The organism is Streptomyces sp. NPDC048337 (assembly GCF_043201175.1).
Classification (GTDB): Bacteria; Actinomycetota; Actinomycetes; order Streptomycetales; family Streptomycetaceae; genus Streptomyces.
The window spans coordinates 1-50912 of the sequence record NZ_JBICYR010000039.1; the positions used below are offsets into that span (position 1 = coordinate 1).

46 protein-coding genes and 4 tRNA genes are annotated in these 50912 nt (G+C 69.9%); 10 read left to right on the forward strand and 40 right to left on the reverse strand.

All coding sequences use genetic code 11. The features are described from left to right. Positions 1 to 245 precede the first annotated feature (245 nt). The 4 genes from tuf to rpsL form a co-directional block, all read right to left on the reverse strand. On the reverse strand, positions 246 to 1439 hold the full coding sequence (tuf, locus tag ACGFYU_RS35920; RefSeq protein ID WP_362301459.1) for an elongation factor Tu: 1194 nt from the start codon (positions 1437 to 1439) through the stop codon (positions 246 to 248). A 150-nt stretch (positions 1440 to 1589) separates the two neighbouring features. Next, on the reverse strand, positions 1590 to 3722 hold the full coding sequence (gene fusA, locus ACGFYU_RS35925; RefSeq protein ID WP_393831509.1) for an elongation factor G: 2133 nt from the start codon (positions 3720 to 3722) through the stop codon (positions 1590 to 1592). Positions 3723 to 3761: 39 nt separating this feature from the next. Then, the gene (gene rpsG / locus ACGFYU_RS35930) at positions 3762 to 4232 is read right to left on the reverse strand and encodes a 30S ribosomal protein S7 (protein ID WP_007265894.1); all 471 of its coding nucleotides are present in this window, start codon (positions 4230 to 4232) and stop codon (positions 3762 to 3764) included. A gap of 2 nt (positions 4233 to 4234) precedes the next feature. Next, positions 4235 to 4606 carry a 30S ribosomal protein S12 gene (gene rpsL, locus ACGFYU_RS35935; protein ID WP_007265893.1) on the reverse strand — a complete coding sequence of 124 codons (372 nt, stop codon included), beginning with the start codon at positions 4604 to 4606 and terminating at the stop codon, positions 4235 to 4237. A gap of 427 nt (positions 4607 to 5033) precedes the next feature. Between rpsL and ACGFYU_RS35940 the strand changes: the two genes are divergently transcribed. Further along, positions 5034 to 7511: a YfhO family protein gene (locus tag ACGFYU_RS35940; protein ID WP_393831510.1), complete on the forward strand. Its 2478-nt coding sequence runs from the start codon at positions 5034 to 5036 to the stop codon at positions 7509 to 7511. A 76-nt stretch (positions 7512 to 7587) separates the two neighbouring features. On the opposite strand, the gene ACGFYU_RS35945 is transcribed toward ACGFYU_RS35940, so the two are convergent. From ACGFYU_RS35945 to ACGFYU_RS35995, 11 genes are all read right to left on the reverse strand, one after another. Then, positions 7588 to 11487 carry a DNA-directed RNA polymerase subunit beta' gene (locus tag ACGFYU_RS35945; RefSeq protein WP_393831511.1) on the reverse strand — a complete coding sequence of 1300 codons (3900 nt, stop codon included), beginning with the start codon at positions 11485 to 11487 and terminating at the stop codon, positions 7588 to 7590. A 97-nt stretch (positions 11488 to 11584) separates the two neighbouring features. Further along, positions 11585 to 15067 (reverse strand): DNA-directed RNA polymerase subunit beta, encoded by a 3483-nt coding sequence (rpoB, locus tag ACGFYU_RS35950; RefSeq protein WP_393831512.1) that lies wholly within the window; start codon positions 15065 to 15067, stop codon positions 11585 to 11587. A gap of 542 nt (positions 15068 to 15609) precedes the next feature. Beyond that, entirely contained in the window at positions 15610 to 15993 is a 384-nt protein-coding gene (gene rplL / locus ACGFYU_RS35955) for a 50S ribosomal protein L7/L12 (protein WP_393831513.1), read from the reverse strand. Positions 15994 to 16103: 110 nt separating this feature from the next. After that, positions 16104 to 16634, reverse strand: a complete 531-nt coding sequence (rplJ, locus tag ACGFYU_RS35960; RefSeq protein ID WP_030026650.1) for a 50S ribosomal protein L10 — start codon at positions 16632 to 16634, stop codon at positions 16104 to 16106. Between the two features lie 264 nt (positions 16635 to 16898). Beyond that, positions 16899 to 17795 (reverse strand): hypothetical protein, encoded by an 897-nt coding sequence (locus ACGFYU_RS35965; RefSeq protein WP_393831514.1) that lies wholly within the window; start codon positions 17793 to 17795, stop codon positions 16899 to 16901. A gap of 48 nt (positions 17796 to 17843) precedes the next feature. Continuing rightward, entirely contained in the window at positions 17844 to 18716 is an 873-nt protein-coding gene (locus ACGFYU_RS35970) for an LppX_LprAFG lipoprotein (protein ID WP_393831515.1), read from the reverse strand. Positions 18717 to 18927: 211 nt separating this feature from the next. Beyond that, complete coding sequence (gene rplA / locus ACGFYU_RS35975; protein WP_030388881.1) at positions 18928 to 19656, reverse strand: 50S ribosomal protein L1; 729 nt, start codon at positions 19654 to 19656, stop codon at positions 18928 to 18930. 87 nt (positions 19657 to 19743) lie between these two features. Beyond that, positions 19744 to 20178 carry a 50S ribosomal protein L11 gene (gene rplK, locus ACGFYU_RS35980; RefSeq protein WP_266785572.1) on the reverse strand — a complete coding sequence of 145 codons (435 nt, stop codon included), beginning with the start codon at positions 20176 to 20178 and terminating at the stop codon, positions 19744 to 19746. Positions 20179 to 20348: 170 nt separating this feature from the next. Beyond that, the gene (gene nusG, locus ACGFYU_RS35985; RefSeq protein WP_393831516.1) at positions 20349 to 21272 is read right to left on the reverse strand and encodes a transcription termination/antitermination protein NusG; all 924 of its coding nucleotides are present in this window, start codon (positions 21270 to 21272) and stop codon (positions 20349 to 20351) included. An 84-nt stretch (positions 21273 to 21356) separates the two neighbouring features. Then, a complete protein-coding gene (gene secE, locus ACGFYU_RS35990; RefSeq protein ID WP_030825982.1) occupies positions 21357 to 21638 on the reverse strand; it encodes a preprotein translocase subunit SecE in 282 nt (93 codons plus the stop codon). A gap of 106 nt (positions 21639 to 21744) precedes the next feature. Continuing rightward, a tRNA-Trp gene (locus tag ACGFYU_RS35995) sits at positions 21745 to 21817 on the reverse strand. 204 nt (positions 21818 to 22021) lie between these two features. On the opposite strand from ACGFYU_RS35995, the gene ACGFYU_RS36000 reads away from it, so the two are divergent. Beyond that, the gene (locus ACGFYU_RS36000; protein WP_393831517.1) at positions 22022 to 23248 is read left to right on the forward strand and encodes a pyridoxal phosphate-dependent aminotransferase; all 1227 of its coding nucleotides are present in this window, start codon (positions 22022 to 22024) and stop codon (positions 23246 to 23248) included. A 301-nt stretch (positions 23249 to 23549) separates the two neighbouring features. Next, a complete protein-coding gene (locus ACGFYU_RS36005; protein ID WP_393831518.1) occupies positions 23550 to 24569 on the forward strand; it encodes an adenosine deaminase in 1020 nt (339 codons plus the stop codon). Here the strand turns inward: ACGFYU_RS36005 and ACGFYU_RS36010 are convergent. The 10 genes from ACGFYU_RS36010 to ACGFYU_RS36055 all read right to left on the reverse strand — a co-directional run bounded on the left by ACGFYU_RS36010 (position 24559) and on the right by ACGFYU_RS36055 (position 30319). Further along, positions 24559 to 24975 (reverse strand): hypothetical protein, encoded by a 417-nt coding sequence (locus ACGFYU_RS36010; protein ID WP_393831519.1) that lies wholly within the window; start codon positions 24973 to 24975, stop codon positions 24559 to 24561. The two genes, ACGFYU_RS36005 and ACGFYU_RS36010, sit on opposite strands and share 11 nt — an antisense overlap. Positions 24976 to 24991: 16 nt before the next feature. Beyond that, positions 24992 to 26047, reverse strand: a complete 1056-nt coding sequence (locus ACGFYU_RS36015; RefSeq protein WP_393831520.1) for a UDP-N-acetylmuramate dehydrogenase — start codon at positions 26045 to 26047, stop codon at positions 24992 to 24994. Positions 26048 to 26115: 68 nt separating this feature from the next. Next, positions 26116 to 26514: a DUF3291 domain-containing protein gene (locus ACGFYU_RS36020; protein WP_393831521.1), complete on the reverse strand. Its 399-nt coding sequence runs from the start codon at positions 26512 to 26514 to the stop codon at positions 26116 to 26118. A gap of 75 nt (positions 26515 to 26589) precedes the next feature. Then, entirely contained in the window at positions 26590 to 28068 is a 1479-nt protein-coding gene (locus ACGFYU_RS36025) for a DHA2 family efflux MFS transporter permease subunit (RefSeq protein ID WP_393831522.1), read from the reverse strand. A gap of 78 nt (positions 28069 to 28146) precedes the next feature. Next, positions 28147 to 28716, reverse strand: a complete 570-nt coding sequence (locus ACGFYU_RS36030; RefSeq protein ID WP_393831523.1) for a TetR/AcrR family transcriptional regulator — start codon at positions 28714 to 28716, stop codon at positions 28147 to 28149. 122 nt (positions 28717 to 28838) lie between these two features. Then, positions 28839 to 29267 carry a MaoC family dehydratase gene (locus tag ACGFYU_RS36035; protein WP_393831524.1) on the reverse strand — a complete coding sequence of 143 codons (429 nt, stop codon included), beginning with the start codon at positions 29265 to 29267 and terminating at the stop codon, positions 28839 to 28841. A gap of 1 nt (position 29268) precedes the next feature. Continuing rightward, on the reverse strand, positions 29269 to 29721 hold the full coding sequence (locus ACGFYU_RS36040) for a MaoC family dehydratase N-terminal domain-containing protein (protein ID WP_393831525.1): 453 nt from the start codon (positions 29719 to 29721) through the stop codon (positions 29269 to 29271). 151 nt (positions 29722 to 29872) lie between these two features. After that, a complete protein-coding gene (rpmG, locus tag ACGFYU_RS36045; protein ID WP_003956487.1) occupies positions 29873 to 30037 on the reverse strand; it encodes a 50S ribosomal protein L33 in 165 nt (54 codons plus the stop codon). Between the two features lie 88 nt (positions 30038 to 30125). Next, a tRNA-Met gene (locus ACGFYU_RS36050) sits at positions 30126 to 30198 on the reverse strand. Positions 30199 to 30246: 48 nt separating this feature from the next. Further along, positions 30247 to 30319 (reverse strand) — tRNA-Thr (locus ACGFYU_RS36055). A gap of 343 nt (positions 30320 to 30662) precedes the next feature. Here ACGFYU_RS36055 and ACGFYU_RS36060 point away from each other — a divergent pair. Together ACGFYU_RS36060 and ACGFYU_RS36065 are read left to right on the forward strand one after the other, a co-directional pair. Next, positions 30663 to 32021: an amidohydrolase family protein gene (locus tag ACGFYU_RS36060; protein WP_393831526.1), complete on the forward strand. Its 1359-nt coding sequence runs from the start codon at positions 30663 to 30665 to the stop codon at positions 32019 to 32021. Positions 32022 to 32074: 53 nt separating this feature from the next. Beyond that, on the forward strand, positions 32075 to 32731 hold the full coding sequence (locus tag ACGFYU_RS36065) for an SDR family oxidoreductase (RefSeq protein WP_393831527.1): 657 nt from the start codon (positions 32075 to 32077) through the stop codon (positions 32729 to 32731). A 28-nt stretch (positions 32732 to 32759) separates the two neighbouring features. Here the strand turns inward: ACGFYU_RS36065 and ACGFYU_RS36070 are convergent, their stop codons facing one another. Next, the gene (locus ACGFYU_RS36070; RefSeq protein WP_393831528.1) at positions 32760 to 33152 is read right to left on the reverse strand and encodes a DUF3574 domain-containing protein; all 393 of its coding nucleotides are present in this window, start codon (positions 33150 to 33152) and stop codon (positions 32760 to 32762) included. Positions 33153 to 33187: 35 nt separating this feature from the next. On the opposite strand from ACGFYU_RS36070, the gene ACGFYU_RS36075 reads away from it, so the two are divergent. Then, entirely contained in the window at positions 33188 to 33892 is a 705-nt protein-coding gene (locus ACGFYU_RS36075; RefSeq protein ID WP_393831529.1) for a maleylpyruvate isomerase N-terminal domain-containing protein, read from the forward strand. On the opposite strand, the gene ACGFYU_RS36080 is transcribed toward ACGFYU_RS36075, so the two are convergent. Beyond that, positions 33859 to 33940, reverse strand: a tRNA-Tyr gene (locus tag ACGFYU_RS36080). The two genes, ACGFYU_RS36075 and ACGFYU_RS36080, sit on opposite strands and share 34 nt — an antisense overlap. 200 nt (positions 33941 to 34140) lie before the next feature. Here ACGFYU_RS36080 and ACGFYU_RS36085 point away from each other — a divergent pair. The 3 genes from ACGFYU_RS36085 to ACGFYU_RS36095 all read left to right on the forward strand — a co-directional run bounded on the left by ACGFYU_RS36085 (position 34141) and on the right by ACGFYU_RS36095 (position 37517). Continuing rightward, complete coding sequence (locus ACGFYU_RS36085) at positions 34141 to 34629, forward strand: YajQ family cyclic di-GMP-binding protein (protein ID WP_030030284.1); 489 nt, start codon at positions 34141 to 34143, stop codon at positions 34627 to 34629. Positions 34630 to 34826: 197 nt separating this feature from the next. After that, positions 34827 to 36263, forward strand: a complete 1437-nt coding sequence (locus tag ACGFYU_RS36090) for a SulP family inorganic anion transporter (protein WP_393831530.1) — start codon at positions 34827 to 34829, stop codon at positions 36261 to 36263. Between the two features lie 18 nt (positions 36264 to 36281). After that, positions 36282 to 37517, forward strand: a complete 1236-nt coding sequence (locus ACGFYU_RS36095; RefSeq protein ID WP_393831531.1) for an APC family permease — start codon at positions 36282 to 36284, stop codon at positions 37515 to 37517. Here the strand turns inward: ACGFYU_RS36095 and ACGFYU_RS36100 are convergent. The 13 genes from ACGFYU_RS36100 to ACGFYU_RS36160 all read right to left on the reverse strand — a co-directional run bounded on the left by ACGFYU_RS36100 (position 37501) and on the right by ACGFYU_RS36160 (position 49618). Next, the gene (locus tag ACGFYU_RS36100) at positions 37501 to 38025 is read right to left on the reverse strand and encodes an SMI1/KNR4 family protein (protein WP_393831532.1); all 525 of its coding nucleotides are present in this window, start codon (positions 38023 to 38025) and stop codon (positions 37501 to 37503) included. The two genes, ACGFYU_RS36095 and ACGFYU_RS36100, sit on opposite strands and share 17 nt — an antisense overlap. A gap of 121 nt (positions 38026 to 38146) precedes the next feature. Next, a complete protein-coding gene (locus ACGFYU_RS36105) occupies positions 38147 to 38539 on the reverse strand; it encodes a YccF domain-containing protein (protein WP_393831533.1) in 393 nt (130 codons plus the stop codon). Next, positions 38536 to 39399 (reverse strand): zinc metalloprotease HtpX, encoded by an 864-nt coding sequence (gene htpX, locus ACGFYU_RS36110; protein ID WP_393831544.1) that lies wholly within the window; start codon positions 39397 to 39399, stop codon positions 38536 to 38538. Before htpX ends, ACGFYU_RS36105 begins: the two co-directional genes overlap by 4 nt. A 196-nt stretch (positions 39400 to 39595) precedes the next feature. Next, entirely contained in the window at positions 39596 to 41146 is a 1551-nt protein-coding gene (locus ACGFYU_RS36115) for an NADH-quinone oxidoreductase subunit N (protein ID WP_393831534.1), read from the reverse strand. Further along, the gene (locus ACGFYU_RS36120) at positions 41143 to 42696 is read right to left on the reverse strand and encodes a NuoM family protein (protein WP_393831545.1); all 1554 of its coding nucleotides are present in this window, start codon (positions 42694 to 42696) and stop codon (positions 41143 to 41145) included. Before ACGFYU_RS36120 ends, ACGFYU_RS36115 begins: the two co-directional genes overlap by 4 nt. A 38-nt stretch (positions 42697 to 42734) precedes the next feature. After that, positions 42735 to 44759 carry an NADH-quinone oxidoreductase subunit L gene (locus tag ACGFYU_RS36125; RefSeq protein ID WP_393831535.1) on the reverse strand — a complete coding sequence of 675 codons (2025 nt, stop codon included), beginning with the start codon at positions 44757 to 44759 and terminating at the stop codon, positions 42735 to 42737. Beyond that, on the reverse strand, positions 44756 to 45124 hold the full coding sequence (gene nuoK, locus ACGFYU_RS36130; protein WP_393831536.1) for an NADH-quinone oxidoreductase subunit NuoK: 369 nt from the start codon (positions 45122 to 45124) through the stop codon (positions 44756 to 44758). Before nuoK ends, ACGFYU_RS36125 begins: the two co-directional genes overlap by 4 nt. Next, positions 45124 to 45726 (reverse strand): NADH-quinone oxidoreductase subunit J, encoded by a 603-nt coding sequence (locus ACGFYU_RS36135; RefSeq protein ID WP_393831537.1) that lies wholly within the window; start codon positions 45724 to 45726, stop codon positions 45124 to 45126. Before ACGFYU_RS36135 ends, nuoK begins: the two co-directional genes overlap by 1 nt. Further along, a complete protein-coding gene (locus tag ACGFYU_RS36140) occupies positions 45723 to 46475 on the reverse strand; it encodes a NuoI/complex I 23 kDa subunit family protein (RefSeq protein ID WP_393831538.1) in 753 nt (250 codons plus the stop codon). Before ACGFYU_RS36140 ends, ACGFYU_RS36135 begins: the two co-directional genes overlap by 4 nt. Continuing rightward, complete coding sequence (locus ACGFYU_RS36145) at positions 46475 to 47443, reverse strand: NADH-quinone oxidoreductase subunit H (protein ID WP_393831539.1); 969 nt, start codon at positions 47441 to 47443, stop codon at positions 46475 to 46477. The genes ACGFYU_RS36140 and ACGFYU_RS36145 overlap by 1 nt, the downstream gene beginning before the upstream one ends. Beyond that, positions 47440 to 48645, reverse strand: coding sequence for an NADH-quinone oxidoreductase subunit C (locus ACGFYU_RS36150; protein WP_393831540.1), 1206 nt, complete (start codon positions 48643 to 48645; stop codon positions 47440 to 47442). The genes ACGFYU_RS36145 and ACGFYU_RS36150 overlap by 4 nt, the downstream gene beginning before the upstream one ends. Continuing rightward, positions 48642 to 49220, reverse strand: coding sequence for an NADH-quinone oxidoreductase subunit B (locus ACGFYU_RS36155; protein ID WP_393831541.1), 579 nt, complete (start codon positions 49218 to 49220; stop codon positions 48642 to 48644). Before ACGFYU_RS36155 ends, ACGFYU_RS36150 begins: the two co-directional genes overlap by 4 nt. Further along, positions 49211 to 49618 carry an NADH-quinone oxidoreductase subunit A gene (locus ACGFYU_RS36160; protein ID WP_393831542.1) on the reverse strand — a complete coding sequence of 136 codons (408 nt, stop codon included), beginning with the start codon at positions 49616 to 49618 and terminating at the stop codon, positions 49211 to 49213. The genes ACGFYU_RS36155 and ACGFYU_RS36160 overlap by 10 nt, the downstream gene beginning before the upstream one ends. A 146-nt stretch (positions 49619 to 49764) precedes the next feature. On the opposite strand from ACGFYU_RS36160, the gene ACGFYU_RS36165 reads away from it, so the two are divergent. After that, positions 49765 to 50912: sensor histidine kinase (locus tag ACGFYU_RS36165; RefSeq protein WP_393831543.1), on the forward strand; the 1148-nt coding region annotated here is incomplete at its 3' end.

Genomic DNA, 50912 nt, shown 5'->3' on the forward strand with positions numbered 1-50912 from the left:
GGGCCCGGCGCCCCCGCGGCCTCCATTTCTCCCCCCGCGCCCGCGCGGGGGCCCCGCCCGCCCCCCCCCCCCCCCCCGCCGCCCCCCCCCCCCCGGGGGGGCCCCCCCCCTCTCTCGTACCCGCGTCCGTACGACCGGACCGGGAACGCCGAAGGGCCCCGCCCCTCCGCCGGAGCGGGGGGACGGGGCCCTTCAGTACAACTTGGTGCTCGCTTCAGCGAGCTACCAGGTCAGAGCACGAATACTTACTTCGTGATCTTGGTGACCTGGCCGGCGCCCACGGTACGACCACCCTCACGGATGGCGAACTTCAGGCCCTCCTCCATGGCGACCGGCTGGATCAGCGCGACCGTCATCTCGGTGTTGTCGCCCGGCATGACCATCTCCGTGCCGGCCGGCAGGGTGACGACACCCGTGACGTCCGTGGTACGGAAGTAGAACTGCGGACGGTAGTTGTTGAAGAAGGGGGTGTGACGGCCACCCTCGTCCTTCGACAGGATGTAGGCCTGGGCCTCGAACTCGGTGTGCGGGGTGACCGAACCGGGCTTGATGATGACCTGGCCGCGCTCGACGTCCTCGCGCTTGATGCCACGGAGGAGCAGACCGACGTTCTCGCCCGCCTGGCCCTCGTCGAGCAGCTTGCGGAACATCTCGATACCGGTGACCGTGGTGGTGGTCTTCTCTTCCTTGATACCGATGATGTCGACGGTCTCGTTGACCTTCAGGACACCACGCTCGATACGGCCGGTGACGACCGTACCGCGACCGGTGATCGTGAAGACGTCCTCGACGGGCATGAGGAACGGCATCTCGGTGTCACGCGGCGGGGTCGGGATGGCCTCGTCGACGGCGTCCATGAGGCCGATGAGCTTGTCGCCCCACTCCTTGTCGCCCTCGAGCGCCTTCAGCGCGGAGACGCGGACGACCGGCAGGTCGTCGCCCGGGAAGTCGTACTCGGAGAGGAGCTCACGGACCTCGAGCTCGACGAGCTCCAGGATCTCCTCGTCGTCCACCATGTCGGCCTTGTTCAGGGCGACGACGATGTACGGAACGCCGACCTGGCGGGCCAGGAGCACGTGCTCCTTGGTCTGCGGCATCGGGCCGTCGGTGGCGGCGACCACGAGGATCGCGCCGTCCATCTGCGCGGCACCGGTGATCATGTTCTTGATGTAGTCCGCGTGACCCGGGCAGTCGACGTGGGCGTAGTGACGCGCCTCGGTCTGGTACTCGACGTGCGCGATGGAGATGGTGATACCGCGCTGGCGCTCCTCAGGAGCCTTGTCGATCTGATCGAAGGCCGAAGCCGCGTTCAGGTCCGGGTACTTGTCGTGCAGCACCTTGGTAATGGCGGCCGTGAGGGTCGTCTTACCGTGGTCAATGTGACCGATGGTGCCGATGTTGACGTGCGGCTTAGTCCGCTCGAACTTCGCCTTCGCCACGGGGTTCCTCCTGAGAGTGGTTCTGTACGCCTTACAGATCGGCGCCAGGTGATCTTTGCTGGAAAGCCGGCCGGTCCCCGGGGCAACGGGAGTGGCTCCTGTTGCCCCAGAGGCTGCCGGTGACAAGCCTAAAGCGTGTACTCGGAAGAGTTACTCGCCCTTGGCCTTCGCGATGATCTCCTCAGCGACGTTCCGGGGAACCTCGGCGTAGGAGTCGAACTGCATCGAGTAGCTGGCGCGACCCGAGGTCTTGCTGCGGAGGTCTCCGACGTAGCCGAACATCTCCGAAAGAGGCACGAGGCCCTTCACGACGCGAGCGCCGTGACGCTCCTCCATGGCCTGGATCTGGCCACGGCGGGAGTTGATGTCGCCGATGACGTCACCCATGTAGTCCTCGGGCGTGGTGACCTCGACGGCCATCATCGGCTCAAGGAGCACGGGAGAAGCCTTGCGCGCGGCCTCCTTGAAGGCCTGCGAACCGGCGATCTTGAACGCGAGCTCGGAGGAGTCGACCTCGTGGTAGCCACCGTCGAGAAGCGTGACGCGGACGCCCGTCATCTCGTAGCCGGCCAGGATGCCGAACTGCATGGCCTCCTGCGCACCGGCGTCCACCGAAGGGATGTACTCCTTCGGCACGCGGCCACCGGTGACCTTGTTCACGAACTCGTACGCCGGACCGTCGGTCTCGGTGATGGGCTCGATCGCGATCTGCACCTTGGCGAACTGACCGGTACCACCGGTCTGCTTCTTGTGGGTGTAGTCGTGACGCTCGACGGCCTTGCGGATCGTCTCGCGGTAGGCCACCTGCGGCTTGCCGACGTTGGCCTCGACCTTGAACTCGCGCTTCATACGGTCGACCAGCACCTCGAGGTGCAGCTCGCCCATACCGCCGAGGATGGTCTGGCCGGTCTCCTCGTCCGAGTGAACGTGGAAGGAGGGGTCCTCCTCCGCGAGACGCTGGATGGCGACACCCAGCTTCTCCTGGTCACCCTTGGACTTGGGCTCGATGGCGACCTGGATGACCGGAGCCGGGAAGTCCATGGACTCCAGGATCACGGGCTGCTTGTCGTCGCACAGCGTCTCACCGGTGGTGGTCTGCTTCAGGCCCATCACGGCGACGATGTCGCCGGCGCCCACCGAGTCGATCTCCTCACGCTTGTTCGCGTGCATGCGGTAGATCTTGCCGATGCGCTCCTTCTTGCCCTTGACGGAGTTCAGCACCGCAGTGCCGGCCTCCAGGCGGCCCGAGTAAACCCGGACGAAGGTGAGCTTGCCCAGGTGCGGGTCGCTCATGATCTTGAACGCGAGCGCGGCGAGGGGCTCCTCGTCCGACGGCTTGCGCTTCACGACCGTCTCGGCGTCGCGGACGTCGTGGCCCTCGATGGCCTCGATGTCCAGCGGCGACGGGAGGTAGCGGACGACGGCGTCGAGCAGGGGCTGAACACCCTTGTTCTTGAACGCCGTGCCACAGAACACCGCGGTGATCGTGGGCTCGCCCTTGCCCTTGCCGGAGCCGAGGATGATGCGACGGACGGCGGCGTGCAGCTGCTCGACGGAGGGCTCGTTGCCCTCCAGGAACAGCTCCATGATCTCGTCGTCGTTCTCGGCGACGGTCTCGACCAGCTTGCCGCGCCACTCTTCAGCGGCCTCGGCGTGCGTGGCCGGGATGTCGACGATGTCGTACATCTCGCCCTTGGTCGCCTCGGCGGACCAGACGAACGCCTTCATCGTGACGAGGTCGACGACACCCTGGAAGTCGGCCTCGGCACCGATGGGGAGCTGCATGACGATCGGAACCGCACCGAGGCGGTCCTTGATCATGTCGACGCAGCGGTGGAACTCGGCGCCGGTGCGGTCGAGCTTGTTGACGAAGCAGATGCGCGGCACGCCGTAGCGGTCCGCCTGACGCCAAACGGTCTCGGACTGCGGCTCAACGCCGGCCACACCGTCGAAGACGGTGACGGCGCCGTCGAGGACGCGGAGCGAACGCTCCACCTCGACGGTGAAGTCGACGTGACCCGGGGTGTCGATGATGTTGATGGTGTGGTCAACATCCTCGAGCGGCCAGTGGCAGGTCGTCGCGGCAGACGTGATGGTGATACCACGCTCCTGCTCCTGCTCCATCCAGTCCATCGTGGCGGCGCCGTCGTGGACCTCACCGATCTTGTACGACACACCGGTGTAGAACAGGATGCGCTCGGTGGTGGTCGTCTTGCCCGCGTCGATGTGGGCCATGATGCCGATGTTGCGCACCTTGGCCAGGTCAAGCGAAGTGGTAGCCATAAGGCTTCGGTCTTCTCTCGGTCTCGATGTGGGGTGGGACTACCAGCGGTAGTGCGCGAAGGCCTTGTTGGACTCGGCCATCTTGTGCGTGTCCTCGCGCTTCTTGACGGCAGCGCCAAGACCGTTGGAGGCGTCGAGCAGCTCGTTCATGAGGCGCTCGGTCATGGTCTTCTCACGGCGGGCGCGGGAGTAACCCACGAGCCAGCGGAGGGCCAGGGTCGACTGGCGACCCGGCTTGACCTCGACGGGGACCTGGTAGGTCGCGCCACCGACACGGCGGGACTTGACCTCGAGGGACGGCTTGACGTTCTCGAGCGCGCGCTTCAGCGTGATGACCGGGTCGTTGCCGGTCTTCTCGCGGAGGCCTTCCATGGCGCCGTAAACGATGCGCTCGGCAGTGGAGCGCTTGCCGTTCAGGAGGATCTTGTTGATGAGCGAGGTCACCAGAGGAGATGCGTAGACCGGGTCGATGATGACCGGGCGCTTCGGGGCGGGGCCCTTACGAGGCATTCTTACTTCTCCTTCTTGGCGCCGTAGCGGCTGCGGGCCTGCTTGCGGTTCTTGACAGCCTGGGTGTCAAGCGCACCGCGGATGATCTTGTAGCGAACACCCGGCAGGTCCTTCACACGGCCACCACGCACGAGCACGATCGAGTGCTCCTGCAGGTTGTGTCCCTCACCCGGAATGTAAGCGGTGACCTCGATGCCAGAGGTCAGACGCACACGCGCGACCTTACGCAGCGCCGAGTTCGGCTTCTTCGGGGTGGTCGTGAACACTCGCGTGCAGACGCCGCGACGCTGGGGCGAGGCCTCGAGCGCGGGAGTCTTTGTCTTCTCGACCTTGTCCTGCCGGCCCTTACGGACCAGCTGCTGGATCGTAGGCACTACTTCTCCGGTTTCTGTGTGCCGTGTAGTGAAGCTAACCTGGAACTTTGCCGACCCACGCGGTCGGGTGTGTCGGATCCGGCGGACCTCCGCGCAAGCACGGAAACGCATGGATCTCGGTGGCCGACTCGCTCACGTGCGGTTGATGGACACGCACGGGAGCCTAGGCACACCCCAGGCACAAGGTCAGAGCGTACCTACCTCACAGAGGTAGGTCAAAACAAATGCCCAGCACGAAAACACACCGGGCGCAAGTGGTAGCAGGGCGATCGGCGGCCCTCCAGCCCCACCGGCGTTTGACGCGCGGGGTCCTGGGCGGAGCCCCGGCAACGGCGCCGCACCCGAGCACCCCCGGCGACCTACACTGTCGGCTTGCCCGGGCGCGGGCGCGAGAAGGCCGACAGCAGGGAGCAGGACATTGGGGACCGTGGCACCGGAGCAGACCACAGTCGACGCTCCTCCCCCCGAGCAGGCCCGGCCGGCCCCCCGCCGGGCCTCTCGACTGTACGGGCCCCTGCTGGCCTTCCTCATCACCGCGGCAGCGTTCTGCGCGGCCTGGGTGGCCCGCGGCACCTTCCCCTTCGGGAACACCGGCCGGGCCATCAACGACCAGGCCAACCAGTACGTGCCCTTCCACCGCGCGCTCTGGGACCTGGTCCACGGGCAGGCCGCCGGCGACGTGCTCTTCAGCTGGCGCGGCGGCTTCGGCCAGCAGTTCCTGTCCGACTACTACACGTACCTCGGCAACCCCTTCTCGTGGCTGGCCGTCCTCGTCCCGCGCGCCCACGTCGACCTCGCCGTCTTCGCGATCACCCCGATCACGATGGGCACCGCCGCCGCCGTGATGACGGTGTACCTCGGCAAGCTGCACCCCGGCCCGTGGTGGCAGCGCGGGGTCCTCGGCGCCACGTACGGCCTGTGCGGATGGGCGCTGAGCGACGCCTCGTACATCCCCATGTGGCTGTGGGGCCTGGTCGCCCTCCCGCTGCTCGGCATCGCCGTGGAATGGTGCCTGGAGCAGCGCCGCTGGCCGGGTGTGGCCCTGCTGGTCGCCCTCGCCTGGTTCGGGAACTTCTACACCGCGATGATGGCCACGATGGCCGCCTGCGTACTACTGGCCATCCGCCTGGTCACCCGCGACATGACCGGCCGGCTGGGGGTCCCCCCGGACGGAGTCTGGGGGAGCCTGCGCGCCGTGTGGCGGGCGGCGACGGCCGCCGGGACCGGGATCCTGCTCACCCTCCCGCTCCTCCTGCCGTCGTTCCTGTCCAGCGGCGCCGCGCAGCCCACCAAGGCCGCCGCCTTCGACCCCGTACGCATCGAGGTCTTCCTGGCGGGCATGCTCCCGGCCACCCACCTGTGGGGCGGCCGCCCGCGCCTGTACGTGGCCTCGCTCGGCCTGATCCTGGCCGGCAGCTTCCTCCTCAACGGCTCGATCGCGAAGCGGACCCGCCTGGTGTGGGCCGCGGCGATCCTGCTCGTGGCCGTCTCGTTCCAGTTCCCGCCCACCCAGTACGTATGGCACGGGCTGGCGGTTCCGAACGGAAACCCGTACCGCGAGGCCTTCGTCTTCAGCGGGATGGTGGTGATCGTCGCCTGGCTGGCGCTGGCCCACCGCCCGCGCCCGCCGCACCTGGCCCTGGCCGCCGCGCTGCTGGTCGCGGCCACCTTCGTACTGCGCCACACCAACGACTTCGGCGGCTGGACCTGGCCCGCCGTGCTCGGCGGCGGCGCGGTCTCCCTGCTCGCGCTCCTCCTGCTGTCCCTGGGCGAGAAGCGCCGCCACCTGATCCCCATCGCGGCCGTCCTGATGATCGGTGTCGTCTTCGCCGAGTCCGCGGTCGCCGCGGCCAACGCGGACGCCCGCCGGGCCCGCGAGCGCTGGGCGAAGCCGGCCCCCACCTCGAACCAGTCGATCAACAACCACTTCGAGGCCGTCCGCGACGTGGACGGCTGGCCCGCGTACCGGACCGACTCGGGCGCGCCGCAGACCTCGTACAACGACGCCCTGGCCCTCCGGGCGGAGGGGCCGCAGTACTACAGCAGCTACCTCCCCGAGGCCACGTACAAAGCCCTGGAGCCCCTCGGCTACGGCTTCAAGAACGACGGCCGGACCTTCTTCGGCGCCGACAACCCCGTGCTCGACGCGATCTTCTCGATCGGCGCCCGGGTCCGCCCCGGAACCACCCCGAACAGCTGGACGGGCTCGAAGTTCCCCGCGCCCCCGCTGGTCACGGTCCGCACCCAGGACTTCGTGTCCCCCAACCCTGCGGCGAGCGTCTGGGCCCGCCAGGAGAACGTCCTGGGCGCCACCGTCTACCAGGTCCCGCGGGTCACCCGCGGCGGCACCGCCACGGAACAGACCTACGAGGCCCGCTGCACCCCCGGCTCCGAGGCCTACTGGTACTCCCCGACCCTCTACGGCACCCTCGCCTCGGGCGGCACGGAGAAGCCCCTGGAGGACCTGATGACGGGGGTCACCCCCCTGGGCAAGGTCCCCGCGTCGGGCCGCGTCGACGTCACGGTCAAGACCCGCACCCAGGGCGCCACGGCCGGCGACACCCCCCTGGGCTGCCTGGACCGCACGGCCCTGGACCAGGCGGTGACCCACCTGACCGCCACGGGCGCCACCGAGGTCAAGGCCGGCGGCCACACCATCGAGGCCACCCTCCCCCGGGGCACCACGGGCACGGCCGTCCTGGCCATGACGGACATCCCCGGCTGGCAGTGCTCGGCCCCGGTCAAGAGCTTCCACGGCCTGGTCTCCCTGGACCTCCCCCAGGGCACGGACAAGGTCTCCTGCACCTTCACCCCCAAGGGCTTCGCCCCGGGCCTGACCGCCGCCGCCCTGGCCCTCCTGACCCTGCTCTCGGTCACGGTCGCCGCCCGCCGCCGCAGGCGCTGACCCGCTCCGGCCCGTACGACGAAGAAACCCCCCGCCGCTCCTCTCGGAGCGACGGGGGGTTTCTTCTTACGAGCTCTTAGCCGTTGTACGGGCCGTAGTCGTAGTCCTCCAGCGGGACAGCCTGGCCGGAGCCGGTGCCGAAGGGCGAGTAGTCGATGTCGTCGTAGCCGACGGCCGAGTACATCGCGGCCTTCGCCTCCTCGGTGGGCTCCACCCGGATGTTGCGGTAGCGGGCGAGGCCCGTACCGGCCGGGATGAGCTTACCGATGATGACGTTCTCCTTGAGGCCGATGAGGCTGTCGGACTTGGCGTTGATCGCCGCGTCCGTCAGGACTCGGGTCGTCTCCTGGAAGGAGGCGGCCGACAGCCAGGATTCCGTCGCCAGCGAGGCCTTGGTGATACCCATCAGCTGCGGACGGCCGGAGGCGGGGTGACCGCCTTCGGTGACCACACGACGGTTCTCGGTCTCGAACTTCGACCGCTCGACCAGCTCACCCGGCAGGAGCTCCGCGTCGCCGGACTCGATGATCGTCACGCGGCGCAGCATCTGCCGGATGATGATCTCGATGTGCTTGTCGTGGATCGACACGCCCTGCGAGTTGTAGACCTTCTGGACTTCGCCGACCAGGTGGACCTGGACGGCACGCTGGCCGAGGATGCGCAGCACGTCGTGCGGGTTGGTGGCACCCATGGTGAGCTTCTGGCCCACCTCGACGTGGTCGCCCTCGTGCACGATGACCTTGGCGCGCTTCGAGATCGGGTACGCCGTCTCGTCGCTGCCGTCGTCGGGCGTGATGACGATCTTCTTCGTCTTCTCGGTCTCCTCGATCCGCACGCGGCCGGCGGCCTCGGAGATCGGGGCGACACCCTTCGGGGTACGGGCCTCGAAGAGCTCGACGACACGCGGCAGACCCTGCGTGATGTCGTCACCGGCCACACCACCGGTGTGGAAGGTACGCATCGTCAGCTGGGTACCGGGCTCACCGATGGACTGGGCGGCGATGATGCCGACCGCCTCACCGATGTCGACCAGCTTGCCGGTGGCGAGCGAGCGTCCGTAGCAGAAGGCACAGGTGCCGACCGCGGACTCACAGGTCAGGACCGAGCGGGTCTTGACCTCCTCGACGCCGTTGGCGACCAGGGCGTCGATCAGGACGTCACCGAGGTCGACGTTGGCCGGCGCGATGACCTTGCCGCCGATGACGACGTCCTCGGCCAGCATGCGGGCGTAGATCGAGGTCTCGACGTCGTCGGCCTTGCGCAGCACGCCGTCCTCGCCGCGAACGGCGATCTTCAGCTTCAGGCCGCGCTCGGTGCCGCAGTCCTCCTCGCGGATGATCACGTCCTGCGAGACGTCCACCAGACGACGGGTCAGGTAACCCGAGTCGGCGGTACGCAGGGCGGTGTCCGCCAGACCCTTACGGGCACCGTGCGTGGAGATGAAGTACTCCAGAACGGTGAGGCCCTCACGGAAGGACGCCTTGATCGGACGCGGGATGGTCTCGTTCTTCGCGTTCGACACCAGACCACGCATACCGGCGATCTGTCGCATCTGCATCATGTTTCCTCGGGCACCCGAGTCAACCATCATGAAGATGGGGTTCGTCTTGGGGAAGTTCGCGTTCATCGCCTCGGCGACCTCGTTGGTCGCCTTGGTCCAGATCGCGATGAGCTCCTGCGTGCGCTCGTCCTTGGTGATCAGACCGCGCTCGTACTGCTTCTGGACCTTCTCGTCCTGCGCCTCGTAGCCCGCGACGATGGCCTTCTTGGCCTCGGGCACGACGACGTCGGAGATGGCCACGGTGACGCCCGAACGGGTCGCCCAGTGGAAGCCGGCCGCCTTCAGGTTGTCGAGCGTCGCCGCCACGATGACCTTGGGGTAGCGCTCCGCCAGGTCGTTGACGATCTCGGAGAGCTGCTTCTTGCCCACCGAGTAGTCGACGAACGGGTAGTCCTCGGGCAGCAGCTCGTTGAAGAGCGCGCGGCCCAGGGTGGTGCGCAGACGGAAGCTGTCGCCCGGCTGGAACTCCTGCTCGCCCTCCTCGGCGACCGGCGGCACCCAGCCGCGCGGCGGGATGGTGCCCACCGGGAAGCGGATGTCGACGGACGACTGCAGCGCGAGCTCACCGGCGTCGAACGCCATGATCGCCTCGGCGGTCGAGCCGAACGCGCGGCCCTCACCCTTGACGTCACGGAGCTCACCGTCGGTGGTCAGGAAGAACAGACCCAGGACCATGTCCTGCGTCGGCATCGTGACCGGACGGCCGTCGGCCGGCTTGAGGATGTTGTTCGAGGACAGCATCAGGATGCGGGCCTCGGCCTGCGCCTCCGCGGAGAGCGGCAGGTGCACGGCCATCTGGTCACCGTCGAAGTCCGCGTTGAAGGCGGTGCAGACGAGCGGGTGGATCTGGATGGCCTTGCCTTCGACCAGCTGGGGCTCGAAGGCCTGGATGCCGAGGCGGTGCAGCGTGGGCGCACGGTTCAGCAGAACCGGGTGCTCGGCGATGACCTCTTCGAGCACGTCGTACACGACCGTGCGGCCGCGCTCGACCATGCGCTTCGCCGACTTGATGTTCTGCGCGTGGTTCAGGTCGACCAGGCGCTTCATCACGAACGGCTTGAAGAGCTCCAGCGCCATGGCCTTGGGCAGACCACACTGGTGCAGCTTCAGCTGGGGACCGACGACGATCACGGAACGCGCGGAGTAGTCCACACGCTTACCGAGAAGGTTCTGACGGAATCGACCCTGCTTGCCCTTCAGCATGTCGCTGAGGGACTTCAGGGGACGGTTGCCGGGACCGGTCACCGGACGACCACGACGACCGTTGTCGAAGAGGGCGTCCACGGCCTCCTGAAGCATGCGCTTCTCGTTGTTCACGATGATCTCGGGGGCACCGAGGTCGAGGAGACGCTTCAGACGGTTGTTGCGGTTGATCACACGGCGGTACAGGTCGTTCAGGTCGGAGGTCGCGAAGCGGCCACCGTCCAGCTGCACCATCGGACGGAGGTCCGGCGGGATGACCGGCACGCAGTCCAGAACCATGCCCTTGGGGCTGTTGCTGGTCTGCAGGAACGCGGAGACGACCTTGAGGCGCTTGAGCGCACGGGTCTTCTTCTGGCCCTTGCCGGTACGGATGATCTCGCGGAGGCGCTCGGCCTCCTCCTCCAGGTCGAAGGACTCCAGGCGCTTCTGCAGCGCCGCGGCACCCATCGAACCGTCGAAGTACGTACCGAAGCGGTCGCGCAGCTCGCGGTAGAGCAGCTCGTCGCCCTCGAGGTCCTGGACCTTGAGGTTCTTGAAGCGGTTCCACACCTCGTCGAGGCGGTCGATCTCGCGCTGGGCGCGGTCACGGAGCTGCTTCATCTCGCGCTCGGCGCCTTCGCGCACCTTGCGGCGCACGTCGGCCTTGGCGCCCTCGGCCTCCAGCTCGGCCAGGTCGGTCTCGAGCTTCTTGGCACGGCCTTCGAGGTCCGCGTCACGGCGGTTCTCGATCTGCTGGCGCTCGACGGAGACGTGGGCCTCCAGCGACGGGAGGTCGCGGGTGCGGCGCTCGTCGTCCACGAACGTGATCATGTACGCGGCGAAGTAGATGACCTTCTCGAGGTCCTTCGGCGCGAGGTCCAGCAGGTAGCCCAGGCGCGACGGGACGCCCTTGAAGTACCAGATGTGGGTGACGGGAGCGGCAAGCTCGATGTGGCCCATGCGCTCACGGCGCACCTTGGCGCGCGTGACCTCGACGCCACAACGCTCACAGATGATGCCCTTGAAGCGGACACGCTTGTACTTGCCGCAGTAGCACTCCCAGTCCCGGGTAGGACCGAAGATCTTCTCGCAGAAGAGTCCGTCCTTCTCGGGCTTGAGGGTGCGGTAGTTGATGGTCTCCGGCTTCTTGACCTCGCCGTGCGACCAGGTTCGGATGTCGTCCGCGGTGGCAAGGCCGATCCGCAGCTCGTCGAAGAAGTTGACGTCGAGCACTGTGCGTCAATCCCTCTTTCGGGGTCGAGTCTCAATCATGGTCTGAACGGTCCCGGGGATGACGGGGGGCTCTGGTGCGAGCCCCCCGTCAGGCCCGTCAGACCTCTTCGACGCTGCTCGGCTCGCGCCGGGACAGGTCGATACCGAGCTCCTCCGCCGCGCGGAAGACGTCCTCGTCGGTGTCGCGCATCTCGATGGACATGCCGTCCGAGGACAGCACCTCCACGTTGAGGCAGAGCGACTGCATTTCCTTGATGAGCACCTTGAAGGACTCGGGAATGCCCGGCTCGGGGATGTTCTCGCCCTTGACGATGGCCTCGTAGACCTTCACGCGGCCGGTCACGTCGTCGGACTTGATCGTCAGGAGTTCCTGGAGGGCGTACGCGGCGCCATAAGCCTCAAGCGCCCACACCTCCATCTCACCGAAGCGCTGACCACCGAACTGCGCCTTACCACCCAGCGGCTGCTGCGTGATCATCGAGTACGGACCGGTCGAACGGGCGTGGAGCTTGTCGTCGACCAGGTGGTGCAGCTTGAGGATGTACATGTACCCGACCGAGATCGGGTCCGGGAACGGCTCGCCGGAGCGGCCGTCGAACAGGCGCGCCTTACCGGTCGGGAGCACCATGCGCTCGCCGTCGCGGTTCGGGATGGTGTGCTGGAGCAGGCCGGCCAGCTCGTCCTCGCGGGCGCCGTCGAACACCGGGGTGGCGACGTTGGTACCGGGCTCGACCTTGTCGGCGCCGATCGCCTGGAGGCGCTGCGCCCACTCGTCCGCCAGACCGGAGACGTCCCAGCCGCGGCTGGCGAGCCAGCCGAGGTGGATCTCCAGGACCTGTCCCGGGTTCATTCGGGACGGAACACCCAGCGGGTTCAGGATGATGTCGACCGGCGTGCCGTCCTCAAGGAAGGGCATGTCCTCGATCGGAAGGATCTTGGAGATGACACCCTTGTTGCCGTGACGGCCGGCGAGCTTGTCACCGTCGGTGATCTTGCGCTTCTGGGCCACGTAGACGCGGACCAGCTGGTTCACGCCCGGAGGAAGCTCGTCGCCCTCCTCGCGGTCGAAGACGCGGACACCGATGACCTTGCCGATCTCACCGTGAGGCACCTTGAGCGAGGTGTCACGCACCTCGCGGGCCTTCTCACCGAAGATCGCGCGGAGCAGACGCTCCTCGGGGGTCAGCTCGGTCTCACCCTTGGGCGTGACCTTGCCGACCAGGATGTCACCGGCGACGACGTCCGCACCGATGCGGATGATGCCGCGCTCGTCGAGGTCCGCGAGGACCTCCTCGGAGACGTTCGGGATGTCCCGGGTGATCTCCTCGGGGCCGAGCTTGGTGTCACGGGCGTCGACCTCGTGCTCCTCGATGTGGATCGAGGAGAGGACGTCGTCCTGCACGAGGCGCTGCGACAGGATGATCGCGTCCTCGTAGTTGTGGCCTTCCCACGGCATGAACGCGACGAGCAGGTTCTTGCCGAGGGCCATCTCGCCCTCTTCGGTCGCCGGGCCGTCGGCGAGGACCTGGGCCTCGACGATCCGGTCACCCTCGTTGACGATGACCTTCTGGTTGACCGAGGTGCCCTGGTTCGAGCGGGAGAACTTCGACACGCGGTACGTGGTGTACGTGCCGTCGTCGTTGGCGACGGTGATGTAGTCGGCCGAGACCTCCTGGACGACACCGTCCTTCTCCGCCTTGATCGAGTCACCGGCGTCGACGGCGCAGCGGTACTCCATGCCGGTGCCGACGAGCGGCGCCTCCGCCTTGATGAGCGGAACGGCCTGGCGCATCATGTTCGCGCCCATGAGGGCACGGTTGGCGTCGTCGTGCTCGAGGAAGGGGATCATCGCGGTCGCGACGGACACCATCTGGCGCGGCGAGACGTCCATGTAGTCGACGTCGCCGCCGGCGATGTAGTCGATCTCGCCGCCACGACGGCGCACGAGGACGCGGTTCTCGGTGAAGCGCATCTCATCGTTCAGGGCGGCGTTCGCCTGGGCGATGACGAAGCGGTCTTCCTCGTCGGCCGTGAGGTAGTCGACCTCGTCGGTGACGACACCGTCGACGACCTTGCGGTACGGGGTCTCGATGAAGCCGAACGGGTTGATCCGGCCGTAGGAGGCCAGCGAGCCGATCAGACCGATGTTCGGGCCTTCAGGCGTCTCGATCGGGCACATGCGGCCGTAGTGCGACGGGTGAACGTCACGGACCTCGAAGCCGGCCCGCTCACGGGACAGACCACCCGGGCCGAGGGCGTTGAGACGACGCTTGTGCGTCAGGCCCGACAGCGGGTTGTTCTGGTCCATGAACTGCGACAGCTGGCTGGTGCCGAAGAACTCCTTGATGGAGGCGACGACCGGCCGGATGTTGATCAGGGTCTGCGGCGTGATCGCCTCGACGTCCTGGGTGGTCATGCGCTCGCGCACGACGCGCTCCATACGGGCGAGACCCGTACGGACCTGGTTCTGGATCAGCTCGCCGACGTTGCGGATACGACGGTTGCCGAAGTGGTCGATGTCGTCGGTCTCGACGACGATCTCCCGGCCCGACTCGCCGACCGTCTCGGTCTCACCGGCGTGCAGCTTGACCAGGTACTTGATGGTCGCGATGACGTCGTCGGTGGTGAGCACACCGGCGTCGAGCGGCTCGTCGGCGCCGAGCTTCTTGTTCACCTTGTAGCGGCCGACCTTCGCGAGGTCGTAGCGCTTCGGGTTGAAGTAGAGGTTCTCGAGCAGCGTCTGAGCGGCCTCGCGGGTCGGCGGCTCGCCCGGGCGCAGCTTGCGGTAGATGTCGAGCAGCGCGTCGTCCTGACCCTGGGTGTGGTCCTTCTCCAGGGTGGCGCGCATGGACTCGTACTCGCCGAACTCCTCGAGGATCTGCTCGGTGGTCCAGCCGAGAGCCTTCAGGAGGACGGTGACGGACTGCTTGCGCTTGCGGTCGATGCGGACACCGACCATGTCGCGCTTGTCGACCTCCATCTCCAGCCAGGCACCCCGGGACGGGATGATCTTGGCGGAGAAGATGTCCTTGTCGGACGTCTTGTCGATGGAGGAGTCGAAGTAGACACCGGGGGAACGGACAAGCTGCGACACGACGACACGCTCGGTGCCGTTGATGACGAAGGTGCCCTTGTTGGTCATGAGCGGGAAGTCGCCCATGAAGACCGTCTGAGACTTGATCTCTCCGGTCTCGTTGTTCGTGAACTCGGCCGTGACGAACAGCGGAGCCGCGTACGTGAAGTCGCGCTCCTTGCACTCGTCGACGGAGTTCTTCGCCGGCTCGAAACGGTGGTCGCGGAAGGTCAGCGACATCGACCCGGAGAAGTCCTCGATCGGCGAGATCTCCTCGAAGATCTCTTCCAGACCGGACTTGGTGGGGACGTCCTGTCCACTCTCAAGCGCCGACTCGACGCGAGACTTCCAGGCTGCGTTGCCGAGAAGCCAGTCAAAGCTCTCGGTCTGCAGCGCCAGGAGGTTCGGAACCTCGAGCGGCTCCTTGATCTTTGCAAAGGAGATGCGCAGCGGGGCGGTGCTGGCACCGGTGTTCGTATTGGTCGAGGCGTTGCGCGAGGCGGCCAAGAGGGGGTCCTTCCGAGGGCTCGGACTCACTACGCGCGTACCGGTCCCAGCCGACACAGAAGACAGACGCTCCCGTTCTGGACGAAAGACCAGGTCAGGGCGGATCAATCAGGTGTGCTCGAGCGTGGGCATGACCCTGGCGACGGGCAGGGGTCAGCTAACAGGCAGCGCAAAGGGTCAGTGTAGCCACTTGGCTCACTGATGTCCAGACCAGGTTTCCGGAAACCGGCAACAGGCCTTCCCCAACTCGTTCAAGCAACACAGAGCGCGTATCAGTACTGCCCTCTTCGTAGCCGATCCATGCCTCGGATCTCGGATCGAGGTGGTCGAGCTTGCGACGGGTCTGAGAATTGCGCGCCCCGTCCCGTTCGTCAAGGCCCCATGCTCCGAGCGGATCATCTTCCGACCCTGGTTCGAGGCAACGAAGATCACCATACTCTCCAACGAGAGCAGGGCAAATCAGGCACTGCGGGTACGCCAAAGGGCGACCACCCTTACGAGTGATCGCCCCTGGTTGGAGCCTCAGAGAGGCCCCAGAGGTGTTACTTGACCTCGACGGTGGCGCCGGCACCCTTGAGGGCCTCGGCGGCCTTGTCAGCGGCCTCCTTGTTGACCTTCTCCAGGACCGGCTTCGGGGCGCCGTCCACGAGGTCCTTGGCCTCCTTCAGACCCAGGGAGGTCAGCTCGCGCACGACCTTGATGACCTGGATCTTCTTGTCGCCGGCGCCGGCGAGGATGACGTCGAACTCGTCCTTCTCCTCCGGGGCCTCGGGGGCGGCGCCACCGGCGGCGGGACCGGCAACGGCGACGGCCGCGGCGGCGGTGACGTCGAACTTCTCCTCGAAGGCCTTCACGAACTCGGAGAGCTCGATGAGGGTCATCTCCTCGAACTGGGCGAGGAGGTCGTCCTGAGAGAGCTTCGCCATGATGGGCGATCCTTCCACTAATTCGGCAGGTGCCGGATGTATATAGAGGCGGGCGTAACGGCCCGCTACGACCCACGCACTAGGCGGCGTGGATCAATGCGCGAGCCGAATTACTCGGCACCGCCCTGCTCGGCGAGCTTGACGCGAAGCGCTTCCGCGGTGCGGACGAACTTCGACGGCAGCGCCTGGAAGAGCGAGGCAGCCTGAGACTGCTTGCCCTTGAACGCGCCGGCCAGCTTGCTGAGCAGAACCTCGCGGGACTCGAGGTCCGCAAGCTTCTTGATGTCGTCGGCGGAGAGAGCCTTACCGTCAAGGACACCGGCCTTGATGATGAGGTTCGGGTTCTCCTTGGCGAAGTCACGCAGGGCCTTCGCCGACTCCACCGGGTCACCGGTGATGAAGGCGACCGCGGTCGGACCAGCGAAGTGCTCGTCCAGCGCGGTGATCCCGGCCTGGTTGGCCGCAATCTTGGTCAGCGTGTTCTTCACCACGGCGTACTGGGCGTTCTCACCAAGGGAGCGACGCAGCGTCTTGAGCTGCGCGACGGTGAGACCCCGGTACTCGGTCAGCACGGCGGCGTTGGAGCTCTGGAACGCGTCCGTGAGCTCGGCCACCGATGCAGCCTTGTTGGGCGTCGGCATAGTGCGTTCGCCTCCTTCCGGGTGATGAGGACCGCTCAGAAGGGGCTGAACAAAACGAAACGCCCCGGCGCAAGCGCACGGGGCTTAGGCTCGACCGAATCACTCCGGGAGCTACTCCACGAACACCTGCGCAGGACGTCCGCACTCAGCGGATCCTTCGGCCACCGCCCCCTTGCGGGCACGGCAACGACCAGCGGTCTTTGGCTTCTGGTGAACCATACGTGAAGCGGCCGAGCCAAGGCAAATCGCCCCCTTCGGGGCCCCTCAGGAGCGCTTCAGACCGCCCAGACCAGCATCCTTCAGCGTCTGGTCGGCCTCGTCCAGCTTCCGGTCGGTCTCTTTGAGGCTCTGGTCGATGCCCTTCATGACCTCGTCGAAGTCGGCCACCTGGTCCGCGGGCGGCGCCACGACCGGGGCGGCCGTGCCGTAGCCGGAGAACTTGGCCGAGATCTTCGTCGTGCCCTTGTCGATCGTGCGCGCCGAGTCGACGCGGACGGGGTAGCCGTCCTTGCCGATCCACAGGTCCACGTCCAGGCTCGTGACGTCCTTGACCGCCTGGCGGAGGTACTGGCGGTTCGCCTCCTCCATCGCCTTGGTGGACTCGTCCGCCTTGAGCAGGTCGGCGTTGGTGAAGCTGCCCTTGTAGTGCCGGGCCGCGGCGCCGTCGATCTGCTCCTCGCCGACGAGCGTGAGCTTCTCCTGGCCCAGGAGCAGGGCGAGGTACTCGGCCGGGTCGTCGTTGAGGCGGTAGCGGGGCTTCCCGTCCTTGTTCAGGTTCATCTTCATCCAGGACTTGCCCTGCACGGGCTTGTCGCTGTGGGTGTAGATGTCGTCGCCGATCATGATCTGGTTGCCCGCGTCCGGGCCCGTGGCGTCGATGCCGGTGGCGGCCGGGTACCAGCCCTTCGTCCCGGTGAGCCGGTCCGCCTTGCCGTCGCTGCCGGTGATGGTCATGTCCATCGTGGCGAACTTGGCCGGCACCGTCTTCAGGTACGCCGCCTTGATCGCGTCCGCGGGCGTCGGGGCCTTGGCGCCCGCCGCCTTGTCCCCCGCGTCCTCGCCCCCGGCGGCCGTGGCTCCGCCACAGGCCGAGAGACCGCCCACGAGCAGTGCGACGCCTGCCGCGGCGACGCCGGCCCGCATCCGGACAGCCTTGTTCATCTGTACTCCCCCATGCATGGATCTGTGTGTATCGGTGGTGCGGGACGATCAGGCGGTGCCGGAGCCCTCGCCGGAGTCCTTCAGCATCTCGGCCAGGTCCACGACCTGGTCGGACGGCGGAGCGGTGACGTCGACCGGCTTGTTGAACTCCACGAACTTGATGGTGAGGTCCATCGGGCCCTTGGTGCCCTGGCCGCGGGTGCGGACCTGCTTCGTCTGGTCGTTCTCGTCGATCCAGATGTCCATGGTCATGTCCTTGACGCCCTGGGCCTCCAGCGCCTTCAGGTTCTTCTCCCGGCGCTCCTTGGCCTCGGGCGTGCCCGTGGCGGACTGGGCCCGCATCTGGTCCAGCGTGATGGTGCCGGTCAGGTGCGTGGTCTTCTGGCCGTCGATGGTCTCTTCGCCGACCTTCTTCAGGTCCTTCGAGGCGCTCAGGTCGGAGGCCTTGTCACCCGGGTTCTCGCCCTGCTGGGCACTGCCGAGCGAGTTCAGCTGCTCGGCCGCCTTCGGGTCCATGGACTTGAGGTCGAACTTCAGCCACTTGCCCTCGGAACCCACATAAAGGGCGCCGTCGACGAGGCGGATCTCCGCGCCCTCGCCCGGCATCTCGGGCGAGGCCATCTTCATGGACATGGCCACGTCCGGCTTGAGCCGCATGGCGGCCTCGCCGGAGACGGTCTGCCCGGAGGTCGAGCCCGACATGGTGTAGCGGAGGGAGGTGATCTCCTCCGACTTCTTCTTCGTCTTCTCCAGGTAGGCCGCCGGCGCGACCTCGACCGGCTTCTCAGCTGCCTTTGAGGGCGCCGCGGCGGCGCCGCTGTCCTTCTTGGCGTCCTTGCCGTTCTCGCACGCCGTGGCCCCGCCCACGAGCAGTACGGCGGCCAGCGCGGCGCCGACGGTCTTCTTCCGGTACGCAGACACGGAGGTCCCCCACCCCTTGATTGATCGACTACTGGAGCCGACCATACGTTCCCCTGCCACGTATCTGCGCGGCCATTACGCCCCCATCGAGGGATATGTGGCCCTAAACACGCAAAACGGGCCCCTCGCCACCCCGTGAGGAGGCGAGGGGCCCGTTCAGCCACTCAGAGTGGCTGCGAGGCCTTGAGGCTCAGGGAGCCGTCAGGGGAACTCAGACCGCGGCCGGGTCTTCCTCGACGAGGAGGTTCCGGGTGCGGTTCGGGTCCAGCTGGATGCCGGGGCCCATGGTGGTGCTCAGGGCGGCCTTCTTGATGTAGCGGCCCTTCGCGGCGGACGGCTTCAGACGGAGGATCTCGTCCAGGGCCGCGCCGTAGTTCTCGACCAGCTTGTCATCGGAGAAGGAGACCTTGCCGATGATGAAGTGCAGGTTCGAGTGCTTGTCGACGCGGAACTCGATCTTGCCACCCTTGATCTCGGTGACAGCCTTGGCGACGTCCATCGTGACGGTGCCGGTCTTCGGGTTCGGCATCAGACCACGCGGACCGAGCACGCGGCCGAGGCGGCCGACCTTGCCCATGAGGTCCGGGGTGGCGACAACGGCGTCGAACTCGTTGAGGCGGTTGCCCTTGGCGATCTCGTTGATCAGCTCGTCGTCGCCGACAATGTCGGCGCCGGCGGCTTCCGCGGCCGCAGCACGGTCACCGGTCGCGAAGACCAGGACCCGGGCGGTCTTGCCGGTGCCGTGCGGGAGGTTCACGGTGCCGCGGACCATCTGGTCGGCCTTGCGCGGGTCGACACCCAGGCGGAAGGCGACCTCGACGGTGCCGTCGAACTTGGTCGTGGAGGTCTCCTTGGCGAGACGGACGGCCTCGAGCGGGGCGTACAGCTTCTCCCGGTCGACCTTGGCGTCCGCAGCGCGGAGAGTCTTGCTGCGCTTCACTTCTGCTCCTGTGTTGTTTCTTCAGGCGTGGAGTCGTGGTGCGGACCAGCGCTGGCCCTACCACTGGTGGTGCTGGAGGTGGCTGGATCAGCCTTCGACGGTGATGCCCATCGAACGCGCGGTGCCGGAAATGATCTTCACGGCGGCGTCGATGTCGTTGGCGTTCAGGTCGGGCATCTTCAGCTCGGCGATCTCGCGGACCTGGGCGCCGGTGAGCTTGGCGACCTTGGTCTTGTGGGGCTCGCCGGAGCCCTTCTCCACGCCCGCGTGCTTCAGGATGAGGCGCGCGGCCGGCGGAGTCTTGGTGATGAAGGTGAAGGAACGGTCCTCGTAGACCGTGATCTCCACCGGCACGACCATGCCACGCTGCGACTCGGTCGCGGCGTTGTAGGCCTTGCAGAACTCCATGATGTTGACGCCGTGCTGACCGAGCGCGGGGCCGACCGGCGGAGCCGGGTTGGCCGCACCGGCCTTGATCTGGAGCTTGATAAGCCCCGTGACCTTCTTCTTCTTGGGAGGCATTGCTCTCTCCGGGTCCTAGTGAGAGTTTTCAGCCGCACATCCGGTCATCCGGATGGAGGCATACCGCACCACGATAACGGGTATCGGAGCGGGGCTAAAAACCGAGCAGGTCAGACCGCCCTTGGGGGGCGGTCTGACCTGTCCGGAAGCTGAGTCTCAGAAGAGGTGGATCAGTTCTTCTGGATCTGGTCGAAGCTGAGCTCGACCGGGGTCTCGCGACCGAAGATCTCGACGAGGCCCTTGACCTTCTTCGAGTCCGGGTTGATCTCGTTGATCGTCGCCTGCAGCGTCGCGAACGGGCCGTCGGTGACGGTGACCGAGTCGCCGACCTCGAAGTCCAGGACCTCGATGGTGCGCTTGACGGCGGGCGCGGGCAGACCGGCGGCCTCCGCGGCGGCCTTCTCGGCCTTCTCCTTGGCCTCCGGCGCGAGCATCTTGACGATCTCGTCCAGGGTCAGCGGGTACGGGTCGTACGCGTTGCCGACGAAGCCGGTGACGCCAGGCGTGTTGCGGACGACGCCCCAGGACTCGTTCGTCAGATCCATGCGGACGAGAACGTAACCGGGCAGCTTGTTCTGCCGGACGTTCTTGCGCTCGCCGTTCTTGATCTGGACGATCTCTTCCTCGGGCACCTCGGCCTGGTAGATGAACTCCTCGACGTTCAGCGAGACGGCGCGCTGCTCCAGGTTGGCCTTCACGCGCTTCTCGTAGCCGGCGTAGGTGTGGATCACGTACCACTCGCCGGGGAGGAGGCGCAGCTCGTCGCGCAGGGCCTGGATGGGGTCGACGGGCTCGGCGGGCTCGACCTCGGTGGCCTCTTCGGCCGCCTCGTCGGCCGCGGCCTCGAGCTCGGCGTCGCCCTCGACCTCGGCGTCGTCGGCAACCGGCTCTTCCTCGGCGTCGTCCTCGACCTCAGCCTCGAGGTCGCCCTCTTCCTCGACGTGCAGCGCGGCCTCTTCGGCGGCGACACCCGCCTTGGCGTCGGCGCGCTCGGCCTCGTCAGGGTCCACAGCGTCCGCCGCCTCGACGATGTCGAGCGCGTCCTCGACGGACTCGACGGAGTCGTGGCTCGCGTTCAGGTTCGGGTCAGACACGGTGGCTGCTTCTTCCTGGATACAAAAGGTGGTGGAACATGCGAAAACGGGCGGCACCCATCAAGGCGCCGCCCTCCGCGGGGATCAGCCGAAGACGAACTTGATGGCTTCCTGGAACCCATAGTCAATCACGGTCACCAGACCGATCATGATGACGACGAAGACAATCACCACGGTGGTGTACGTCGTGAGCTGGTTGCGAGTGGGCCATACAACCTTGCGGAGTTCCGCGACGATCTGGCGGTAGAACAGCGCGAGCCGACCCAGAGGGCCCTTCTTGCCGCGCTTGCCGCCCTTGCGGGCCTTCTTCTCGCGCGTCTCGTCCTCGGCGTCAGGCATGTCGATGGAGCCCAGGGCGTCCGTCACGTCTCTCACCTGAATCCGGGTCGTGGCCGTAGCGCGCCCGGTTGCGCCGCACGGCGTTGCATCGAAGTACGTACCTGCGCACACACATCCGAGGAGGAGTGTGGAGCAGGGCCGGAGGGACTCGAACCCCCAACCGCTGGTTTTGGAGACCAGTGCTCTACCAATTGAGCTACGACCCTTTGCGTCCCCCAACCTACCGCATCCGGGCGAGTGCACGGAGTGCTCACGCTTTGCAGCGGCTGGCGAGGTCCAACGACAGGTGAGTGTACGTGAACCGGGCCCTGACGTCGAACAGAACCCGTCCCGGCCGTGAACCGGTATCCCCCGGTCCGCTAACTGAAACGGTGTGCGGCGCTTCTGGGCCGTCTGGGACGATTGCTCGCATGACCTCTGCAACGCCTTCCTCCGAGCGCCGCGTCTCCGTCCGTATCGGCGCCATTTCCGAGTCCGCCACCCTCGCCGTCGACGCCAAGGCCAAGGCCCTCAAGGCCGCCGGGCGCCCGGTGATCGGCTTCGGCGCGGGCGAGCCCGACTTCCCGACCCCGGACTACATCGTCGAGGCCGCGGTCGAGGCCTGCCGCAACCCGAAGTACCACCGCTACACGCCCGCCGGCGGCCTGCCCGAGCTCAAGGCCGCGATCGCCGCGAAGACCCTGCGCGACTCCGGCTACGAGGTCGACGCGTCGCAGGTCCTGGTCACCAACGGTGGCAAGCAGGCGATCTACGAGGCTTTCGCGGCCATCCTGGACCCGGGCGACGAGGTCATCGTCCCGGCCCCGTACTGGACCACGTACCCGGAGTCGATCCGCCTCGCCGGCGGTGTCCCGGTCGAGGTCGTCGCCGACGAGACCACCGGTTACCGCGTCTCCGTCGAGCAGCTCGAGGCGGCCCGTACCGAGCGCACCAAGGTCGTCCTCTTCGTCTCCCCGTCCAACCCGACGGGCGCCGTCTACAGCGAGGCCGACGCCGAGGCGATCGGCCGCTGGGCCGCGGAGAAGGGCCTGTGGGTCCTCACCGACGAGATCTACGAGCACCTCGTCTACGGCGACGCGAAGTTCGTCTCCCTCCCGGCGATCGTCCCCGAGCTGGCCGACAAGTGCATCGTCGTCAACGGCGTCGCCAAGACGTACGCGATGACCGGCTGGCGCGTGGGCTGGATCATCGGCCCCCGCGACGTCGTGAAGGCCGCGACCAACCTGCAGTCGCACGCCACCTCCAACGTCTCCAACGTGGCCCAGGTCGCGGCGCTCGCCGCCGTCTCCGGCAACCTGGACGCCGTCCACGAGATGCGCACCGCCTTCGACCGCCGCCGCCAGACCATCGTGCGGATGCTGAACGAGATCGACGGCGTGGTCTGCCCGACCCCCGAGGGCGCGTTCTACGTGTACCCGTCGGTCAAGGGCCTCCTCGGCAAGGAGATCCGCGGCAAGCGGCCGCAGACCTCCGTCGAGCTCGCGGCCCTGATCCTCGACGAGGTCGAGGTCGCGGTCGTCCCGGGCGAGGCCTTCGGCACCCCCGGCTACCTCCGCCTCTCGTACGCCCTGGGCGACGAGGACCTGGTGGAGGGCGTGTCCCGCATCCAGAAGCTCCTGGCCGAGGCCAAGGCCTGACGCGGCCCGCAGCACCATCCCTGAGCGGCGTCTCCCCCACGGGGGGTGGCGCCGCTCAGGCGTGTCCGGGCCGGGGGAGCTGCCGCTGCGCGGGGCTTCCCGGTCTCCGCCCGGACCCGCGCCTCAAACGCCGGCGGGGCTGAAATTGCCCTACGGGCAACTCGCCCGCGCTGGGGCAGAGCCCCGGGAGGCTCCACGCAGCGGGCCGCTCCCCCGCCCCGACCCCGCGCTCACGTTCGGGCAAGCCCCCGATAGGTAAAATCCCCTCCCGCCGAGCGCAGCGGTACGGCAGGATCGCTGAATGGAGCACCTCCGCGATCTCACGCTTCTGCCAAAGGCCCACCTGCACCTGCACTTCACCGGCTCGATGCGCCCATCGACCCTCCTGGAGCTGGCCGACAAGTACGGCGTCCGCCTCCCGGACGCCCTCACCGCCGGCGAGCCCCCCAAGCTCCGCGCCACCGACGAGCGCGGCTGGTTCCGCTTCCAGAGGCTCTACGACGCCGCCCGCTCCTGCCTCCGCGAGCCCGAGGACATCCGTCGCCTCGTGCGCGAGGCCGCGGAGGAGGACGTACGAGACGGCAGCGGCTGGCTGGAGATCCAGGTGGATCCCACCTCCTACGCCCCCCTCCTCGGCGGGATGATCCCGGCCGTCGAGATCATCCTCGACGCCGTCGACTCCGCGTCCCGCGAGACCGGCCTCGGGATGCGCGTGCTGATCGCCGCCAACCGCATGAAGCACCCGCTCGACGCCCGTACCCTGGCCCGCCTCGCCGTCCGCTACGCCGACCGCGGCATCGTCGGCTTCGGCCTCTCCAACGACGAGCGCCGCGGCATGGCCCGCGACTTCGACCGGGCCTTCGCCATCGCCCGCGAGGGCGGGCTCCTCGCCGCCCCGCACGGCGGCGAGCTCACCGGCCCCTCCTCCGTCCGCGACTGCCTCGACGATCTGCACGCCTCCCGCATCGGGCACGGCGTCCGGGCCGCCGAGGACCCGCGCCTCCTCAAGCGCCTCGCGGACCGGCAGGTCACCTGCGAGGTCTGCCCCGCCTCCAACGTCGCCCTCGGCGTCTACCAGCGCCCCGAGGACGTCCCGCTGCGCACCCTCTTCGAGGCCGGGGTGCCCATGGCACTCGGCGCCGACGACCCGCTGCTCTTCGGCTCCCGGCTCGCGGCGCAGTACGAGATCGCCCGCCGCCACCACGCCTTCACGGACGCGGAGCTCGCCGAGCTGGCCCGCCAGTCGGTGCGCGGTTCGGCCGCGCCCGCCGACGTACAGGAGAAGTTGCTGGCCGGGATCGACCACTGGCTCACCTCGTGAGCCGCAGGTCCCCCTCGTAGCAGTCGGCGCGCACCCGGCCCCCGTCGGGGAAGCCGATCTCCAAGTGGGTGCGGCCCTGCTCGGGCAGCGCGAACTCGGCGACCGAGGCCACGGTCTCGCCGAGGTGCCGCAGGAAGGGGTGGTCGCCGAGGTCCTCACCGACCTCGATGCGGCCCCACTCCCCCATGTCGTACGGCTCGTGCGGCGCGGAGGACTCGACGATGAGGCACTGGTCGGACCCGGTGGTGATGCGGATGGAGTCGCCGACGCTGTCGATCAGCCAGACGTCGAGGGGAGCCTCGGAGCGCTCGCCGTCGCTGATGTGCCAGGACGCGACGACTCGGCTGAGCGTGCGCCCCACGAGGCGGGTGGGGTCCGTACCGGCCCCGTGCAGGGGACAGAGCATGGGCGGCCGGGGCTCCTCAGATGCTGACGCCGACCGTCACCGGCTCGTTGACCAGGGTGACGCCGAAGGCCGCGTGGACGCCCGCGACGACCTCGCGGGCCAGGGCGAGGAGGTCCTCGGTGGTGGCCTCGCCGCGGTTGGTGAGGGCGAGGGTGTGCTTGGTGGAGATGCGCGCGGGGCCGGTGCCGTAGCCCTTGGTGAAACCGGCCTTGTCGATCAGCCAGGCGGCGCTGGTCTTCGTACGGCCGTCGCCCGCGGGGTAGGCGGGCGGGGTGGTCTCGGTGCCGAGGCGGTCCTGGACGCGGGCGAGGAAGGCGGCGTAGGCCTCGTCGGTCAGGATCGGGTTGTGGAAGAAGGAGCCGGCCGACCAGGTGTCGTGGTCGGCGGGGTCGAGGACCATGCCCTTGCCGGCGCGCAGCCGCAGCACGGTCTCGCGGGCGGTGGCGGCCGGGACCCGGTCGCCGGCCTCGACGCCGAGGGCGCGGGCGGTCTCGGGGTACTTGATCGGCGCGGAGAGCCCGCCGGCGTCCTCCAGGTCGAAGCGGACGCGCAGGACGACGTAGCGCTCGGGCTCGTGCTTGAAGAGGCTGTTCCGGTACGAGAACCCGCACTCGGCGGCGCTCAGCGTGACGGTCTCGCGGCGGACGCGGTCGTAGGCGACGACCTCGGTGATGGTGTCGCAGACCTCCTGGCCGTACGCACCGACGTTCTGGATCGGGGTGGCGCCGGCCGAGCCGGGGATTCCGGCGAGGCACTCGATCCCGGCGAGCCCGGCCTCGACGGTGCGGGCGACGGCGTCGGACCAGTTCTCGCCGGCGGCGAGCTCCAGGGTGGTGCCGTCGAGGGTGAAGCCCGTGGTCGCGATGCGCAGGGCGGTGCCGGCGAAGCCCTGGTCGCCGATGACCAGGTTGCTGCCGCCGCCGATGACCAGGAGCGGGGTGCCGCTCTCGTCCGCGGCGCGGACGGTGGCGACCACCTCGGCGTCGGTGGTCGCGGTGACCAGCCGGGCGGCGGGGCCACCGAGGCGGAAGGTGGTCAGCGGGGCGAGGGGGGCGTCGTGGAGTTCCTGCACGTGGACAAGAGTACGGTCCGTGCCGCTCGCATCCCGGCGGGGCCACGGACCGTACTCGCCCGAGGGGCTCAGTAGCTCGTCTTCTCCTCGGCCAGGCGGCGCTCGGCCTCGGCCCAGGTAATGGGCAGTTCGGAGGCCCGTACGGTCCAGAAGGTGAAGGCCGATTCCTTCATGTAGGCGCTGGCCGCGCGGGAGCTGGAGCGGTGGGGCTCGCTGCCCGCGAAACGGTAGAGCGCGTCCCGGTCCTGCCAGGCGGAGAGGGTCAGGAAGGTCCGGCCGAGGACGCGTGCCCGCAGGGCGACGCCGTGGGCGCCGGGGGCCTTGCGGATCTGGCCGATGATGCCGGGGGCCTTGAGGAAGAACTTGACGGCCCCGGGGAGGGTGGCGGTCTCGAAGCGGGAGGCCATGACGTAGACCTCGGCGTCGGGGGCGGCCTGGGTGGGGGTGGACCACGGGATGTCGGGCATGGCTGGCTCCTCCGTCGTTCGTTCGTACGGACTATGAGGATGGTAAGGGTCTTAGTCGCCTTTTGGGTAGTACATTTACCGGATGGCGGGGATCTTGTCCGGGGTCCCGGCAGGGGCGGGGGCCGGCTCGGCGTGGGCCGGCTCGGCGGCGGCCTTGGACCGGCGGGGCAGCAGCAACGCGAGCCCGGCGGCCAGGGCGACCGCGGCGGCGCCGATCCACAGGGCGGGGATCGTGCCGTCGGTGAAGGCCCGCGGGGACTCGTAGCCGCCCTGGGCGGAGAAGACCGAGGCCAGGACGGCCACACCGAGGGCTCCGCCGACCTCGCGCAGCGCGCTGTTGGCGCCGGAGGCCCTGCCCTGGTCGGCGGGGGTCACGGTGGACATCACGGCGTTGGCGGCGGGGGCGAAGTAGAGGGCCATGCCGATGCCGCTGAGGATCAGCGCGGGCAGCTGGGCCGCGTACGAGACGTCCGGTTCGAGGATCATCGCGAACCAGCCGAGGCCGAGGGCCTGGAGCGCCAGCCCGGTGGCGACGACGGGGCGGCCGCCGATCCGGTCGGAGAGGATCCCGGCTACCGGGGCGACGAGCATCGGCATGCCGGTCCAGGGGAGCATGCGCAGCCCGGCCTCGGTGGGCGAGTAGCCGGTGACGCCCTGGAGGAACTGGGCGAGCAGGAAGATCGAGCCGAACATGCCGAGGTACATCAGCAGGCTGGCCGCGTTGATCCCGAGGAAGCCGCGGTTGCGGAAGAGCCGCATGGGGAGCATGGGGTTGGCGTTGTTGAAGCCGTGGTGGATGAAGCCGCCGACGAGGGCGCTGCCCGCGATCAGACCGGTCAGCACGGGGGCGCTGGTCCAGCCCTCGGAGTTCGCGTTGACCAGGCCGTAGACGATCCCGAAGAGGCCGCCGCTGATGAGCAGGGTGCCGGGGATGTCGAGGCGCGCGCCGGGGGCCGTGGACTCGGCGAGGCGCAGCCGGGCGAGGGGTATCAGCGCCAGTCCGATCGGGACGTTCAGCCAGAAGATCCACTGCCAGGAGATGTGCTCGGTGAGGCTGCCGCCGATCAGGGGACCGCTGGCGACGGCGAGGCCGGTGACGGCGCCGTAGATGCCGAGGGCCATACCGCGCCGGGCGGCGGGGACGGCGGCGGTGAGCAGGGTCAGGGTGAGCGGCATCATGATCGCGGCGCCGACGCCCTGCACGGCGCGGGCGGCGATCAGCGCGTCGATCCCGGGCGAGAGGGCGGCCGCGGCGGAGGCGCCGGTGAAGACGGTGAGCCCGGCGATGAACAGCCGCCGGCGCCCGAACCGGTCACCGAGGGCGGCGCCGAGCATGAGGAGGACGGCGAAGGTGAGCGTGTACGCGTTCACCGTCCACTCCAGGTCCTCGAGCTTGCCGCCGAGATCCGCGCGGATGGCGGGCAGGGCGGTGGTGACGACGAGGTTGTCGAGGGCGGCCATGAAGCTGGCGACGCCGGTGAGGACGAGGGCCCAGACGGCGGGCCCGCGGAGCTTGGTCTGGTCCGGATCCTGCGTGTTCACGGTTGTCTTCACGATTCCCCCTGAGGATTGTTAGTTATTGCTGACTAACTTTCGCGCGCATGAGTGGGCCGCCGGACAGGCGGCGCGCCCTCACTTCTCCAGGCGGCCCTTGCTCTGGGCCTCGGGGTAGAGCCCCTCCCAGACCCGGTGCTCGGGCGGGAAGCCCATGGCGGCGAGGGTGTTGATCAACATCCCGTACGCCATGAAGGTCGTGGTCTCCTTCGCGTCGCCGCCGAAGGGCACGTGGACCGTGTCCCACAGCTCCATCCAGCCCTTGCGGACGAGCTCGCCGAGCTCGTGGTCCCCGGCCGCTTCGGCGGCGGCGACGGTGACGTACATCTGGAGCTGCATCTGGAGCTTGTCGGGATCCTCGGCGATGAGCCGGGTGTAGGCGTTCGCCATGGCCTTCGTGGCCTCCTCGCCCTGCAGCCCTTCGCCGGCCTCGGCGAAGACCTCGCGGGTGTCGCGCATGCACCGCTCGGCGGCGGCGAGGAACATGGCCTGCTTGTTCGGGAACAGCCGGAAGAGGTACGGCTGCGAGACGCCCACCCGCTCGGCGATCGCCGCGGTGGAGGTCCCGTAGTAGCCACCGCGGGCGAACTCGTGCATCGCCGCGCGGATGACGCTCTCGCGCCGCTCTTCTGCGCTCATCCTTGCCATGCGTTCTAAGTTAGTACTCAATCACTAACTACGCAAGGGGCTCGGCTGCGCGGTGGAGTTCCGGGGTGGGCGGGGCGCGAACGCCCCGCCCCCGCCCTCACGCGAGTTCGACCACCGCGCGCTTACGCGAGCTCGACCACCGCGCGGGACATGCCCAGCACCTTCTGGCCGGCGCTCATGGCCGTCAGGTCGACGCGGACGCGGTTGTCGTCCAGCTTGGCGGCAACCTTGGCCGTCACCTCGATCAGGCCGCCCCGGTCGTCGTTCGGGACCACGACCGGCTTGGTGAAGCGCACGCCGTACTCGACCACCGCGCCCGGGTCGCCGGCCCAGTCGGTGACCACGCGGATCGCCTCGGCCATGGTGAACATGCCGTGCGCGATCACGTCCGGCAGGCCCACCTCCTTGGCGAACTTCTCGTTCCAGTGGATCGGGTTGAAGTCGCCCGAGGCACCGGCGTAGCGGACGAGCGTGGCGCGCGTCACGGGGAAGGACGCCGCCGGCAGCTCCGTGCCGACCTCGACGTCCGCGTACTTGATCTGCGCTGCCATGTCAGGCCTCCTCGGGGGCGCGGGAGACGAGCTTCGTCCAGGCCGTCACCACGTGCTCGCCGGACGCGTCGTGGACCTCGCCGCGGATGTCGATGATGTCGTTGCCGGCCATCGACTTCACGGCCTCGATGGTGGAGGTCACCGAGAGCCGGTCACCCGCACGCACGGGGCGGGAGTACGCGAACTTCTGGTCACCGTGCACGACGCGGCTGTAGTCCAGCCCCAGCTGCGGGTCCGCGACGACCTGCCCGGCGGCCGCGAAAGTGATCGCGAACACGAAAGTCGGCGGAGCGATCACATCGGGGTGGCCGAAGGACTTGGCGGCTTCGGGGTCGGTGTAGACGGGATTGGCGTCACCCACCGCCACCGCGAATTCGCGGATCTTCTCCCGGCCGACCTCGTACGGATCGGTGGGCGGGTAGCTCCGCCCCACGAAGGACTGGTCGAGAGCCATGACTCACTACCTCCTGCTGAAGGAACACAAATGACACAAAGACAGGTGCAGACAGGTGCGCTGACCCACCAGCCGTGGAAACGACACGAGGCCGTCCCCCATTGAAGGGGACGACCTCATGACGGTGCCTATATTCGAGACTTCGCTGGGGTCAGCGGGTCTCGCGGTGCGCGGTGTGCGAGTTGCAGCGCGGGCAGTGCTTCTTCATCTCAAGACGGTCCGGGTTGTTACGCCGGTTCTTCTTGGTGATGTAGTTCCGCTCCTTGCACTCCACGCAGGCCAGCGTGATCTTCGGGCGGACGTCGGTGGCAGCCACGTGAGTGCTCCTTGACGGACTATGGGACGGATGAACGCATAAAAGAGTAGCCGATCGGGAGACCGACCCCGCAATCGGCTACTGTGTGTAGCGGCGACCGGACTTGAACCGGTGACACAGCGATTATGAGCCGCTTGCTCTACCGACTGAGCTACGCCGCTTTGATGTGATCGACTCCCCACCCGAGGGTGGGGGGCCTCTCTCACCAGAGCCCCAATGCGGAATCGAACCGCAGACCTTCTCCTTACCATGGAGACGCTCTACCGACTGAGCTATTGGGGCGAGCGATGAAGACATTACACGGTTGCCCGCCGATCGCCCAAATCCTTTGCGGGGACAGGGCTCCGAGGGGGTTCGGAAGCCTTTCTTGATCAGCGCGGCCAAGGCTCCCCGCCCGCTTCCGGGCCGTTTTGTGTGCGGGCTCACACCGCCCCGGGGCGGGCGACGCCCGGCCGTGCGGCGCACGCGCGAGCGCCGAGGCGCGTGGGCACCACACCGGTACGACTATTGCGCTCTTCCGTGAAGCGGGCTTCCCCGCGCCCTAGGCTCTGAGCACGCTGCGTGATCTTGGGCCGCAGGCCGCGGCCGGGGGCCCAGGAACCGCCCGAGCCACCGCAGGAGCGCGATGTCCGACAGCCAGCCGCAGCAGCCGTTCCACTCCCCGCGCAGCGGCCGCGGCGAGGGCGGCGGGCACGGACCCGCACACGGCCCCTCACACCTCCGCGGAGCCGGCGCAGGCCAAGGCCCCGGTTCCGCCCACGGCCCGGGCAACGCGGCCGCCGCCGAGGCCACCACCCTGCTGCTCGCCGGGGCCCGCCTCACGGACGGCCGTACCGTCGACGTCCGCCTCAGCGGCGGCCGGATCCAGGCCGTCGGCACCGCCGGCAGCCTCCCGGCCCCCGCGCTGTCCCGGGTGGACCTCGGCGGCTACCTGCTCCTGCCGGCCCCCGCCGAGCCCCACGCCCACGGGGACACCGCCCTGACCGCCGACGGCGAGGGGCCCGTCTCGTACACCCCCGACGAGGTCCAGCGCCGGGCCACCGAGGCCGCCCTGCTCCAGCTCGGCCACGGCGCCACCGCCGTACGCTCACACGTCCGCATCGGCGACGTGCACGGCCTCGGCCCCATGGAGGCCGTCCTCCAGGCCCGCCGCTCCCTGCGCGGACTCACCGACCTCACCACCGTGGCCGTCCCCCGGCTGCTGACCGGGGTGGCCGGCGCGGACGGGCTCGCCATGCTGCGCGACGCGGTCAAGATGGGCGCCTCCGTCATCGGCGGCTGCCCCGACCTCGACCCCGACCCCACAGGCTTCCTCGAAGCCGTCCTGGAACTCGCCGACGAGCACGGCTGCCCCGTGGACCTGCACACGGACGGTGACGACCCCGCCCGCCTGGCCCGGCTCGCGGCGATGGCCGGCGGGCTCCGCCCGGGGGTGACCATCGGCCCCTGCGGCGGGCTCTCCCGGCTGCCGCTGGACGCGGCGACCCGCGCCGCCGACCAGCTGGCGGCGGCCGGCGTACGGGTGACCTGCCTGCCCCAGGGCGACTGCGCGGCCCTGGAACGCCGCGGCCTGCGCACCGCCCCCGTACGGCTGCTGCGCGCCGCCGGGGTCCGGGTCTCGGCGGGCAGCGGGGCGCTGCGGGACGCCGGGAACCCGGTCGGCCGCGGCGACCCCCTGGAGGCCGCCTACCTGCTGGCCTCCCAGGGCGGGCTCCGGGCCGGCGAGGCCTACGAGTCGATCAGCAGCGCCGCCCGCGAGGCCATGGGCCTGCCGGAGGTCCGCGTGGAGGCCGGCTTCCCCGCGGAACTGCTCGCCGTGCGCGGGGATCGGATCGCGGGGGTGCTGTCCCTCGCGTACAGCCGCATCGTGATCCACCGCGGGCGGGTGGTAGCCCGTACGAGTGCCGTACGGGAGTACTGCGACTCGGCCGTGGCAGTGGCCCTGGACCTGCCCCGGCAGGGCCGTACGGAGCCTGGTCCCTGAGGTTCCCCGTGCGTTCGCGGGCGGGGGCGCCCGGCTCGTCGTACGGTCGGGTCATGCGCATCGTCATCGCGGGTGGACACGGTCAGATCGCGCTGCGGCTGGAGCGCCTGCTCTCCGCGCGCGGGTACGAGGTCGCGGGCATCATCCGCGACCCGGCACAGGGCGACGGCCTCAGGGAGGCGGGCGCCGAACCGGTGCTGTGCGATCTGGAGTCGGCCTCGGTGGAACATGTGGCGGGGATCCTGCAGGGCGCCGACGTGGCCGTTTTCGCGGCGGGCGCCGGCCCCGGCAGCGGCATCGGACGCAAGGACACCGTGGACCGGGGCGCGGCGGTGCTGTTCGCCGACGCGGCCGAACGGGCGCGCGTACGCCGCTTCCTGATGGTCTCTTCGATGGGCGCGGACGCGCACCACGAGGGCGACGAGGTCTTCGACGCCTATCTGCGGGCGAAGGGCGAGGCCGACGACCACGTCCGCACCCGCCTGGGCCTGGAGTGGACGGTCCTGCGCCCCGGTGGGCTGATCGACGACGCGGGGACGGGCCTGGTCCGCCTGGAGGCTCGGACGGGCCGCGGGTCCGTCCCGCGCGACGACGTGGCGGCGGTGCTGGCCGAGCTGGTCGAGACCCCGGCCACGGCGGGCCTGACGCTGGAGCTGACCTCCGGTTCGACCCCGGTCCCGGTGGCCGTCAAGGACGTGGCGGGCAACTGACGGGCCGTCGGCCGCGGTGCCGGTCGCGTCAGAACCCGGCGCTGACCTTGTCGTCGGACCGTCCGACCGAGTCCTGCCGGTACTGGTCCTCGTAGGCCTCCCGGATCCGCTCGATGCGCGTGTTGCGCGCGTCGGCCTCCTTCTCCGGGTACAGCAGCACCACCTCGTACGAGGTCTCGTGGACGACCTTGCCGTCCTGGCCCCGCCATTGGCCGTACCCGTCGTGCAGGGTCAGCCCCTCCGGGAACGCCGGGGTGATCTCGCGGTCCAGGAACCGCATGAACTCCTGCTCCCCGACCGCGCCCCGGCCGTCGATGCGTTCCGTGCCGAAATAGAGCCGGGTCTCCTGGTACGGCTCCCCCACGCTCGGGTGGAGCGCGGCTCCCACCAGAGCCGGAATCCCGGCGCCGAGCAGGGCCATGAGCACCCCGCCGCCTACTTTCCCCCGCGTGTCAGATGTCCACTTCACCCCCGGAGAACGAACAGGAGACGCCGACGATGCGGTCGATGACGGGCCCGGACGTCGAACGGGCGGCAGCCGAAGCGGTGTCGGCCCTTGCCCCGCACACCGGGCTGGACTGGCAAGTGCCGGCCGGTTCCCTCGACTGGTCCTGCTGGACGACGGCGGCCCACATCGCGCACGACCTCACGGCCTACGCCGCCCAGGTGGCCTCCCGGGCCCCGTCGGCGTACCTGCCCCTGGACCTGCGGGTGCGCCCCGGCACTCCCCCGGCCGAGGTACTGACGGTGGTGTCGGCGAGCGCCCGCCTGCTGCGCGCGGCGATCACAGCCGCGGATCCCGGGGACCGGGCCTGGCACTGGGGGCCCTGCGATCCGGGCGGTTTCGCGGCGATGGGCGTGGCGGAGCTGCTGCTCCACACGTACGACATCGCCCAGGGCCTCGCCCTCCCCTGGCGTCCCCCGCCCGGCCTGTGCGCGCCGGTCCTGGCCCGCCTCTTCCCGGACTCCCCGCAGGGCCCGCCCACGGAGGCCCTCCTCTGGTCGGCGGGCCGCCTGTCCCTCCCGGACCGCCCCGCCGCACCTCATGGTCCTGGCAGGCGTCTCTCCCGGAGCCCGCGACCATGCGAGAAGACCCCCGCTACAAGTAACGGGGGTCTCACATCGCGTGGCGGCGCCAGGATTCGAACCTGGGTAGGCTAAGCCGACGGATTTACAGTCCGCTCCCATTGGCCACTCGGGCACACCGCCATGGGATGTCGCCGGTGAGGCCGCTTTGGGGCGGTGCTCTGTGGCAACGACGTAAACGATACCTGATGACCGGGGGTGCTCCGCCACCGGATTGATCAGCACCGCGGGTGGGTGCGGTGGCTAGGCTTTGCGAAGCGTGCCGGGGACGTCCGGCCGCGCCCTCCGGGGCGATCACCTTCGACTTCAAGGAGCCACAGCACATGGCCGACTCCAGTTTCGACATCGTCTCGAAGGTCGAGCGGCAGGAGGTCGACAACGCCCTCAACCAGGCCGCCAAGGAACTCTCCCAGCGCTACGACTTCAAGGGCACCGGCGCCACGATCGCCTGGTCCGGCGAGAAGATCCTCATGGAGGCGAACTCCGAGGAGCGCGTCAAGGCCGTCCTCGACGTCTTCGAGACCAAGCTGGTCAAGCGCGGGATCTCGCTGAAGGCGCTGGACGCCGGCGAGCCGCAGCTGTCCGGCAAGGAGTACAAGATCTTCGCCACGATCGAGGAGGGCATCTCCCAGGAGAACGCCAAGAAGGTCGCGAAGATCATCCGGGACGAGGGCCCCAAGGGCGTCAAGGCCCAGGTCCAGGGCGACGAGCTGCGCGTCAGCTCCAAGAGCCGTGACGACCTGCAGGCGGTCCAGGCGCTGCTCAAGGGCAAGGACCTGGACTTCGCGATCCAGTTCGTGAACTACCGCTGACCCAGGTCCGCGATCTGCCCGCACGCCAGCCCGGCGGTCTTCACCGACCGCCGGGCCGCGGCGTTCCGGGGCGCGGGCGTGTGTGCGGGGCGTGAGCGGCGCGTGCGCCACCGCGGGCCTCTGTGCGCACTGGGCGGGGACGGGTGCGCCCACCAGGCTGGGTGGCATCCATCACCGCTTGGCAGGGGGGTTCTCGCATGCCTGGGGCCGGCACGTTTCGCGCAGACTTCGGGGCGTCGGTCGTCGTCGCGCTGGTCGCCTTGCCCCTCTGTGTGGGGGTGGCCGTCGCCTCCGGGGTGCCGGCCGAGCTGGGGATCGTCACCGGGGTGGTCGGCGGGCTGGTCACCGGCTGGTTCCGGGGCAGCTCGCTCCAGGTGAGCGGACCCGCGGCCGGGCTCACCGTGCTGGTGTACGAGGCGGTGCGGTCGTACGGCCTGCCCGCGCTCGGGGTGCTGGTGCTGGCCGCGGGGGCGGTGCAGCTGGGCATGGGGGTGCTCCGGCTCGGGCGGTGGTTCCGGGCGATCTCCGTGGCCGTCGTGCACGGGATGCTGGCGGGGATCGGGCTGGTCCTGATCTCCGGGCAGCTGTACGCCCTGGGCGGCGTGGAGGCTCCGGGACAGACCCTGGCGAAGCTGGGCGGTGTCCATACGCTCGGAACACAGGCCGACTGGGCCGCGGTCGCGCTCGGGGCCGGGACCATCGCCGTCATGGCGGCCTGGCGCCGGATGCCGGAGCGGCTGCGCCTGGTACCCGGGGCACTGGCCGGGGTGGCGGCCGCCACCGCTGTCGCGGCCCTGCTGCGGCTGCCCGTCGAGAAGGTGCGGGTGACGGGGGTGCTGGATGCCGTGTCCCCGCCCGGCTGGGGCGACTTCGGCACGCTGGCCTCCGCCGGGGCGATCGGGACGGTGATCGCGCTGGCGCTGATCGCCTCCGCCGAGACGCTGTTCAGCGCTGCCGCCGTGGACCGCATGCACGACGGACCGAGGACCGAATACGACCGGGAGCTCATCGCCCAGGGCGTGGGCAACAGTGTGTGTGGGCTGCTCGGGGCGCTGCCGATGACCGCCGTGATCGTGCGCAGCGCCGCCAATGTGGAGGCCGGGGCCCGCACCCGGTCCGCCCGGGTGCTGCACGGCGGCTGGCTGCTGCTGTTCGCAGTGGCCTTCCCGCAGGCGCTGGAGATCGTTCCGCTGGCCGCGCTGGCCGGGGTGCTGCTGCACGCGGGCTGGAAGCTGCTGCCGGCCCGGGCGGTCGCCTCGCTGTGGCGGACGCACCGGGGCGAGGCCGTGGTGCTGCTGGCCACGGCCGGAGCGATCGTGGCCACCAACCTCTTCGAGGGCGTGCTGGTCGGGCTGGGGCTCGCCATCGCGAAGGCGGCCTGGGAGACCTCCCACGTGCACATCGAGGAGGTGTGGGAGGGCGAGGAGCTGTGCGTCCGGGTCGTGGGGAACGCCAGCTTCCTGCGGCTGCCCAAGCTGCTCGATGCCCTGGACGCCTTGGAGGCGGTGCCGCGCGGGCGGGTGATCCGGCTCGATCTGAGCGGGCTGCGGCATCTCGACCACGCCTGCCTGACGGCCCTGGAGGGGTGGGAGCGCACACGGATGCCACTCCCCGGCAAGGAAGGCGTCAGCTAGGGCGGCTACCCTCCGCGCGTGGAACAGCAACTGAAGCGGACCCTCGGAGTTTTCGACGCCGTGGTCGTCGGACTGGGCGCGATGGTCGGCGCCGGCATCTTCGCCGCCCTGGCCCCGGCGGCGCGGGCGGCGGGCGGTGCGCTCCTCGCGGCGCTGGCGCTGGCGGCTCTCGTCGCCTACTGCAACGCGCACTCTTCGGCGCGGCTCGCCGCCCGGTACCCGTCCTCCGGCGGCACCTACGTCTACGGGCGCGAGCGGCTCGGGCCCTTCTGGGGCTATCTGGCCGGCTGGGGATTCGTGATCGGCAAGACGGCCTCCTGCGCGGCGATGGCACTGACCGTCGGCGCGTACGTCTGGCCCGGGCAGCAGCATGCCGTGGCCGTCGCGGCGGTGGTGGCCCTGACCGCCGCGAGCTACGGCGGTGTGCAGAAGTCCGCCCGGCTCGCCCGGCTGATCGTGGCGGCGGTGCTGGCGGTGCTGGCCGTGGTGGTGGTCGTGTCCCTGTCGTCCGACGCGGCCGAGGCGGGGCGGCTCGGCGGCTCGGACGGGTCCGCCGTCGGACTGTTGCAGGGCGCGGGCCTGCTGTTCTTCGCCTTCGCGGGCTATGCCCGGATCACCACCCTGGGCGAGGAGGTGCGCGACCCGGAGCGGACGATCCCGAGGGCGGTGCCGCTCGCGCTGGGGATCGCGCTGCTGGTGTACGCCGCCGTGGCGGTGGCGGCTCTGTCGGTGCTCGGCTCCGGCGGGCTGGCGGAGTCGGCGGCACCGCTGGCCGACGCGGTGCGGGCGGCCGGCGTGCCCGAACTGGCCCCGGTCGTCCGGGTGGGTGCGGCCCTCGCCGCGCTGGGCTCGCTGCTGGCCCTCGTACTCGGTGTTTCACGGACCGCCTTGGCGATGGCCCGGGACGGCCATCTCCCCCGCGCGCTGGCCGCCGTACATCCGCGTCATCAGGTGCCGCACCATGCCGAGCTGGCAGTGGGCGCGGTCGTGGCGGTGCTCGCGGCCACCGCCGATCTGCGGGGCGCGATCGGTTTCTCCTCCTTCGGAGTGCTGGCCTACTACGCGATCGCGAACGCTTCCGCGTGGACTCTCGATTCAGGTGTCAAGGGTCGGGCCGTGGCAGCGGTCGGGCTGTCCGGATGTGTGGTGCTGGCCTGCGCGCTGCCCCTCGCCTCGGCGGTCGCGGGCGCCGTGGTGCTGGCGCTGGGCGCGCTGGCCTACGGGGTGCGCGGGCGGCTCAGATCCGGGATCTGAACTCCTCCCAGGGAGTGAATTCCAGGTCGGACTCCTCCCCCAGGCCGGACTCGAAACAGAACCAGGCGGTGCCGTCCAGCCAGCCGCGCAGCCAGCCGGCCAGGCTCGGGGTGTCGATGGACCAGGCGAGGTCCGGCTCCCCGAGACTCGGGTCGAACATCAGCACTTGGGCTGTTTCCGAGCGGCAGTCGACGCAGATGTACGTGGTGCAGCCGAAGTCGGCTATCGGCAGCACGCCCTCCGGCCAGCGCCATGCCGAGGCGCGCTGCGCCTCATACATCCCCACGGCCTGACCCAGCGGCAGCAGCCCGCACTCGGGGCCGAATCCGCCGTCCGCGATGCGCGTGTAGAGCGCGGCGAGCAGCGGGGGCAGGGCGAAGCCGAGTATGAGCTCGGCCCGGGCCCGCTCCCCGGCGGCCAGCGGCGCCGGCAGGGGCTTTCCTCGCCCCTGCGCGGAGTTGCGCACGCGGTCTGCGACTTGCTCCAGCAACTGCTCGGTCTCGTTCATGCGTTCATGGTGACCGACCCCACTGACATTCGCCCCGGCCTGTGGAAAACCCGGCCGGCCTCGATGTGCCGACGGGGCGGCGGAGAGGTTCTCCGCCGCCCCGCACAGGGCCTGCAACTGCCTACCGAGAGGCGAACGGGGCGTCCGTCGGGACGATTTCGCGGCCCAGGGGAAGCAAGGAGAGCGGGACCATCTTGAAGTTGGCGATGCCGAACGGGATGCCGATGATCGTGATGCAGAGCGCGATGCCGGTGAAGATGTGGCCCAGCGCGAGCCACCAGCCGGCCAGGATCAGCCACAGGACGTTGCCGATGGCGGATCCCGCGCCCGCGTCGCGCCGCTCGACCGTGGTGTAGCCGAAGGGCCAGAGGGCGTAGACCGCGATGCGGAAGGCGGCTATCCCGAAGGGGATGCCGATGATGGTGATGCAGAGGATCAGACCCGCGAGGCAGTAGCCGAGGAACAGCCAGATGCCGCTGAGTACGAGCCAGATGAGGTTGAGGATGGTCTTCACTGCCTACGGCCTGCCATCTGTTCGAGCCGGGCGATGCGCTCGGCCATGGGGGGGTGTGTCGAGAACATCTTGGACAATCCTTCGCCGGGGCGGAAGGGGTTGGCGATCATCATGTGGCTCGCCGTCTCCAGCCGGGGCTCGGGGGGCAGCGGAAGCTGCTTGGTGCCCGCGTCGAGCTTGCGCAGGGCGCTGGCCAGGGCCAGCGGGTCCCCCGTCAGCTGGGCGCCGGAGGCGTCTGCCTCGTACTCGCGCGAGCGGCTGATGGCCAGCTGGATCACGGAGGCGGCCAGCGGGCCGAGGATCAGTATCAGCAGCATGCCGAGGATGCCCGGGCCCTCGTCGTCGTTCGAGCGGCCGATCGGGATGAGCCAGGCGAAGTTCACCAGGAACATGATCACCGATGCGAGGGCGCCGGCCACCGACGAGATCAGGATGTCGCGGTTGTAGACGTGGCTGAGCTCGTGGCCGATGACCCCGCGCAGCTCGCGCTCGTCGAGGATGCGCAGGATGCCCTCGGTGCAGCAGACCGCGGCGTTGCGCGGGTTGCGGCCGGTGGCGAAGGCGTTGGGCGCCTCGGTGGGCGAGATGTAGAGCCGTGGCATGGGCTGGCGCGCGGACGTGGAGAGCTCGCGCACCATGCGGTAGAGCGCGGGAGCCTCGAACTCGCTGACGGGGCGGGCGCGCATCGCGCGTAGAGCCAGCTTGTCGCTGTTCCAGTACGCGTACGCATTCGTCCCCAGGGCCACGAGGACGGCCACGATCAGGCCGCCCCGGCCGAAGGAGCTTCCTATGACGATGATGAGTGCGGACAGCCCGCCGAGGAGTACGGCGGTCTTGAGCCCGTTGTGCCGGCGGTGCACGGTACGCCCTCCAGGTGGTGCGGCAGGGGAGCCCGTCATGGTTGTGAGGGTCTACGGTCCAGTGGACCCTCCCTTCCTGGTCAACGCGAGGTGGGTGCGTCTGGTTCCCAGGGCGCGCGGAAGCCGCCGCCCCGGCGGCCGGGGCGGCGGGCCCACCGGGGGCGTTACTCCGTACGGGTTAACGGCGGCGTACGGGCTACTGCGGGAAGAGGCTGCCCGCGGCGAAGCGCAGGACCAGCTGCGGGGCGCCCGAGAGGACGACGGCCGTGACCGCGGTGAGGACGATCGCCGCCGTGACCGGCCAGGGGGCCTTCGTACGGGCGTCCGGAGCGGTCTCGGCCGCGGTCTCGGCCCCCTCCGGCGCGCGGAAGAGGAGCGCCGTCCACCGCAGGTAGTAGTAGAGGGCGATGACGACGTTGACCGCCATGACCACGGCGAGCCAGCCCAGGCCCGCGTCGACCGCGGAGCGGAAGACGGTGACCTTGGCGAAGAGGCCGATGATGCCCGGGGGCAGGCCGGCCAGGCAGAGCAGGAAGAAGGCCAGCGAGAGGGCGGCCACCGGGCGCTCGGCGTAAAGGCCCCGGTAGTCGCTGATCCGGTGCAGCGGCTTCGTACGGGCGACCAGCGCGGCCACGGCGAAGGCGCCGAGGTTCACGGCGGCGTACATGAGGGCGTACGCGACGGTGGAGCCGATCTGGTCGCGCTCCGCGTACGCGGCGGCGGCGATCGGGACCAGCAGGTAGCCCGCCTGGCCGACCGAGGACCAGGCGAGCAGCCGTACGGCGCTGTTCGGGCGGTCGGCGGACTGGCGCAGCGCGGCGGCGTTGCCGAGGGTCATGGTGAGCGCGGCGAGGACTGCGAGGGCCGGGCCCCAGATCTCGGAGTACGCCGGGAAGGCGATCACCGTGACGAGGATGAGGCCGGTGAAGCCGACGGCCTTGCCGATCACCGAGAGGTAGCCGGCGATGGGCAGGGGGGCGCCGACGTAGGTGTCGGGGACCCAGAAGTGGAAGGGGACGGCCGCGGTCTTGAAGGCGAAGCCGACGAGGGTGAGCGCGACGCCCGCCATGGCGAGGGTGTCGAGCTGCCCGGGGACGTCCTCGAGGCGGTCGGCGACCTGGCTGAGGTGCAGGGAGCCGGTGGCGCCGTAGACGAAGCTGACGCCCATCAGCGACACGGCGGTGGCGGTGACGGAGGACAGGAAGAACTTGAGGGCGGCCTCGGAGGAGAGCCGGTCGCCGCGGCGCATGCCGACGAGGGCGAAGGCGGGCAGCGAGGCGACTTCGAGCGCCACGATCAGGGTGGCGAGGTCGCGGGAGGCGGGCAGCAGGGCCGCGCCGGCGGCGGAGGAGAGCAGCAGGAACCAGTACTCGCCGGCCGGCATGCGCGCGTCGCGGACGGCGGTGACCGACAGCAGGGCGGTGACCAGCGCGCCGCCCAGGACGAGGAACTGGACGACGAGCGCGAAGTGGTCGGCGGTGTAGCTGCACGCGGCCGGGTCGCCGGTCAGGCAGAAGGTGGTGCGGTCGCCGGCGCGCAGCGGAAGCAGGACGGCGGTCGCGGCGGCCAGGCCGGCCACGGAGATCCACCCGAGGACGGACTTGGAGCGCTCGGGTACGAAGAGGTCGGCGAGCAGCACGACCAGGCCGACGGTGGCGGTGATCACCACGGGTGCGATGGCGAGCCAGTCGACGGACTGGATCAGGCTGGGGGTCTCGGCGGCGGCGAGGGCCGTGAGGGCCGTCATGCGTTGCCTCCTGCGAGGAGCTTCTGGACGGCCGGATCGGTGAGGCCGAGGAGGACCGCGGGCCACAGGCCGGCGAGGACGGTGAGGGCGGCGAGCGGGGTCCAGGCGGCGAACTCGTAGCGCTGGATGTCCGCGAGGGCGAGCTCGGGGCCTGCCTTCGGGTCGCCCATGCAGACGCGCCGGACGACGATCAGCAGGTAGGCGGCGGTGAGCAGGGTGCCGAAGGCGCCCATCGTCATGTAGGTGAGGAAGGCGGGGCGGGAGAGGCCCTCGGCGGGGTCGAAGGCACCGAAGAGGGCCAGCATCTCGCCCCAGAAGCCGGCCAGGCCGGGCAGGCCCAGGGAGGCGACGGCGGCGAAGGCGAGGAGGGCGCCGAGGCGGGGGGCGCGGCCGTAGAGGGCGGCGCCGGTGGCTCCGGCGAGGGTGTCGAGGTCGGCGGTGCCGTAGCGGTCCTTGAGGGCGCCGACCAGGAAGAAGAGGAGGCCGGTGATCAGGCCGTGGGCGATGTTGGCGAAGAGCGCGCCGTTGACGCCGGTGGGGGTCATGGAGGCGATGCCGAGGAGCACGAAGCCCATGTGGCCGACGGAGGAGTACGCGATCAGGCGCTTGAGGTCGCCCTTGTTCCCCTTGCGGGCCAGGGAGAGGCAGGCGAGGGACCCGTAGACGATGCCGATGGCGGCGAGGGCGCCCAGGTAGGGGGCGAAGGTGACCATGCCGTCGGGGGTGACGGGGAGCAGGATGCGGACGAACCCGTAGGTGCCCATCTTGAGCAGGACACCGGCCAGCAGGACGGAGCCGACGGTGGGCGCGGCGGTGTGGGCGTCCGGCAGCCAGCTGTGCAGCGGCCACATCGGGGTCTTCACGGCGAGGCCGACGCCGATGGCGAGGACGGCCAGGAGCTGGGTGGTGTGGGTCAGTTCGCGCCCGTTGTCAGAGGCGAGTGCCACCATGTCGAAAGTGCCGCTGTTCAGTCCGATCAGCAGCAGACCGAGCAGCATGACCACGGAGCCGAGGAGCGTGTAGAGGATGAACTTCCAGGCGGCGGCCTGCCGCTGAGCACCGCCCCAGCGGGCGATGAGGAAGTACATCGGGATGAGGACCATCTCGAAGGCGAGGAAGAACAGCAGCAGGTCGAGGACGGCGAAGGTCGCGAGGGTGCCGGACTCGAGGACGAGCAGCAGCGCGACGAAGGCCTTCGGGGAGGGGCCTGCGGGGAGCTTGAAGTAGCTGTAGAGCGCGCAGAGGAAGAACAGCAGCGCGGTCATCAGGAGGAGGGGGAGCGAGATGCCGTCGATGCCGAGGTGGATCCGGACGTTCAGCGCCTGGATCCAGCTGATGTCCGTCGTCGCCTGGAAGCGGGACGGGGCGTCGTGGTCGAAGCCCAGGGTGAGGGCGATGGCCGCGGCGAGGACGACACCGGTGACGGTCACGCCATGGCGGAGCACGGCCTGTTCGGGGCCGCGGCCCTTGAGCCCGGGCGGGGGCGGCAGGAGGGCCGCGGCCGCGCCGAGGAGCGGGGCGACCACGATGAACGCCAGAAGGAACTGCATCACGGACGGGCTGATATCAATCACGGCTGACTCACGGCTCACGATCCGGCGTTGACGTTGGCGAGGACGGCGGTGGCGATCGCCAGGACCACGGCGCCGGCGAGCAGGGCGCTCAGGTAGCTCTGCACGTTGCCGGTCTGGGCGCGGCGGACGAGGCTGCCGAGCAGCTTGGGGCTGGCGCCCGCGCCGCTGACGTACGTGTCCACGACCTCGCGGTCCAGGAAGCGGACCAGGCCGGCGGCCGCCCGGACGGGGCGCACGAAGAGCCGGTCGTAGACGGCGTCGAGGTGGAAGCCGACCGCCGCGTGGCGGTGCAGGGGGCCGAGGAGCGCCTTGCCGGGGTCGGCGGCGGGGCCGGCCGGGACGGCGGGGTGGTCGTGGGTGACCTCGGCGACCTCGGGGGTCTCGGCCTCGGATTCGGCGACCGTGGCGGCGACGGCGGCGGCTGCCGCGCGGCCGTTGGCGGGCGCGGCGGCGGCCGCGAAGGCCGCGGCGCGGACGGTGGCGCGCTGCCAGAGGGCGTAGGTGAGCATGGCGCCGATGGCCGCGGCTCCGGTGCCGAGGATCGAGGTGGTGAGGGTCGGGGTGAGCTGTCCGCCGTCGAACCAGTCGGCGAGGGGGCCCGCCGCGAGGCCGAAGCCGATGGACGGGATCGCCAGCAGCCACAGCACGCCGGTCATGGCGACGGGTTCCTTGCCGTGGTCGGGGGCGGGGGCGCCCGTTCCGCGGAAGGCCATCAGCCACAGGCGGGTGGCGTAGGCGGCGGTGAGCAGGGCTGTCAGCACGCCGGCGACCAGGACGATCCAGCCGGCGGTGCTGGGCGCGAGCTCCGAGTGACCAGTGGCGGTGTGCTCGGCGGCGACGAGGACGGCTTCCTTGGAGAAGAAGCCGGCGAAGGGCGGGATGGCGGCGAGCGCGAGGAGCGCGATCGTCATCGTCCAGAAGGCGTCGGGGATGCGCTTGGCCAGGCCGTCCATACGGGACATGGCGGCCAGGGAGTTCGTACCGGCGGCGTGGATGATGACGCCCGCGCCGAGGAACAGCAGCGCCTTGAAGGCGCCGTGGGACAGGAGGTGGAAGACGGCGGCGCCGCGGTCGCCGACGGCCAGGGCCCCGGTCATGTAGCCGAGCTGGCCGACCGTGGAGTAGGCGAGCACGCGCTTGATGTCGTCCTGGGCCAGGGCGGCGAGGGCGGAGCCGACCATCGTGACGGCCGCCATGACGGCCATGACCACCAGCGCGGCGCGGGAGGCCTCGAAGACGGGAAGGAGTCGGGCGATGAAGTAGACACCGGCGGCGACCATCGTCGCGGCGTGGATCAGCGCGGAGACCGGGGTCGGGCCCGCCATGGCGTCGGGGAGCCAGGTGTGCAGCGGGAACTGCGCGGACTTGCCCGCGACTCCGGCGAGCAGGAGGAGCGCGATCAGCGTGGGGTGGTCGAGCCCGCCCCTTTCGACGGTGTCCAGGATCTTGGTGATCCGGAAGGAGTTGGCGTCGGCGGCGAGCGCGAACAGGCCGATGAGGAAGGGGACGTCACCGAGCTTGGTGACGAGGAAGGCCTTCAGGGAGGCGGAGCGGGCCGCTTCGGTCTCCCAGTAGTGGCCGACCAGGAAGTACGAGCAGATGCCCATGATCTCCCAGCCGACCAGCAGCACCATCAGGTCGCCGGAGTAGACGACGAGCAGCATGGCGGAGGTGAACAGTGAGACCAGAGCGGCATACGACGGGTAGCGCGGGTCCTCGCGGAGGTACGCCGTCGAGTAGAGCTGTACGCAGGTGGCGACGACACCGACCAGGACGGCGACCAGCACGGCGAAGCCGTCCAGGTGGAGCGAGAACTCGATCGGGACGGAGCCGGTCGGGGTCAGCTCGGTGGCGGTGTCGATCGCCTTGCCGCCGCCGTGGCGGACGGCGACGAGCACGGCCAGTACGGCGGCGCCCAGCGTCGGCAGGATGGCGAGCGGCCGGACGAATCCGGGGGCTCCGCGCCCGAAGAGAAGTCCCGCGACCGCGCCCAGGAAGGGCAGGAGGGGGACGAGGACAGCGAGGGTCGTGGTGCTCACGCGGCGACCTCCGGCCGGGCGGTGCCGGTGCTGTTGCTGGGGTTCTGGTCGGGCTCGTGGCCCTCGGCGGTGTCGCGCAGGCGGTCCACGTCCGAGGTGCCGCGGTTGCGGTACACCATCAGCACGATCGCCAGACCGATGCCGATCTCGGCGGCGGCGATGGCGATGGTGAAGAGGGTGAGGGCCTGGCCGGCGTGCAGGGTGTCGCGCAGCCAGACGTCGAAGGCCACCAGGTTGAGGTTGACGGCGTTGAGCATCAGCTCGACGGACATCAGGACCAGGATGGCGTTGCGGCGGGCGAGTACTCCGTACAGGCCCGTGCAGAAGAGGAGCGCCGCGAGCACGGCGGGGTAGGCGAGGTGCATCAGCGCTGGCCCTTCTTCGCGCCGGCGACACCGTCTTCGGCGGGGCTGTTCCTACGCGACAGCACGATGGCGCCGATCAGGGCCGCGAGGAGGAGGACGGAGAGCGCCTCGAAGGGCAGCACCCAGTGCTGGAAGAGGATCTCGCCGGAGACCTTGGTGGAGCCCTGGACGGGGCCGTCGAGGTCGATCCAGGTCGTGCGGAATGCGTCGACGACGACCCAGACGAGCGCGACGGCCGCGACGCCGGCGACACCGGCCGCGACCCAGCGGTTGCCGGAGTCGGCGTCCGGGGAGCGGCCGATGGGCGCCTTGGTGAGCATCAGCCCGAAGAGGAGGAGGACGACCACGGAACCGAGGTAGATCAAGACCTGGACCCAGGCGATGAACTCCGCGGTCAGCAGCAGGTACTCGACGGCGATGCCGCCGAGCGTGACGACCAGCCAGAGGGCGGCGTGCACGAGCTGCTTGGTGCTGACCGTGACGAGGGCCGCGCCGAGGGTGGCGAGGCCGACGAGGACGAAGGCGATCTCGACGCCGGTCGGGGAGAGGAACCCGTTGCCGTTGCCTCCGGCGGTTGCGGCGAGGTGGGCTGCGTACATCATGCGGCACCTCCCGCCGGGGTCTCCGGGGTACCGGTTCCCGTGCCCGTTCCCGTGCCCGTTCCCGTGCCGGGCGCATCGCCGGGGCCGGGCTCGGCGGCCGGGCCGGTGCCCGTGCCGGTACGGCCGGTGCCGGGGGTGCCCGTGCCGCCGGTGCCCGTGCCGCCGGTGCCCGTGCCGGGGGTGCCGGTGCCGGGAGCGGTGGGGGCGGCTTCGGGTGCGGCGGCGGCCGCGGCGGCTTCGGCCTTTTCCACTGCCTTGCGGGCGGCGGCGAGTTCCTTGGGTTCTTCGGCGGCCGGGTCCAGGGCGGGCGGGGCCGGGACGGTCCACATCCACTCGCGGAGCTTGTCCCGCTCGTGGGTCAGCTCGTGGATGTCGGTCTCCGCGTACTCGAACTCCGGCGACCAGAAGAGAGCGTCGAAGGGGCACACCTCGATGCAGATACCGCAGTACATGCAGAGGGAGAAGTCGATGGCGAAGCGGTCGAGGACGTTGCGGCTGCGCTCTCGGCCACCGGGGGTGGCAGCCGGGACCGTCTCCTTGTGGGAGTCGATGTAGATGCACCAGTCGGGGCACTCACGGGCGCACAGCATGCAGACCGTGCAGTTCTCCTCGAACAGGCCGATGACCCCGCGGGAGCGGGGCGGGAGGGAGGGCTGGACCTCGGGGTACTGGGCGGTGTGCGAGCGCTTCGTCATCGTGCGCAGCGTCACGGCCAGGCCCTTGGCGAGGCCGGATCCGGGGATGGGCATCAGTTGATCGCCACCTTCACGATGCCGGTGAGCGCGATCTGGGCGAGCGCGAGCGGGATGAGTGTGGTCCAGGCGAGCTTCTGGAGCTGGTCCTCGCGCAGCCGCGGGTAGCTCACGCGGAGCCAGATCACGACGAAGGCGAGGATCGCGGTCTTGAGCAGGGTCCAGACCCAGCCGAGGCCGTCGGCGCCGAAGGGGCCCTGCCAGCCGCCGAGGAAGAGGACGGTGGTGAGGGCGCAGAGGACGACGATGCCGGCGTACTCGGCGAGCAGGAACAGCGCGAAGCGGAGTCCCGTGTACTCGGTGTACGCGCCGAAGATGATCTCGGAGTCGGCTACGGGCATGTCGAAGGGGGGCCGCTGGAGTTCGGCGAGGCCTGCGGTGAAGAAGACCAGGGCGCCGACGATCTGCCAGGGCAGCCACCACCACTGGAAGGACTCGACGATGCCGGGGAGGGAGACCGTACCGGCCGCCATGGCCACGGAGGCGGCGGCGAGCAGCATGGGGAGCTCGTAGGCGAGCAGCTGGGCGGCCGTGCGCAGGCCGCCGAGCAGGGAGAACTTGTTCGCGGAGGCCCAGCCGGCCATCAGGGAGCCGAGGACTCCGACACCCATGACGGCGAGCACGAAGAACAGGCCCGCGTCGATGACCTGGCCGACCGCGCCCTTGCCCGGGCCGATCGGGATGGCGAGGAGGACGAGGAGGTACGGGAGCAGGGCGACGGCGGGGGCGAGCTGGAAGATCCGGCGGTCGGCGTTGGCCGGGACGATGTCTTCCTTCTGCGCGAACTTGACGCCGTCGGCGACGAGCTGGGCCCAGCCGTGGAAGCCGCCGGCGTACATGGGGCCGAGGCGGCCCTGCATGTGGGCCATCACCTTGTGCTCGGTCTGCCCGACGACGAGCGGGAGCACGAGGAAGACGGCGAAGACGACGATCAGCCGCAGGGCGACGTCGAGGACGTCGTTCACGCGTCGCCTCCGTTGTCAGGGGTGGGGTGGTCGGTCTTGGTCTCGGGGTCCGGCTGAGGGTCCGGTCGCTCCGCCTCCGCCTCCGGCGCGGGGGCGGGGGGCTCCTCGAAGGCGGGCTTCGGGTCGTGCCGTTCCGCCTCCGGCGCGGGGGCGGGGGCGGGGGCCGGGGGCTCCTCGAAGGCGGGCTTCGGGTCGTGCCAGGGTGCGTCCGCGCCGCGGGGGCGGGGCTCCCGCCTCGCGGGCGCGGGCTTCTCCGGCGCCGCCGCGCCCGGAGCGGGCGTCTGGCTCGCCGAGCCGTCCGCCGCCGGGGTCTCCGCCGGCTCGGCCGGAGCGGCCGCCTGGCTGACGGAGCCGTCCGCCACCGAGCGGGTACGGCGGACCGGGCGGACCGGGGCCTCGGCGTCGGGGGTGGGCGGTGTCTCCGCCGGCTCGGTCGCCTGGCTGGCGGAGCCGTCCGCCACCGAGCGGGTACGGCGGACCGGGCGGACCGGGGCCTCGGCGTCCGAGCCCTCCGCTGCCGCGCGGGTGCGGCGGACCGGGGCGCCCTCGCGCGGGGTGCGGGCGGCCGCGCCCGCCGCGCCGGCGGCGCGCGGGGTGCGGGCCGGGCGGGCGGGGGCCGGCGGGAGCTGGCCCTTCATCGGGCCCCAGTCGTTGGGGTCCGGGACGCCCGGCGGAAGCATCTGGCGGCGCTTCGGCGCGTCCGGGTCGTGGGCCTCGCCCGGCTCCTTGGCACCGGGCCACGCCTTGGCGACGCGCGCGGCCAGGACGAAGTCCTTGCGCAGCGGGTGGCCCTCGAAGTTCTCCGGGAGCAGCAGGTGAACGAGGTGCGGGTGGTCCGTGAAGGTCACGCCGAACATCTCGTACGTCTCGCGTTCGTGCCACTCCGCTCCCGCGTACACGGCGACCGCCGACGGCAGGGAGGGAGCGGCGTGCGGGACGGTCGTGCGCAGCAGCAGGCGCCGTACGCGGTGGTTCTCCAGCGAGACGACGTGCGCGCAGATCCGGAAGCCGGTGCCCGGCTCGTCGACCGCGCTCAGCCAGTCGAAGTACGTGCAGCCCAGCTTGTCCCGGGCGATCTCCAGGGAGGAGATCCACGAGCCGACGGGCACGTCCACCGTCAGGACGTCGTACGAGACCTCGGCCACGGCCTCTTCGCCGAAGACCGTGGCGACCGCGTCGGGGAGGGAGTCGTAGAGGTTCATGCGCCGGCCCCGGGGGGTGTGACCAGGCCGCTCGTCAGCTGTGCCACCGACGGACCGGCCGTGTAGCGGTCCGCCAGCGACTCGCGGGCGATCTTCTCCTGGAGCTTGAGGATGCCCTGGAGCAGCGCTTCCGGGCGCGGCGGGCAGCCGGGCACGTAGACGTCGACGGGGATGATCTGGTCGACGCCCTTGGTCACCGAGTACGAGTCCCAGTACGGGCCGCCGCAGTTGGAGCAGGCGCCGAAGGAGATGACGTACTTGGGCTCGGGCATCTGCTCGTAGAGCCGCTTCACGGCGGGGGCCATCTTGTCGGTGACCGTGCCCGAGACGATCATCAGGTCGGCCTGGCGCGGCCCGGGCGCGAAGGGGATGACGCCGAGGCGGATGAAGTCGTGCCGGGCCATCGACGCGGCGATGAACTCGATCGCGCAGCAGGCGAGTCCGAAGTTGAAGACCCACAGGCTGTACCGGCGGCCCCAGTTCAGGACCACCTTCATGGGTTCGGGAGCCAGGCGGGAGAGGACTCCCAGGCGCTTGGGCTCCGGGAGCAGCTCCGGCTGAGGTGTCACGTCCATTCGAGGACGCCCTTCTTGTACGCGTAGAGCAGGCCGACGGCCAGGAAGCCCAGGAAGATGAACATCTCCACCAGGGTCGTGGCGCCGTAACCGGCGGCGGCGAACACCGTCGCCCACGGGAAGAGGAAGATCGAGTCGACGGCGAAGATGACGTAGAGGAACGCGTAGACGTAGTAGCGGACCTGGGTGTGCGCCCAGCCCTCGCCGACCGGGTCGACGCCGCATTCGTACGTCAGGAGCTTCTCGTGGGTCGGGACCTCGGGCCGCAGCAGGCGGCCGGCGCCGAAGGCCACGGCCACGAAGAACACACCGAGGGCGGCCAGCAGGCCGACGACCGAATAGCTTCGGAAGTAGTCCGCCGCGAGCACGGTTACGGTCGATACCGTCGGTTCAGGCACGTCCGTTCCTCGCTCCTCGGTCAGTGTCGACGATCTGTGTCACGCGGGAGTCTAGGGCCTGCTCACACGGGGTGGGGTTATCCCCCGTTCACAGGACCCCGCCCACCCCATGGCATCGGCGGCCCGGCCTTGGCAGGCTGTGCCGCATGAGCATGAGCCAGGGCATCCCCGACAACGACCGGCCGCCCCCCGTCCGACCCGTCTTCAGCGCCGTGACGTGGAGGGAGATCGCCCATCTGGTGAGCAACCTGCCCGTGGCGATCGTCGGTTTCGTTTACGCGGTTGTCATGGTTTCCGGCACGGGCGGTCTGTCCGTGACCGCCGTCGGACTTCCGCTGCTCGCATGTGGTCTCTATCTGTCTCGGCAGTTGGGACGACTGGAGCGGGCGCGCGCCCGGGCGCTGCTGGGCGTACGGGTGGAGGAGCCCAGTCCGATTCCCGGCCCGAAGCGGGCCGGCGGGTTCTTCCCCTGGCTGTGGACGAGCATCAAGGATCCGGTCGGCTGGCGGACGGTGCTGTACCAGCTGGTCCGGCTGCCGTGGGGGGTCTTCACCTTCACGGTAGTCCTTGCCGGCCTGTTCGTGCTGTGGCCGGTGCTGCCGTACGTGGTGCGGCTGCTGGCGAACGCGGACCGCGCGATGGTACGGGGGCTGCTGTCGCCCTCCGACGAGCTGGAGCGGCGGATCGCCGAGCTGGAGTCCGACCGGGGGGTCGTGGTCGACACCGCGGCGGCTGACCTGCGGCGGATCGAGCGGGATCTGCACGACGGGGCGCAGGCGCGGCTGGTGGCGCTGGCCATGGGGCTGGGCCTGGCGAAGGAGAAGCTGCTGGAGGACCCGGAGGGCGCGGCGGCGATGGTCGACGAGGCCCATGGGGAGGTGAAGCTGGCGCTCCAGGAGCTGCGGGATCTGGCGCGCGGGATCCATCCGGCGGTGCTGACCGACCGGGGGCTGGACGCGGCGCTGTCGTCGGTGGCCTCGCGGTGCGTGGTGCCGGTGAAGGTGGCGGTGGACCTGCCGGCGCGGCCGGCGGAGGCGATCGAGGGGATCGCGTACTTCGTGGTGTCCGAGCTGCTGCAGAACGTGAGCAAGCACGCGGGGCCGGGGGCGCGTGGCGCGAGCGTGGAGGTGTGGCGGGCGGGGGAGCGGCTGCTGATCCGGGTGGCCGATGACGGGCGGGGCGGGGCCAGTGCCTCCGGCGGGAGCGGGCTGGCGGGGCTCGGGGAGCGGCTGGACGCCGTGGATGGGGTGCTGGTGGTGGACTCCCCCGCCGGCGGGGGGACCACGGTGACCGC

Coding starts and splice junctions, on each gene's coding strand:
- fusA (WP_393831509.1), bottom strand. CDS start 3,722: ATGGCTACCACTTCGCTTGACCTGGCCAAGGTGCGCAACATCGGCATC.
- rpsG (WP_007265894.1), bottom strand. CDS start 4,232: ATGCCTCGTAAGGGCCCCGCCCCGAAGCGCCCGGTCATCATCGACCCG.
- rplL (WP_393831513.1), bottom strand. CDS start 15,993: ATGGCGAAGCTCTCTCAGGACGACCTCCTCGCCCAGTTCGAGGAGATG.
- rplJ (WP_030026650.1), bottom strand. CDS start 16,634: ATGCCGACGCCCAACAAGGCTGCATCGGTGGCCGAGCTCACGGACGCG.
- ACGFYU_RS35965 (WP_393831514.1), bottom strand. CDS start 17,795: ATGAACAAGGCTGTCCGGATGCGGGCCGGCGTCGCCGCGGCAGGCGTC.
- rplK (WP_266785572.1), bottom strand. CDS start 20,178: ATGCCTCCCAAGAAGAAGAAGGTCACGGGGCTTATCAAGCTCCAGATC.
- ACGFYU_RS36000 (WP_393831517.1), top strand. CDS start 22,022: ATGACCTCTGCAACGCCTTCCTCCGAGCGCCGCGTCTCCGTCCGTATC.
- ACGFYU_RS36005 (WP_393831518.1), top strand. CDS start 23,550: ATGGAGCACCTCCGCGATCTCACGCTTCTGCCAAAGGCCCACCTGCAC.
- ACGFYU_RS36010 (WP_393831519.1), bottom strand. CDS start 24,975: ATGCTCTGTCCCCTGCACGGGGCCGGTACGGACCCCACCCGCCTCGTG.
- ACGFYU_RS36020 (WP_393831521.1), bottom strand. CDS start 26,514: ATGCCCGACATCCCGTGGTCCACCCCCACCCAGGCCGCCCCCGACGCC.
- ACGFYU_RS36030 (WP_393831523.1), bottom strand. CDS start 28,716: ATGGCAAGGATGAGCGCAGAAGAGCGGCGCGAGAGCGTCATCCGCGCG.
- ACGFYU_RS36035 (WP_393831524.1), bottom strand. CDS start 29,267: ATGGCAGCGCAGATCAAGTACGCGGACGTCGAGGTCGGCACGGAGCTG.
- ACGFYU_RS36040 (WP_393831525.1), bottom strand. CDS start 29,721: ATGGCTCTCGACCAGTCCTTCGTGGGGCGGAGCTACCCGCCCACCGAT.
- ACGFYU_RS36060 (WP_393831526.1), top strand. CDS start 30,663: ATGTCCGACAGCCAGCCGCAGCAGCCGTTCCACTCCCCGCGCAGCGGC.
- ACGFYU_RS36065 (WP_393831527.1), top strand. CDS start 32,075: ATGCGCATCGTCATCGCGGGTGGACACGGTCAGATCGCGCTGCGGCTG.
- ACGFYU_RS36070 (WP_393831528.1), bottom strand. CDS start 33,152: ATGGCCCTGCTCGGCGCCGGGATTCCGGCTCTGGTGGGAGCCGCGCTC.
- ACGFYU_RS36075 (WP_393831529.1), top strand. CDS start 33,188: ATGTCCACTTCACCCCCGGAGAACGAACAGGAGACGCCGACGATGCGG.
- ACGFYU_RS36085 (WP_030030284.1), top strand. CDS start 34,141: ATGGCCGACTCCAGTTTCGACATCGTCTCGAAGGTCGAGCGGCAGGAG.
- ACGFYU_RS36090 (WP_393831530.1), top strand. CDS start 34,827: ATGCCTGGGGCCGGCACGTTTCGCGCAGACTTCGGGGCGTCGGTCGTC.
- ACGFYU_RS36100 (WP_393831532.1), bottom strand. CDS start 38,025: ATGAACGAGACCGAGCAGTTGCTGGAGCAAGTCGCAGACCGCGTGCGC.
- ACGFYU_RS36115 (WP_393831534.1), bottom strand. CDS start 41,146: ATGACGGCCCTCACGGCCCTCGCCGCCGCCGAGACCCCCAGCCTGATC.
- ACGFYU_RS36120 (WP_393831545.1), bottom strand. CDS start 42,696: ATGCAGTTCCTTCTGGCGTTCATCGTGGTCGCCCCGCTCCTCGGCGCG.
- nuoK (WP_393831536.1), bottom strand. CDS start 45,124: ATGCACCTCGCCTACCCCGCCGTGCTCGCGGCGCTCCTCTTCTGCACG.
- ACGFYU_RS36135 (WP_393831537.1), bottom strand. CDS start 45,726: ATGATGTACGCAGCCCACCTCGCCGCAACCGCCGGAGGCAACGGCAAC.
- ACGFYU_RS36140 (WP_393831538.1), bottom strand. CDS start 46,475: ATGCCCATCCCCGGATCCGGCCTCGCCAAGGGCCTGGCCGTGACGCTG.
- ACGFYU_RS36150 (WP_393831540.1), bottom strand. CDS start 48,645: ATGAACCTCTACGACTCCCTCCCCGACGCGGTCGCCACGGTCTTCGGC.
- ACGFYU_RS36155 (WP_393831541.1), bottom strand. CDS start 49,220: ATGGACGTGACACCTCAGCCGGAGCTGCTCCCGGAGCCCAAGCGCCTG.